Raw genomic sequence first — 57,671 nt, forward strand, 5'->3', positions numbered from 1 at the left:
TGGACGCTGGCCAACTACAAGAAGATCTTTGCCGACAGCTATTATCCGGGCATTTTCTTTACAACGTTCAAGCTCTCGCTGATTGCCACGGTGGTTTCGTTTCTGATCGGATATCCGATCGCCTATTACATCGTGAACATGGTGAAAAGCCGCGGCATACGCAGGCTGTGCTACGTGCTCGTGATCATGCCGCTCTTCACCAGCAACATCGTTCGCTCCTTCGGCTGGCTGATTCTGCTCGGCCGGCAGGGGCTCGTCAACCAAACGCTTGTGGCGCTCGGTATCATCGACCGGCCGATGCCCATTCTCTTCACTGAAACGGCAATCGTCATCGGCCTTGCCTATATTCTGGTGCCCTTCATGGTGCTGACGATTTCGAGCGTCCTGCAGACGATCGACCGCTCGCTTGTCGAGGCTTCGCTCGATCTGGGCAGCCCGCGGCTGTCCACCTTCTTCCACATCACGCTGCCGCTCAGTCTGCCGGGCGTGATTGCGGGTTCGTTGATTGTCTTCACCCTTGCCGTCAGCGCCTATGTCGTTCCGGCCATCATGAGTGGCGGGCGGGTGGTCGTCATGGCAATGCCGATCTTCGACAATTACACGGCTCTGTTCGACTTTAACTTCGGCGCCGCGCTCGCGGTGGGGCTGTTGGTCATCACGCTGATCCTGATCGCACTTTATCTCCTCTTCATCGAACGCGGCGGTGCACGCCGGATTGCGAGGCAATCATGAACATTGTCGATCGATTGGCGCGGTTTATGGTCGTGCTGCTGGCATGGGCGGGCCTGGTGTTTCTCACGCTGCCATTGGTGATCATCGTGGCGACGTCGTTTACGGAAACCGAGTTCCTCAAATTTCCGCCGGTCGGCTTTACCTTGCGCTGGTACCAGCAGTTTCTTGCCGACCCGTCCTATCTGAGTTCGATCTGGACCAGTGTTTCGATTGCGGGCATTGCCACGTTCTTCGCCGTGGTGATCGGTGTCCTCGTTGCCCTTGTGATCTCGCGTAGCGAGCTTAGGGGCCGGCGCGCTCTGAACACGATCTTCATTGCGCCCCTGATCTTGCCGACGATCGTGATCGGTGCGGCCCTGTTGCAGTTTGCCAGTGCCTATGGCTTCGCGCGGAGTTTCTTCGCGCTGGTTGTCGGCCACACAGTGATCGTTGGTCCTTATGTGTTGCGCACGGTGCTGGCGTCGCTCGAACGGTTCGACCAATCGCTCGAGGAAGCAAGCTACGATCTCGGCGGCAATGCGGTGTCGACGTTCTTTCTCGTCACTCTTCCCATCATCAAGCCGGGCCTGGTGGCAGGCGCGCTGTTCGCCTTCATCATCTCCTGGATCAATGTGGAACTGTCGATCTTCAATGCCACCGCGGCCTTGATGCCCATTCCGGTGAAGCTCTTCAACTACGTTCAATACGCGGTCGATCCGATGCTGGCCGCCGTCTCCGCCGCCACGATCTATGTCGCGGTGATCGCGGTGATCGTTCTTGACCTGCTTGTCGGTATCGACCGCGTGGCCGTCTCCCAGAAGTAATGCAAACAAAGGTTCTCACCATGCAGAGTAAGATTGAAGCCGCCGATGCGCAATCCGCGCTGGGCGATATCAAGGTGCTGGAGCTTGGCTCGATGCTCGCTGGCCCGTTCGTCGGGTCGATGCTCGGCGATTTCGGCGCGCGCGTCATCAAGGTCGAAAAGCCGGGCAAGCCGGATGCGCTGCGGGAATGGCCGCCGCACAAGAACGACGTGGCCTTGTGGTGGAAGACCATGGCGCGAAACAAGCATGCGGTCACGCTGGACATATCGCGGCGCGAAGCGCGCGAGATTGCGCTGCGGCTGATCGGCGAAAGCGACATCGTCATCGAGAACTTCCGTCCCGGAACTCTCGAGCGCTGGGGTCTGTCGCCCACGGAGTTGCGCGAGATGTTTCCGCGCGTCATCTGGGTGCGCGTAAGCGGCTGGGGACAGGATGGACCCAAGAGCCAGGAAGGCGGCTATGCAACGATCGCGGAAGCCTTTTCAGGCCTATCCTCCTTCACCGGCCATCCGGATAAGGGACCCACCGTTTCGGCGTTTCCGCTCGGGGATTACCTTGCTGGCGTGTTCGGCGCGTTCGGCGCGCTTGCCGCACTGCATCAGCGCGAAAAGACCGGCAACGGCCAGGTTATCGACGTCGCGCTGTACGAGCCGCTCCTCCGCATCATTGAATCCGTCGTCGTCCGCTATGACCAGACCGGCCGCTCCAAGCCGCTTTTGGGCAACCAGATGGAGGAAGATGTTCCGCGCAATATCTATGCCACCGCCGATGGTGGGTCGATTGCCATAAGTTGTGGGTCGCAGAGCATCTATGAAGGCTTGGTCACGGCCATGAAGCGGCCCGAGCTGATCACGGATCCGCGGTTTGGCACAATGGCGCTGCGCGTCGAAAACCGGGAAGCGATTGATGCCGAGGTGGCCGCGTGGATGCTGACCCAGCCGACCGACGAAGTGCTTGAGACGCTACGCGTCCACCGCGTGGTGGCCGGCAAGGTCAACAGCATCGCAGACGTTTTTGCCGACCCGCATGTTGCCGCACGCAACGCGATCGCAACAATCGTCGACCAGCAACTCGGCCCGATCAGAATGCCGGCGCCGTCTCCGAAGCTCTCCGACACTCCGGGCCGCATCCGCTGGTCCGGTCAGGAGCAGGGCGCCGCCAATGACGAGGTCTTCGGCGGATGGCTCGGCATGACCAGCTCCCAGCTCGATATCTTGCGCGATTTGAAAGTCATTTGAGGATACCATGAACAAAGATAGCCAGATCGGCATCATCGGCTACGGTGCCACCGCCTACGAAAAGAAGACAGACCGGACCTTGTTCTCGTTTCTGACCGAAGCCGGCCGGGCGGCGCTGGATTCAGCAGGCCTGTCGTTCTCCGATGTCGACGGGCTTGCGATCTGCTCGTTCGAACTGCCGCCGGACAACACCGTGACGGCCGCCGAGCAGTTCGGCATGTCGCTGTCCTGGGCGTATCTGGGAACCGCCGGCAGCGCCGGTCCGGTTGCCAGCATTATCAATGCGGTCCACGCCATTGAAAGCGGACAAGCCACCACGGTGCTCTGCATCGCGGGCGACAATTATGATGTCGGCGGGCACTATAAACTGATGGACAATTTTAGCCGCGGCTTGCGCAACTACGGCACGCCCCAGGGATTTGGCGGGGCCAACGGCCTGTTTGCCATCATCCAGCGCAAGCACATGGAGACGTACGGAACGAGGATCGAAGATCTTGGACGCATCTCGGTGGGCCAGCGCAACAGCGCCCGGCAGAATGACCGGGCATTGCTGCGCGGCCCCATGAGCATCGACGACTATGTCAACTCCCGCATGATCGCGGATCCGATCCGGCTCTATGACTGCGTGCTACCCTGCGCCGGAGCTGAGGCGGTGGTGGTCACGAGTCTCGACCGGGCCGAGCCCGGGAAAGGCGTGCGGGTTGTCACCGGATACGAACGCCACAACCATCCGACGATGGAGATCGCGCCGCTGAGAGGCGGTTGGGAGACCTTCGCCGATCGTCTCTACGACGATGCCGGCTATGGCCCCAGCGATATGGATTTCGTCCAGCTCTATGACGATTACCCGATCATGGCGGCGATCCAGTTCGAAGATCTCGGGTTCTGCCGCAAGGGCGAAGTCAGCCAATACCTTGCCGACAATACATTCGACTGGGCTGGTTCAGTGCCGCTCAATACCGGCGGCGGACAATTGTCGTGTGGCCAGGCCGGAATCGCCGGGGGCATGCTCAGCGTCACCGAGGCCGTGCGCCAGTTGCGCGGCGAGGGCGGCGGCCGGCAAGTGGCCAATGCGAAACGCGGCTTGGTCGCGGGCTACGGCATGGTTGGATATGGCCACGGCCTTTCCGCCAGCACCATCATACTGGAGACAACCCGATGACCCAGGCGCTCAATTACCCAATGCCCTCCGAGGACGCAGACAACCGCGCCTTTCTCACGGCATGGCGGGAGGAAGGAAAACTCCTTCTGCAGAAGGCTGCCCCGGACGGCCGGCCATTTTTCTATCCTCGGCCGATATGCCCTTATACCGGCTCCGCCGACCTGGTCTCGGTGCCCGCTAGCGGCAAGGGCAGGATCGTCTCCTATGCGCTGGTGCTGCGACCCAACCACCCAGCTTTCAACGATGATGTGCCGATCATCCTGGCCGAGATCGAGCTTGAGGAAGGCGCTTCGCTGCTGGGCCGCATCATTTGCGAGGAAGCGAGCAGCGTGGCCAGCGGTCTCGATGTCGAGTTGCTGCCGCCTGCGGACGCAAAGCGATATCCTCTGCCCACGTTCAGGCTGCAGACTTCCGGAGATGAGTAACGGTGTTCCCGGTTTCGCCGGTGAAAGGGTGGCGGACAAGCGCGGCGCCGAAAGTCCGCCGCAGCCACCTTTCACCATCAAGGCACCGGGAGAGCCGGACGATACTCCATCGTTGATGCGGGCCTGGACATAACCGCGCGCACGGCGGGCGCTCAGGGAGCGGAGGCGAGAGCGGCTGACAACATTCAAGCGCGACACTCGCACGCGAGCCGGTGATCACGGGCGATTGGCTGAAGTCCGGCACGCCTGCCGGGCTGAACCGGCCCCGTCAGCAGAAATTCAGCCGCTATAGACCTCGTGGATCGACTTTCCGCTGCGGATCTTCTCGATCCACCGGTGTTCCTTGATCATATGCGCCTGAGCACGCGCGAGCACGTCTTTTGCACGTTCCAGAGGCACCACGGTGACACCGTCCTCATCACCGAGGATAATGTCCCCCGACCGTACGGTGACGCCAGCCGCCGAAATCGCGCCATCGACAACACCACCGAAACCCTGGTGCGGGCCGCGCGGCACGACGGCGTTGCAGAACATGTTGAAGCCTAGCGCGCGAATGTCCTGAACGTCTCGCACAGCACCCCACACCAATGCACCGTCGAGTTTTCGATAATGCGCCTCTTCGGTCATCATCCCGCCCCAGACGGCAACATCCTCATACCCACCCGCGTCGACGACCAGCACCTCGCCCGGACGGGCGATCGAGATCAGGTCGACGATGCTGGCGCAATCGCCGACCATTGTCGTGACGGTCCGTGCCTGACCGGCCAGTGTCATGCCAGGTGAAATCGGTTTGATCGACGCGTGCATGACCTGGGTACGGTTCATGCAGTCCGATGCCACCGCCGTGGGTATGCTGCGCCAGGCGGCAAGCTCGCTCTCCGCCAGTTGACGAAAGTCCACGTCAAATTTCTCAAAAGCCATTGCTGCGGTCCTGAATGATTGTGTCGGCGGGTTTCATTGGGTGACGTCGTTTCTGATCTTGCCATGCACAAGATGGTCGATGAGAATCTGAGCGGAGAATGTGCGCATGTCGACATAGCCGGCCTCGGAATAGAACGCGGCATGCGGTGTCAGGATGAAACGGCCGGCGATCCATGGTTCGTTGCCACGCCATGCCGCGATCAGGGCAGGCTCCGGAACCGGCGGCTCCTTGGGCAGAACATCGAGCCCGGCAGCCTCAAGCCGACCGCTGCGCAAGGCGCGCTCCACCGCGTCGATATCGACCAGCCCGCCCCGGGCAATGTTGATCAGGATGGCGCCGGGCTTCATCGCGGCAAGGAAGCCGTCGTCGACCATCCGCCGCGTCATGTCGTTGAGCGGGGTGTGCAGGCTGACCACATCCGAGCGTGCAAGCAGGTCCTCGAGCGAGCCCACCCGCTCGACGCCAACGCCCAGGTCATGGCCTTCCGGCAGAAACGGATCATAGTAGATCGCGGTCATGTCATGCGCCATTGCACGGCGCACCACCGCGGTGCCGATCCTGCCCATGCCGACCGCGCCGAAGGTGGAGCCGCGTATCCGCCGCACTACGGGGACGTCTTCGGCGAGGAAGCCTGTCGCCGGATCGGCCCTCAACCGCCGCTCATAGCTGCCGAGCCCGCGCACCAGATAGAGCATCAGTGCGATGGCATGATCGGCGACTTCGGTTGTCCCGTAATTGGGAACGTTTGAGACCGTGATTCCGCGTGCCTTGCAGGCGGTGACATCGACATTGTCGAAACCCACGCCGACCCGCACCACCAGCTTGCAATTGTCGAGTTTGGCGACCACGGCGGCGTCAATGCGCATCCGGTGCCAGACCAGCACCGCGTCGCAGGATTGCCACTGCGCGTCCGCTATCGCCGCCGCATCGGTCTCGTCATGGACACTGTATTCGACGAGGCTCCCCGTCACCGCCCTTTCGATGTCGAGATCGCGCCGGTGGGCGTCAGGAACCAAAACCTTGTACGTCATCTACGGCTTCCTTTTCTTACAACACTTTGTCGAGAAACGCGCGCAAGCGTGGATCCTCGGGATTATGGAACAGCTGTTTGGGCGGCGCATGTTCGACGATGATACCGCCGTCGGTGAAATAGACCCGGTCGGCAATCTCCTCGGCGAAGCGCATCTCGTGGGTGACGAGGATGCAGGTCATGCCCTCATTGGCGAGATCCCTGATGACGCCGAGAACCTCCTTGACCATTTCCGGGTCGAGCGCGGCGGTGACTTCGTCGAACAGCATCACCTTGGGTTCCATCGCCAGGGCCCGCACGATCGCCACGCGCTGTTGCTGGCCACCGGAAAGCTGGCCGGGGTAGGCATCGCCCCGGTCCGCAAGCTGGACCTTGGCCAGCAGGCTTTCCGCCAGGCTTCGAACCTCGTCCGGATTCCTCTTCAGCACCTGGATCGGCGCCATCAAGACGTTCTCAAGCACGGTCTTGTGGGGAAACAGATTGTACTGCTGAAAGACCATCGACACGTCATGGCGCAATGGCACCAGCATCTTTTCCGTGCGCAGCGTTTCGACCTGATGGGTGTCCACCCGTATGGAACCGCTGTTGATCGAAACCAGTCCATTGATGCAGCGCAGGACCGTCGACTTGCCCGAGCCCGAAGGTCCGATGATGCAGACGACATTGCCTGCATCGACTTCCATCGAAATGCCCTTGAGCACCTCGACTGAGCCAAAGGCCTTGCGGACGTCCGTGAGCTGGACAATGGGAGGGATTGGCTCAGCCATGTAATCCTGCCTTTCGGATCTTCTGTTCGATCGCCCGGCTGGCCGTGGCAATCGGGTAGCAGTAAATGAAGAACAACAGCAGCACGAAGAGATAGACTGCCGTGGCGTAATCGTCGCCGTCGCTGGCGATCACGGTCTTGGCGACCGAGAGGACATCCTTGGTCCCCGTCACCACGACAAGGCTCGTGCCGATGAAGAGCATCGCATAGGTCGTCATGATGTTCGGGATCATCTGCGGCAGTGCCTGCGGCAGGATGATCCGGCGCAGGATCGCGCCGCGCCGGTAGCCGAGAGCGCGGGCTGACTCCCACTGGCCGTCCGGGACCGACTGGATGCCGGCGCGGAACACCTCGGACATGTAGGCCGTCACCGGAACCGAAAGGCCGACCACCGCCTTGGCCGCCGGAGAGACCCAGTATTCGGTGCCGAAGATGCTCAGCCGGAAGGGGATCAGATAGAGCATGGCGTAGAGCACCACCAGCCAGGGCGAATTGCGCATCAGGTTGACGACAAGGATCGCCGTATTGCGGACCATGGGATTGGGCGCGGTGGTGGCCCCGCCGAGAGAGACGCCAAGCACCGTGGCGACGACCATCGACGCGAGACTGATGCCGATATTGGCCAGGAACCCGCCGCCAACGCTGTCAAATGAATTGCTTCCGATCAGCAACAGCGACGCCCGGTTTGTCAGCACGATCACCGCGTCCAGGCTGTCGCCGCCGTAGGCCGCCAGAAACACGCCGCCCAGCACCGCGATCACGCCGAAAAATCCGATCAGTGCGTGGGTGAGTTCGCGGCTCATGAGACAAGCCCGTAGCCGGGGATTCGAACCGCCCGGGAAATGGCCCGCGCCCCCAGCGACACGATGGTGGCGATGGCGACATAGATGAGCCAGAGCACCATCATCACCTCGATGTTCAGGAATGTTTCGAGCATCGCTTGCGTTGCGTAATAGGTGATGTCGGTCACCGCCACGAGCGACGCCTGCGCCGAGGTCTTGATGATCGACACGATGTTGTTGGTCATCAGCGGCACGGTCATGCGCAACGCCAGCGGCAGTTCCATGGTCAGGAAGACCTGGCGACGGGTATAGCCCAGACTTCTGGCGCCCTCGACCGTCTGTGACGGCACCGACGATATGCCCGAACGTATGATCTCGATCGCGATGGCCCCGTTGAAGGTGCACAGCGACAGCACCACGCAGGTGAAGCCGCTAAACACGGGCATCGACGCGCCGGTCAGGGGGTCGGTGAAGGAAAACCCCACATCCGACAGCATGAAGTAGAAGAAGAACAGCTGCACCAGCGGCGGCGTGTTGCGGAACAGGTCAATGAGAATCACGGTAAAGGGCGCAAGAAACGGTGTCCTGAAATGCAGGATCGCCGCGCCGACGATGCCGATCAGGATCGAAAGGATGCCGGCGACGACGCTGAGCAGCAAGGTGGTCGCCAGGCCCTTCATGAACCAGCTCTGGTAGAGCGGATCCCCAAGCCAGCTGAAGTCAAATCCGAACATGACACCGCCTGGAGTTTCTCGGAAAGGGGAATAGGCGCCCGCGCCGGGATCGGGCGCGGGCCAACCGTATCAATGGCAATCAGTAACCGGCCTTGCGGGCTGCTTCGGCGCGGTCATTGACATAGGCGCTGGAACCCATCGAATATTTCGCCTCCGCTTCGACGAGCAGGTTGGCTGCCTCGGCCGACTGAATCGCTTCATTCACCGCTTGCAGGAACCGCTCTTCGCCCTTGCGCGCGCCGCCGGCAATCGGGATGTAATCGAAGGTTTCGACGGCGATCTTGTTCTTCTCGCCCCATCCTTGTTCCGCCAGCTTGAGATTGAGCATCGGGCCGTCATAGGCCACGGCGACACAGCGGCCGTCCTCATAGGCGCTGAACATCTCGGCGGTGCCGGTGAAAAGCATCAGCTCGGCGCCATAGGTTTCCTGCAGCGCCCGATTGTAAAGGTTGCCCTGAATGCCGCACAGCTTCTTGCCCGCCACCTGGTCCCAGCTGGCGAGGTCGGTGTCGTTCGGCGCCATCAGCACGATGCCGGCCATATTGTAGAATTCTTCGGTGAAGTCGATGACTTTGGCGCGGTCCTCGTTGACACCCAGCGTGGCAAGGATCAGGTCGATCCGGCCCGCCTTGAGCAGTTCGATGCGGTTTGACGCGACCACCGGAACCAGCTCGACCTCGCCTTCGGGGCCAACGATCTTTTCACCGATATAGGTCGCCAGGTCGATTTCGAAGCCGGTTACTTCGCCGTTCTCGTCGAGATACCCGAACGGGCGATAATCGTTCTTGATGCCGATTGACAGCACGCCGCGCTCCTTGACGGAGTCGAGCTGGTCGGCTGAAGCGACACCCGCCAATCCGACAGCTGTGGCCAGTATCAGCGGCATTTTCCAGAATGTCTTGTGCATGTCGAATACTCCCAGTCGAGGTGTGAAGCCGGATTTGGCCAGGGCTTTAGCGTGTTCTTATGCTTCATTTCTACAGATCGACAGACTTAAAATATATTGATAAATAGTAATCCAGCCATTAGCTGAGGTTAAGATGAACATTCGCCAGCTCGCAGCGTTTCAGGCAGTCATGACCGCTGGCGGCATCACGCGGGCGGCCGAGGTTCTGCATGTTACCCAATCGGCCGTCAGCCAGCAGATCACCATGCTGGAGCAGAATTGCGGTTTCACGTTGTTCGACCGCCGGTCAAACCGGCTGAGGCCAACCAAGGAGGCCGAGGCCTTGCTTGTTGAGGTCGAGGCGATGTTTCGCGGTGTCCGCAAGGTCGACCGGGTCATCGCCGCTATCCGCGAACTGAGCCTGGGCGCAATCAGCATCGCGTCGTTTCCCGCGATTGCTCGAAGTTTCCTTCCACGCACCGTCGCGCGCTACAGCAAGGTGCACAAGGACGTGCAGTTTCATCTGCAAAGCATGAGATCCCGGAGCCTGATTGATGCGGTGGCCACACAGCAGGCGGATGTGGCGCTCAGTTTCATGCCGTCGGACCGTGAAGAGACGGTCAGCCTGCATGTCCAGACCCTGAAAGCGGTCTGCATCCTTCCAGCGGGCCACCGGCTTGCCGGCAAGACCCAGATCACGCCGCAGGATCTCGAGGACGAACCCTTCATCTCGCTTGGGCCGCAGGACCAGTCACGGGTGTTGATAGATACGCTGTTTGATGATCACGGCGTTGCGCGGCGCATCAGCATCGAGACGGGACAGTCGGATGCCGCCTGCACGTTCGTTGCCGAGGGGGTCGGGTGTTCAATTGTTGATCCGATCAGCGCCTGGACAAATGCCGGACCTGACATTCTCGTCCGGCCAATTCAGCCGACAGTCGAATTCAAGATCTGGCTTATCCGTTCAAGAACAGCTCCGTCCTTCAAGCTGCTGGACAGCTTTATAGAGTTTCTGACCGAGGAAATGAACCATGCCGAGTATCAGGCGCTGTGAGCTTTCCAGCGCCAGTCAGCGGCGCATCCGAATGTCATTGCGATGTTTCCTGATCGGGCCGGCTTGCTGCTTTGCACGCTGAACGACACCACCGAGGGTAAGGGCCGGAAGTGAAATGGAGCCGGCGGTATCTTGCAACCGCAGGCCCCGGTACGGCAGTCAACCCCGCGATGGCAATCGGGCAGGGTTGACGTGGCGATAAACGATCAGCCGAATTGCCTCATCATCCAGTTTGCATGCTGCGCCAGTTCAAAATCGCGCCCCCTGAAGCCTGCTAGTTGCAAACCGAAGGGCATGCCGTCGACTTCCATGAGCGGCAGACCGAAAACCGGGAAGCCGAGAAACGACCAATACAGCAGTAAAGTCCGTGCGCCGGTGAACTCGAAGCCTTCGGGCGCTGGGCCAGAGGAGGAGGGCAACACGACGGCGTCATATGACCGGGACAGTTCCTGGACACGTTGGCGCAAATCGTCACGTTCACTGCGCATGAGCCGGTATTCGTCCAAGGTGACCTCATGTCCGAGCTTCACCAGATCATGCAAACGCGGTCCCATCTCGTCGGGATAACGCTCCACATAGGTCCGATAGGGCCAGCGCATATCGAACGCAACCATACGCAAGGAAATGTCGACGATATGATCGAGTCGTCTTGCCAGATCGGCAAGATAAGGGTCGTCAAATGAGTCCACCACGGTAATGCCCGCGGCCCGAAACTGATCAAGCTGTGCCTCGAAGGCTGCGCGGCTGTTGTCGTCAAGTTCATCCAGACCTGCGGTGCGCGGGACTGCCACCCGCTTGACCGGCACATGATCCAACTCGCTGGCCAATGGCCCGCCAAGTCCGTTCGTATCCTGCCCCGGGGCAATCTCCCCCACCCAGCGCGCAAACGCCCAGGCTGTGCCGACGCTCTGACCAAGAACACCGAGGTGGTCATGGGTTCTAGACAAGGGGTGCACGCCATCGGTGGAGAGTGCGTTCAGTGTTGGCTTGAACCCCACCACGCCGTTGAACGAAGCGGGACGGATAATGGAGCCCTGCGTCTGGGTGCCAAAACTGGCGGCGAACATGCCGCTTGCCGTGCCTGCCGCCGCCCCCGATGAAGATCCGCCCGGTGTGTGCAGCGGATTGTGTGGATTCACAGTTGGCCCAGACCGCCCGATGGCAAATTCAGTGGTGACAGTTTTGCCTACAATCACCGCTCCACCCTCGCGGACCGCTCTGACGCAGGCTGCATCCGCCCGCGCCATGTACCCATCGTACATGCGATTGTTCATCTGCGTGGGCATGTCAAATGTGTCGATAATATCTTTGATGCCAACCGGCATCCCGTCAATGGGTGACTGAGGGCAGCCGTCCCTATAGCGTAGCGTGGATGCGTCTGCTGCGGTGCGGGCCTTCGCAAGGTCATAATGCGAGAAGGCCCGCACTGTCTCTTCCGACGAACTGATGTTGGAAATGCATGTCTCCAGGTAGTCTCTCGGAGTGCTTCCACCTGATAAAAATAGTGAGCGAGCATCCAAAAACTCGGGGATCTCAGATGTGAAATTGTCAACTATTTTTGTTTTTCTAACCATTTTTTGAGGGTATCCTTGCGGTAGGCGGCATTTCCTGCACTTGAAAATAGCTTTTGGGGAAAAATTGTCAACACTTTGCTTGACACTCGGAGGCAATTCACTCACGTTTCGCTCACCGCTTGGAGCCTGCTTTGAACTGCTCGCCCAATGCAGAGATGCAAGTCGTGGGTTGCGAACCTCCTTAGGCGGTGAAGCCATCACGAAATGAATAGGAGTTTGGGATGACCAATTATGAATTGACGCGCCGGCGTTTCCTTCGCACTTCTCTGGCGGCCGGAACCGCAGCACTTCCGCTTGCCGGGCTCGCCAGTCAGGCTCATGCTCAGGATTATCCGTCACGAAAGCTGACTGCATATATTCCCTTTGCCCCCGGTGGCGGCACCGATCGCTCGGTTCGGCTCGTGACGCCGGTTTGGGGGCAGCTGCTGGGCGGGGATTTCGTGCTCGATCACAAGCCTGGTGCCGGCTCTCTGATTGCTCAAGACCTGATGGCAAATGCGCCGCACGACGCTCATGCAGTCGTCTTTACTCCTGCGCCACATACGGCTTGGCTCGCTCAACTCGAAGCAGAGCGATTCAGCACCGACCAGGTGGCTTGGGTTGGCTCATATTTTCAGGATCCCAACGTCCTTCTGGTTTCCAAGGATTCGCCCTACAATACCTTGGAAGAGTTTCTCGATGCGGCTGCCAGTGCCGACAAGCCGTTTACGGCTTCGGTCTCCAGTGCGCTGTCAGCGGCACACGCCGCGACTGTGGTGTTGCGGGAGAAAGCCGGCATCCCCCTGCAGGTTGTGCCCTTCGGCGGTGGTGGTCCGGCCCGGAATGCGGTTGCGGGCGGTCACGTGGATTGCTGCATGGCACCCTACTGGTCAGCCACAAACGTACTGGAATTGACCAAGGCGCTGGCAATTTTCTGGCCCGAAGACCCGACCGAGGGCCTCTGGAACGCGCCTCCGGCTAACGAAATCCTGCCTTTCGAGATGCCATACCTGTCTGAGCCCTATGGGGCGCAAATTTCCCGAAAGAGCGCCGAGAACCATCCGGATCGATATCAGCGCCTGACCGAGACGTTCGAGCAGACGCTTCAGCACCCGGAATTCCTCAAGGGGGCTGATGCGCAATCACTAACGCCATTTATCCGGCACATGGATGCTGCCGAATGTGAAGCATGGTCCACTGATTACCTTGGCCTTCTGGCTGAATACCGGAGCAGCATGGAACGAGATCTCGAAGATATGTAATCTTGGTTGGGCCTGCCGGCCAGCCGGCAGGCCCGATTCATAATACACGGAGGCACTTCGTTGTTTTTACGCTCCAAATGGGGAGAACTGATCGTCCCCGCGATCGTGCTCCTGGGTTGTCTGCTGTTTTGGTTTCATATCCAGGAGGCACGTTCAGTTACCCGGCGCATCCCAGAGCCCGTTATCGTGCTTACGGTGTTGACAACTCTCATCATACTGATGCGCACCGTGTTCCAGAAATCAGCCGGCAAAGATGAAGCTGACGCGGCTCTTCCCGATCAGGAAGCAGCGCCCACGACGAAAAGGGAGATCCTGATCCGCGTAGCCTTTCTCATCCTCTGTGTGGGGTATTATTTCAGCTTCGGGAGTTTAGGCTTCAGCCTGACAAATCTGCTGTTTCTGTTGCTAGCCTACCCACTTGTCGGTTTGGGGCCGATAGGCACGGCAGTAGGTGCAGTTGTATCGAGTTTGACCTTTCATTTCCTTGCTTGGGTGATGAACTTCAACGTGCCCGTTGGACCACTGGGTTTCTGATTGGAACCCTACCAGGTATAATCCGGAGTTATATTTCGATGTACGACACCGAGGCAATGTTCGCTGGCATCACAGCGTTGTTTCAGTTCCAAACGCTGCTGTTCCTGGTTTTGGGTTTCCTGATCGGATTTATTGTCGGTGCCATTCCGGGCTTTAATGACGCCAACGTCATGGCGATCCTGTTGCCATTTACTCTTGTGCTGGACCCAACCGTCGCCGTGATCATGATGGCGACAATTTACACAGGTGCACAGGCGGCAGGCTCCATACCGGCAATCCTGATGAACATTCCGGGCACGCCAGGCAACGCTGCATCAACGCTTGAGGGGTACCCGATGGCGAGAGCCGGCAAGGCTGGATATGCTTTGGGGCTCTCCTTCGGAGCCTCTACGTTCGGTGCATTGATCGGCGCATTCCTGGCCCTCGTTTTGGCGCCGGTGCTTGGCATGTTTGCGCTCAAGTTCGGTCCATCAGAGATGTTCATGGTCGCAGTGCTGGGACTGACGGTGGTCAGTACGTTGGCTTCGGAAAGCTACGAAAAGGGCATGATGATCGCATTATTCGGTATCCTGGTCTCGCTCATTGGTGCCGATTCGATGTCCGGCTTCCCTCGGGCGACTTACGGAATACCAGAACTATATGATGGTTTGCCAATGATTCCGGTCTTGCTTGGGCTGTTCGGTCTTTCTGAATTGCTCTTTTTGTTGGGCCGCGCCACGATTGCCGACCAAGGCAGGCGGTCATCAGACGGTTGGTCGGAGATTTTCCGTGGCCTCAAGAACTCGGCTGGTCACCAGATTAACCTGTGGCGCTCCAGTATACTTGGATTTTTCGTCGGCGTTGTGCCCGGTGCAGGCGCCACGATTGGGTCGTTTCTAGCCTATGGGCAGGCGCGTCAATGGTCCAAAGACCGGGAGTCCTTCGGCAAGGGTAATCCCGAGGGCCTTGTTGCGACTGACTCCGCCAACAACGCCACAGCCAACGGAGCCCTGGTTCCGATGCTGACTTTAGGTCTGCCCGGCAGTGCGTCGACCCTGGTGATGCTGGCTGCCTTGGTGCTGCACGGATTGCGTCCCGGACCTGAGTTCTTCACAACTTTCATCGTCGACGCCTACAGCATTCTGTTCTCGACTTTTTTGGCGGCCGGACTAATCGCCACGCTCGGTGTTTTGCTGGCACGACCGGCACAGCACATAGTTTTCGTTCCCAATGCATTCCTCGTCCCCACCGTGACCGTCTTGGTGTTCATAGGGGCTTATGCTTGGCGCTTCATGGCATTCGACATCATGCTGATGATCGTTTTTGGACTATTTGGCGCGATACTTAAAGTATACCGGTACCCGGTTCCTGCATTCATGCTGGCCATTATTCTCGGCCCGCTTCTTGAAAGCAACTTTCTACGTGCGACCCGCATAGGGGGAGCCAACAACCTGTTCGATGGTCCGATCAATAAGGTTCTTGTTGCCATGATCGTACTCTCACTCGTGGCCCCCTTGGCGACTGCCTTGTTTCGGCGGTGCAAAAAGTAATCTTTTGCCCAGCGCAGACTGGCAAGCATCGTGCGGAATTCGGAGAAATTGCAGGACGTTCCATGCCGCCACATAGACAAGCTGCCATGATGCAGCCGGAGGCCGGGTTGCCTTGCCCGCATGCGGGGTTACACATGGCTACGGGCGCCCGGCACGGCGCCGCCAGACGCTCCCTTTCTCGCTGCTAAACCCATTCCGGAGATATGATGGGGCCTTGTCAATGCAGCTTGGTATGGCAGCCTGTTGCCGTCCAATTGTCGGAAACGAGAGCCGCCGCGTCGTTCTCACTTCTTGAGCCTTTACACTGCGGTCTGTGCTGGTCGGTGATCGACCCTTGCTGAGAAACGACGCTCTATAAGGATATTGAAGGGGAGGGAGGCCCGATTGCGACGGACGGAGATTTGCCTGCCGCAGGCCCGGAATCGGGAGGACGACCACAGATGAACCCGATCAAGTGGCCGGCATTCCCCGCAGCATATGAACGGGTGTGACCTGACCAAGTGAAGACTGCGCTTGCCAGCCGCTATTTTTCAAGCGTTGTCGTGAACCGTTGTTTGGACCGTTCGACATGGCGAAAGAAGGCCTCCTGGGCCCGCTCGCGGTTGCCGGAAGCCAGTGCGTCAACCATCTCCCTGTGTTCGTGGTTGGAGACAGCGAGGCCTCCGGCCTGAACCAGGCCACGAGCGCGACACAGATGCAATCTGTTGACCAGGCTCTTGTACTCTTGGGCGAGCATGCTGCTGTTCGTTGATCTGATCAGAAAATCGTGAAACTGAAGATTGACAGGATAGTAGCGGTCAAAATCGCGCTGTTGCGCAATTTCATCCATCTCATCAAGGAACTCGTTCAGGCGTGCCAGCATGGCGTCTGTCACCATATCGGTCAGCAGGCGGCCCGCTAAGCCGAACAGCGCTGCCCGAATATCATAAATTTCGAGTGCTTCCTTGGGAGATATTGAACGAACGAACACACCACGGTTGCGGATTGCGTCAACCAAGCCCTTTGCTTGCAAGCTGCGCGTGGCTTCCCGCAGCGGCCCGCGGCTGGTACCAAACCGCGACGACAGCTGAATCTCGTTGAGACGCTCGCCAGGTTTGAGTTCCCCTGTTAGGATCAGGTGCTCCAGCTCCCGCTCAAGTGCACCGGTCAAGGATGACGTGCGCAAAACCTGCAGATCATTTTGCGCTGTTTGATTTGATGTAGTGTTTTCCATCGAACTCTCCATGGCCGTATGTAGACAATTTACATCATTCGATAAAGCCTTATATCCGCGCTACCCCGGTTTCCGTTATTGCCTCGATTGCCACCTGGGTGGCTGCGGCTGTGTTGGTCTGCCAACCCACGCCCCGCGTGTATGCTCCGGCCCGGCACACCAAGCCGGTTGCCTTAATCAGCGTTGCCGCCGCACGCGGCTCCCCAGCAAGATCCAGCCTCATGGAGGCAGTCCAGACACCAGCTATCGGACTGGTGCAGCGATCTGTCCTTAGGCATTGGCAATACCCATGCCTGCGATTATTCCGTCAACCATCTGTGACTGGTTCGCTGTTCCGCGGATATCCGGAGTACGGGTGGCAGGATTTGAAAGCGCAGTATCGATTCCCTTCTTCATTAGTTCCGATACTTCGACGGCCGCATCAAGTCCATGACGGCGCCCGAGCCAGTCAAACAGCATTCGGGTGGATTCGACCATGGCAAAGGGGTTGGCGATATCCTTGCCGGCGATGTCCGGAGCGGAGCCATGCGTAGCCTGGGCCATGGCGATGGACCCGCGCCCAATGCAAAGCCCGGGAGCCATGCCCATGCCCCCAACCAGACCGGCCGCTTCGTCCGTCAGGATGTCGCCAAACATATTGGTGGTAACAATGGTGTCGAAGCTCTGTGGATCACGGACCAATCGCATTGCCATTGTGTCGACAATCACTTCGTCGACGGTGACGTCGGGAAAATCCTTCGCCACTTCATAGCAGCTGTCGACAAACATGCCGCAGCCCAGCTTGTAAACTGTGTTCTTGTGAACCAGGGTCAAGCGTTTTGTTCTTGAACGGGCAATTTCGAAGGCAGCACGCGCCACCTTCGAGGACCCTTCGACAGTGATCACGCGTACTGAAATCGTAACATCATTGGTAGGACGGAATTCACCGGATCCCATCACCACGTTCCTGTCTGGCTGGAAACCTTCATTGTTCTCCCGGACAATCACCAAATCGACGTCATCGTACAGACAACCGATACCGGGGAACGAGCGTGTCGGGCGAACATTGGCGAACAGATCAAACCGCTTGCGCAGGATCGGATGCGGATTGATTGCTTCTGGCACTTTCGGATAACCTTGGTGACCTATGGGGCCGAGAATCCATCCGTCGAGTCCGCCCAGTGTTTCCAAGGTCCCCTCGGGCATCGTATGCCCGAGTTGAACAAGCGCACGGTGTCCGATGGGGACATCAACCCATTCGATCGCAAGCCCGGTTGCGGCGGCGGCGGCTTTGGCGATGCGGACTGACGCCGGGACCACTTCGTGGCCGATGTCATCGCCCTCAAGAATGCCGATCTTCAAAGTATCTTTGCTTGCGGGAGTGTTCATGATCCTGTCGCCTTTGCCTTGGTTTGGCTTTGCCCCACCGAAATGCCGGCGATGTCGGCGACACTGCTCAGCGCTTCGAGATTCCATGCCGCCGCCAGCAACTCGCGAGTGGCTTCTTCGCCAATCACCAGAGCTGACTGGGTGATGAACTTCGCATCAATCTGTTCATTGGTCAGCGGTACGTCCTTCGAACCGATGGCTCTCTCGACGTGTTTACTCAGCCTGGACCCGTCCTCAAACGTCACATCAATGGTGACCGAAGCTTCGTGGCATTCAGGATCGGCAGTGGCCGTGATCCGGTCCCGCAGGCCCGTAATTTCAGGCAGGTTCACCATCTCGTCCGTGAACGCGGTTGGGGCGCCGTCGCCTTTCAACAGAGCCGCAGCTGCCGAATGGTAGACGCTGAACTTGCCTTCGAGCCCGGTGCGTGGCGTTTTCTTGCCGGTGAGTTCCAGTACCAGCGGATGGGTCGTCAGATGGATCGACTTGATTGCGCTGACGCGGTCGCCGATTTCGGCGCGGATTTGCTGACATCCGTCGATGGTTGGGTGGATAACGATGCCGCAAGCAAACGGCTTGTAGCTGTTAAGCGCGGATTCCCAACGAGTGCCAAGATCGTCGAGAATCTCGGAGTAGTCCTGTTTTGTCGAAGTCACATTGGCAAATCCGCGCGGAGCTTCGATGCCGCGTTCCGAGCTGTCAAAATTGGCTTCGGCCAACAGCGCCGACATCAGACCATTCTGGGCTGCTCGACCCGGGTGAAAACTCTTGGTCATTGTGCCAAACATTTCGCGCAGTCCCGAGGCTTGCGTCGCAGCAAGACCAAAGGCCCAACGCATCTGCTGTTTGGAAAGTCCGATTGCCTTGCCGGTGGCGGCGGCTGCTCCGAAAACTCCGGCCGTTCCTGTGATATGCCAGCCGCGGTCGTAGTGGTTGGGATAGACCGAATTGCCGATCCGGCATTCAACTTCAATACCGACGATCAGTGCCGTCAGGAAATCCTTGCCCGACATGGGGCGCAACTCGGCCAGGGCGAGAAGGGCGGATGCTACCGGTCCTGCAGGGTGGATGATGGTCTTCAGGTGAGTGTCGTCATAATCGAGCACATGCGAGGTGATGCCGTTCAACAGCGCGGCATGAAGTGCATCGAGCCGCTCTGGCCGGCCCAAAACCGTGGATGTGGCCGTGCCGGAAAATGGCATGACGGCTGCAAGTGCACGGTCAACCGTTTCATGATGCGCACCACCCACGGCACATCCGATCCAGTTGACGAATGTGCGCAAGCCTTCCTTTCGCACTTCCGTTGGTATGTCGCTTCCCTTGATGTCAACAATCCAGTCAACCAGCTGGCTGGTGACGTTCGGGACTTCGGCATTGGTTGCTATTTCTACATTGCTTGACATGTATTTCACTTTCTTAAAGCAGGCCGCGGGCAATGCCGCCATCAACATTGACCGCCTGTCCGGTCACGTAGCTTGCAAGCGGACATGCAAGCCAAACGACCATGGCAGCCACCTCTTCGGGAGTCCCGAAGCGACCGAGCGGGATATCCTTGGAGAAATCCTCAAGGATTTCTGCCCGGGTCCTGCCCTGCTCTGCGGCCATTTTGTCGGCCCGATTGGTCCACAAGGGGGTCAAAGTTCTGCCTGGCGCGACACAGTTGATCCGAATGTTCCGGTCCGCCAACTCGGCAGCCAGTGTCTTGGTCAAACCGAGAATGCCTGCCTTATGTACATTGGATACGATCTGGTGCTGATAAGGCATCTTCGATGCAGCGGCACCAAGCGTGACGATTGACGGATTGTTGCCCTTCTCGAGTGCGGGAAGCAGCGCACGGATCGCACGCACGGTCGACAGGATGTTGAAAGAATAATTTCCCATCCAGTCCGCGTCGGTCAGGTCGGTGAAGGCGGAGCGAATGCTGCCGCCGACGGCAGTGATCAGGACGTCCAGTGTCCCATTCCACTGCTGGTCTACGGCGTCCGCAAGACATTTGCCCGAGCCTTCCTGGGTCACATCACAGGCCACGCTCGAGGGCTTTTCGCCGGAATAGTCGGGGATATCCTTGATGGCGGCTAGGAGGTTTTCCTCGCTCCGTGAGGCAAGCATGACATGCGCGCCTTCCTTGGCCATCAATTTTGCTGAGGCTTTGCCGATTCCGTAACTGCCTCCAACCACAAGAACACGGCGTTCATTGTATCCGAGATCCAATTTGAGATCCTTTCATGCGCATGTAGAGTTTGAAAACCAGAAGAACTGTCGATGAAACCACTGCAATTCGCATTACGTGGAATGCAGTCACAATCTCGGCGTCAAGGTTCATGACCTTGGCCGTCAGAACCATCTCGGTTACAGCAGCCGGTGCGAGAGCGAGAAAACTTGTGGTAAAGGGAAGATCGCCGAAATAGGAGAGGGCGACTGCACCCAGCGCAGCAAAACAGATCATAAGGCCTGCTGTCGCTACGGCGGAGAAAGTCACGCGTGGCAGGCGGACCAGCAGATCGCGCTTGAACTGGCAGCCGAGCCATGTCCCGAGCATGATCTGTGCAACGATGATCAGCAGTTTGGGCACGTCAACGACGAGAACTTCGCTGACGCCCAGCGCCATGCCAGCCAGGATAGGCCCCACCAGCCAAGGGTTGGGAAGCGGCGTCCGCTTCAGCGCAATCGCAACCAGATAGGCAACAACCAGCGCGGCAGCGAGCGACACGTAGTTTACCGGACCGGTAGCGGCCATAACTGGCGGTGTGCCTTGTTCGCCGAGAAAAAAGACCAGAAATGGAACAACTGCCACGACCAGTGCAACCCGCATGGCATGGACGATCGCAACTGATCCCGGGTCACCGCCATATTCGCGGGATACCGAGGCCATGTCGGCAACGCCACCCGCAGCGGTTGCGAAGAAAGCGGATACATTGTTGACCTGAGCAAGCGGTTTCAGCAAAAAGGCAGCAAGAAATGTGTACCCGATGACGTAAAGGGTAGAGAACATCATGTGCGGAATGAGAGCTGTGGTTGCCAAGAGAACTGCAGGGGTAAACCGCATGCCGACGGCAAGGCCGATGGCAACCTGACCAAGCTCCCGTCCCATCGGGATGATCGGCATTGCAAATCCGAAAACCGATGCCGCGGCCAAAAGGAAAAATGGCCCCAGCATCCAAGGTAAAGGCATGCCGATCCAGGTGCCGAGGTAACCGGCGCCGGTTGCGCAAACATAGGTTAGGCAAAGGTGCGCAAGACCGCGCGGCCGGAAGCGTGATGCTCCCAACCCCTTCGCGGTCTTGCCTCCATCTGGTCTTGCCATGTTCGCTGAATCCTCGGCCTTAGTCGGCCTTGAGAAGAGACATCAGTGTGTCGATGGATTTCAGGTTCTCGAACTCGGCAACCATATCGACAACGGTCTTCGCCTTACCCATGTCCCAGCGTGCAAATTCGGCATTCTCGAGAAACTTGCCAGCCACTTCCTGATAGGACATCGGGTTGGCCGGGCTGCCCTTGCCAAAATCAGCCATACCGCTGATTGTGGTGCCGTCCTTGAGCTTGATGTCCAGATAGGTGGTCATAAGGTGATAGCCTGCAGCTTCGGCCCGCTCATCAACGCAAAAATCCACCTTCTCGATCATCGCTTTCACGTCGGGTCTCATCACGGTTTCGTCGAGAAACTCCGGCAGACCGGCTCGGCCTTCGAGCAGCAGGATGGCCATGCAGAACTCCATCGAGAATTTGGCTTGCAGTTCATTGGTCGGATGGCGATGGATCAAGGCGTTGGGCATGTTCGAATTGGTGCCGACCCGGACTGACACCACATCTTCGGCCTTGATGTCATGCGCCTTGATCAGTCGAAGCATCTCGGTCATGCCGGGATGGGTCAGAGAGCCCGAGGGGTGCGGCTTGATCGATACCCCCGGATTGTCAAACGTCCATGGCGCACCAAGTTTACCGTCAATGGCGTTGGCATCGTAACCGCCACCTGCCGCTGCGAAGAATCCGCGTGGAGCTTCGAGAATCTTGTCAGTTGCGGTCCAGCCATACGACGCAAACTGCGCGGCGACGACGCCACTCTCCGACGAGCGTCCGGCATGGAACGGCTTGGTCATTGTACCGAAGTTCTCGCGCAAGCCTGCCGACTGGCTCCCCGCCATGGACAGGGCACGCACCATCTGCTCCGAGTTCAGACCCATCAGACGTCCCGCGGCGGATGCTGCAGCAAACGTCCCGCAGGTTGCGGTCGCATGGAAACCGGTCTGGTAGTGACGCGGATCGATCGCCTCGGCGATCTTGCACTCCACTTCGACACCGAGATGATAGGCCAGCATCACATCTGCGCCGGTGCTGTTGCGCGCCTCCCCAAGGGCAAGTGCAGCGGGCAATGCCGGTGCGGTGGGATGGGTAAGAAGTCCATATACGCGATCGCGCGCTACGGCGAGCTGGGTATCGTCGTAATCGTCAGCATGAATTCCAACGCCATTGGCAAATGCCGCGAAACGGGGCGACACCCGGTGTGACGAGCCGATAACGGTCGCGGCTCCCTGAGGATTTCCAATATCTTCAAGGTGGGTCCGGACATACTCGCCTGACTTCGCAACAGAACCCGAAAGCGCGAGGCCAAGGCCATCGAGAATCGATTTCTTGCCATTTTCGACGACAACCGGGGGCAGGTCGCTGATGCTTGTGTTGACTACGAAGTTGGCAACTTCCTGGCTTAAACCAGGGCTTTGGGATCCAGCTGAATCAAATCCCTTGTTGGTCGCTGACGTGTTCATCGTGTGACTCTCCCTTGATCTCGTTTTGGTGGAGATAGTGTGCATATGCCAGGCGCCGCAGGGCGCGTCAGACGCCTATCACCACAGCTCGCCTCTTGAACGATCTTATCTGACAATTGTCAACAACTTTTAGGATGAGGGCGCTTTCCGGGCGGCTTGAGGGTTTGCGATAAATCTTCTAACACATTGAATATTATAAATTAAAAAGAAATTATGGAGAAGCCTTAGCCTCAATCGCCGTGGTTCACTTCGTCTCATTCGATGTGAAAATGGGCTGTCACTCGCATTATTGTTGACAATATGCTTGCGCAAACATATTTTGCCGAGAGTCGGGGAGGCAGCAGCGCTTAGCGCCGCAGGGGAGTTACGCATTATGCCCCGCAATGGAGGATTATATGAGCAAGACACTTACACGCCGCACGATGCTCAAGGTTGCGTCTGGTGGAATCGCCGCATCGTTTGCTGCGCCAGCCATTCTGCGTGCCCAGAGTACCTATCCGGATCGTCCGATTTCTGTTGTCGTCCCATTCGATACAGGTGGTTACAATGACCGTTTGGCCCGCGCATTTGCACCATTCCTGCAGGAGGCGATCGGTCAACCACTGACGATTATCAATCGGGGTGGGGGTGGTGCGCTGCTTGGGCACAGCTACTTCATGCAGCAGCCTGATGACGGGTACTCCATTCTTTGCACGTCAGCAGCTCCCTATATGCCGTTGAACATCCTGACCCAGGATGCGCCTTTCAAGCTCGAAGACTTCCATATGATCAACCTGCCGTCGCGTGACTACACGCTGATGGCGACCAGCTCCGAATCCGACATCAAGGATATCGAGGATGTGATCACGCGTCTCAAGGCTGATGCCGGCGCACTCTCGATCGGTATCCAGCCCGCTTCCGCCGATCTGGTCAACGTGATGCTGTTTGCCGACGCCAATGGCATCGATCGTGATGGGCTGCGTCTGGTGACCTATGATGGTGGTGGGCCCGCTCGCAATGCCACGGCCGGTGCCGTGGTCGATATCGGACTGGTCGGCGGCCAGGGGTTCATCCCGCTTGCCGAAAAGGTCCGCCCGCTGCTGGTGTTCGATGATTCCGCTCGTGATGGCTGGACATCGCCAACGGTGACTGAACTGAACGGTGCGGACGCGGAGTTTGTTGCCGGATCTCAGCGTGGCTGGGGTGTGCATGCGTCTTTCGTTGAAAAGCACCCCGACCGCTACCAGACCCTTCTGTCCGCCATCGAAAGCGCAAGCAAGGATGAGGCAACAATCACCAGTTTGAAGGCCCAGGATCTTGCCACGGACTGGATCGGTCCGGAGGCCAGCAACAAGGCACTCGCCGCCACCGCCAGGGTGATGACGCAGCACATCGATCTGCTTAAGGGCACCTGATTGCGCTAAAATCGCCATCAATGCCGGACCTTCTTGAGAAGGTCCGGCATTTTTCCAGCCCTTGCAGGAGTGTCGAATGGGTGAGCCAAGCCAACGTCGCGTTGTCATTTGGGGGCATTTGCTGCTTCTGTGTGTGGTTGCGGTTGTGATCCTCGCCTATTGGCTGGATGCGCGCGGAACTTCGTTGAAGATCAACAACCTCCTGCTTGTCCAGCCGGCTGCGATTTTCGGGCTCATCCTTGTGGCCCTTGTGCTGCCGCAGGTTTTTCCGAAAGTCCCGCGCGAAGATGTGCCTGATGCGGCTCAACGCCGAAAGGAGCTTCTTGAGGTTGGTCGGGTTGCTTTGCTCGCGGGTGCATTTGGTATTTTTGTGTTCTCGCTCGAAACCATCGGATTCGACATCGCGACCTTCGTGTTCGTTGCCGTCGGATTGTATCTTTGTGGTGAGAAGAAACTTTGGGTGGTCGGCACCTATTCCGCCGTTTTTTCCGTGTTGGTGGTTTACGGATATCAGGCGCTTGTGCCCTATCCTTTCCCCCTTACAATTCTCTGAGGAAGCCGGATGCTTGATTTTTCAGCCCTTGATGGTGCGTACAGCATTCTCACGTCTTCCTGGAGCGCTTGGCTTTGGCTGATACCCGGGCTCGTGATCGGGCTTGTTTTCGGGGCGATGCCCGGAATATCCATCACCATGGCGATGGCAATCTTTTTGCCCATCACGCTCTATATGGACTTCCTGCCGGCTATCGTGTTTTTGACGTCCATTTATACGGGTGCGGGCTTTGGCGGGTCAGTTCCGGCGGTGCTCATGAACATTCCCGGCACATCCTCTGCAGTCGCCACGACTTTTGACGGCTATCCCATGGCGAGGTCCGGCCGTCACAACCAGGCGCTGGGGGTGGCGTTGGCATCCTCCGTCATGGGCACATTGTCGTCCTACGTGCTCCTGTTGTTTCTGATTGTGCCGGTTTCCATCATCGTGCTCAAGCTCGGTCCGCTGGAGATGTTCGTCATCGCGGTCTGGGGGCTCTTGCTGCTCGGATCATTGGCTGGATCTTCCGTCTGGCGCGGGTTGTTGGCGGGGATATTCGGTGTCTTGCTCGGGACAATCGGAATGAATACCGCCGGGTTCATTCGCGGAACCATGGGCGTTCCCTGGCTGCTTGACGGGATTCCAGCCATCCCTGCAATGATGGGGCTGCTGGCGGCAAGCCAACTCCTCAACCTCATCAACACGACCTATCTGATCGAGAACGAAGACGACCGCAAGATCAGCTTTGCCAAGATCATCGACGGGGTGAAGTTGACCTTCAAAAGCCCGATAATCATCTTCAGAGGCGCCACCATAGGGGTCGTGATCGGGGCAATACCCGGTGTTGGCTCCTCCATTTCGAACCTGATTTCATACTCTGAAACAAAACGGAATGCGCCAGATGGCGATAGTTTTGGAACGGGCAATCCCAAGGGTGTCATCGCCGCCGAATCGGCCAACTCCTCCTCCGAGGGGGGCGCCATGGCGACCATGTTGGCGCTTGGCATTCCCGGCGGTGGCGCAACCGCCATTCTGCTGGCGGCGTTTGCCATGCACAACATCATCGGGGGACCACAGTTCATCGCGCAGAACCGGGATATTGTCTATGCAATCATCTTTTCCAATTTTGCTCAGGCCATTCTGCTGCTGATTGTCGGAATGGGATTTGTCTATCTGGCTGCGTCCATTGTCCGGGTTCCACTGCGCTTTTTGATACCCAGCGTGCTGGTGGTATCGACATTCGGCTCTTATGCGATTTTGGGTTCGCTGGCGGGTCCGATCACGCTTTTCGTTTTTGCAATCCTTGGCTGGGCTATGGTGCGTTACGATTACCCGGTTGCAGCCACCGTGGTTGGCCTGCTGCTTGGCAGCCTTCTGGAACAGAACATCATCCGGACCTGGCAGATCAGCCGCGGGGATCTCGGCTATCTGCTTGAACGCCCCGGCGCCATTCTGATCCTCGTGGTCATGATAGCCTCGATCGCTTTCACCGCGCTATCGAAACGTCGTCGCAAGATTACAAGCAGCGTCACGGATCCGGCTGAATCATAGGCAGCCCTTTCAGATCAGCCTTGTGCCAAACCGTATAGGCAACGCTGGATTGATGGCACCGGAGGCCGGGTTTCCTTTCCCGCCTGCAGCGTTGCAGCGGGAATGAAGAGGCCGTCACTCCCGTGCCAGGCGCGTGTAGGCTGCGGGCAAGACAGTTCGGAGAGATAGGGTCTTGATGCATGTCGCGTTCAAACGCTCTCGTTTGACTGAACACCTACATGCATTGCTTCAAAGAGAGACGGCGGCCTTTGCGCATCCACCGGGATGCGCGGCGCTCGTCTTATGACGTATTCATGCTTCTTGTGAAAAAAAGCGCTGGAGAGGCTCATCACACTCTCCAGCGGTGGGGGATGCATCAGACGAGGCCTTCAGGCATTCTTAAAAAGTCTGAAGGCTGATTTTTCGATCTCGTCGAGCTGTCCGATCAATCCGGTTTCCCAGGCAAGGTAGCGCCGAGATGAATCCAGGTTGCCATCATGCCGGTCATGGACAAACCAGGCGAAATCGATGGCCTCCGCCGGTTCCGGGTGGAGGGAATTTACGCTTACCTCGGCACCGGCCTTAACCAGCGCCTCGTAGCCACCGCCTACAGTCAGGATATTGGCATGGCCAAGCTCGGCGGCGTCCTGCGCATAAATCTCCGCCGTGGCTTCAGTGTCCGCAAGGATCGCAATCATTTCCGCCTCGGTGCGCGCCAGCGTCGCTAATAGTCCGGGCCTTGTTGCCCAGATAGCTCCCTTGACGTGAGACGCGCGATAATCGGTCGAAGGCCGCATGTCGATAATCTGGACATTGGCCATTCCGAGAATATCGGAAGCGTTCACGGACCTGGTACCGCAGATCGCTGGCGGACTGACGCGGTAAGGGGCCGGCAGCGTTCGCAGCTTGTCATCGATGCGGACTATGTGCACCTCGTATGCCAACTGTCTGAGCCAAAACGCTGCAAGTGCCGAGCGAAGTCCCGTGTCGCAACACAGGATGATCCTTGAGTTTCGCACCCCAACCCACTGATCTGTCGCCTGGGCCAATTGACCCGAAGCCGCATGGGACGCGACGGCAAGGGGATCCTTCCTTGCCTCGTCCGGGGATCGGACATCGAAAACATAAGTGGTTCGTTCGGACTCGGAAATCATCCGGCTGACATCGTCAAACGTCGCCACCGGTAGCGAGAACCTTTCGATTAGTGTGTCTGCCCGCTGCCGGGATGCGGCAAGTCCGGCGGTGTCGAGATCGGGGAGGGCACCTGGCGTATTGTTCCGTTCAAGATCGCGCCCGGACAAGGCCCACCCCTGGGTTCCATTTTCCAAGGCAGCAACGCTGCCATCAAGACCAGTCAGCATCAGCCCAATCACGCCTGTGATGCCTCGTGTGCGGCCTGCGCAGGTAACCACGATTGGAGGCTTGTCACCAATCCTGGACATGCGATGGGCCAATTCACCATTGGGAATGCAGACGGCGCCCGGCACCCGCATCTTGCCATACTCGGAAGCGGGACGTGCATCGAATAGCGCCGGCGCCCGGCTTTCCTCTGCTGCTTGCGCGAGTTCATCCGCTGTCATCATTGTTGGCTGCCAGATGTGCTCGGCCAGTTCGCCCAGGGTTTTCGAAGGAACATTGACGCCCTGGTAGACAGGATAACCCGTCTTCTCCCATGCCGGCATGCCTCCATTGATAAAGACGACGTCGGTATATCCCATTTGCGAAAGTCGACGACAGGCCCGTTGCGCGACGCCGTCGCCATTGTCGATCAGCAATACCGGGCAGGTCAGCCGAGGCACCAGTGAGCCAATGTGGTGCTCGAGGATGCTGTAAGGCAGGGGAATGGCAAAGAGCGGGTGCCCCTCGACAAACTGCCCAGCCTCCCGAATATCCAGAAATGCAATTTCATTTGCACCGTGAACCAGCGCGCGTGCGGCTTGAACGGAAATCGATTTCATGTTTCGTCTCCTGATCTTGGCAGAAGAACAGGCGTGTCGTGAAAGAACGACCAGAACGCCGCATACACCAAGTCCGGTCTCTGTTCGGCGGGATAGTGACCTGTCGGGATGGCTGAGCCCTGCAGGTTATCGGCCCATTCGCCCCAGGCATCCATTGGCTTGAAGTGGCGTCCGCAATGGCTGTTAGACCCCCAAAGCACAAGCACCGGGCAGGTGATCCGACGATTGCCGAAATCCGCCTTGTCCATGGCGAGGTCTAGGGTGACAGTCGCCCGGTAGTCCTCGCACACGGCGTGGATCTGGTCGTGGGTGGTGCACCGAACGTATTCAGCCATGGCTTCCGGCGTGAAGATATCCAGCCCGACCCCCTTCTTGTCGAGTTTGTAATGGATATAATAGTCCAGATCAGCACCGATCAGCCGCTCGGGGAATGGCGCCTTCTGCGCCATGAAGAACCAGTGATAGGCTTCAAGTCCCCAACCCAATGTCACATTTGTGAGTACGGTGTGGGTGGGGACAATATCAAGCGCCGCTAGGTGCGTGACACGCTCAGGCTGATCAAGCGCCATCCGAAATCCGACCCGGGCGCCGCGGTCATGGCCTGCGACCGCGAATTTCTCAAAGCCGAAATGATCCATCACGTCGAACGCGTCCTCTCCCATGGATCGGAAGCTGTAGGCCGAATGGTCCTCCCGCCCATCCGGTTTGGAGCTGTCGCCATATCCCCGCAGATCCATCGCGATGACAGTGAAGCCTTGCGCCAGCGAAGGCGCTATTTTGTGCCAGCTTACAAGAGTAAGCGGATTGCCGTGGATGAGAAGAAGTGGTGGGCCTTCGCCGGCTATGGCGACCCTGATTTCCGCGCCCCTTGTGTTCACCGTTTCCAGTCGGAACCCGTCCATAAGGGTGGAAGACGTCTTGAGAGGGGGCATTGCAACTGATGACATATCGATTCCTCCATTTTGTAAATTGTCTACAATACAAACTCATGATATACAATTCGGGAGCGGAAGATCTGCCCAGTTTGAGAGATGTTATGAGGAGTACGGCCATGATAATCAAAGATATTCGAGCCAGCTTGCACGGATTTTCGATAACCATTCCTTTGCTGGACGGCCGTGTCGAAGGCTATGGCAGAGCTGAGCAGACGCATTTTGTTTTCTGCCAGGTGGAGACCGATGACGGCACAATCGGCTTCGGTCTGACGGGTCACTTTCTGGCAAGATCGGTCATCACGGCACTGCACGAGCATATTCTTCCCGTGGTCAAGGGGATGGACGTGCGTGACGTGGAAAAAATCCATCAGCGCATATGGCAAAAGCTCAATCCACGAGCCATGTCAGGCGTGATATCCATGGCGTTGTCGTGCCTGGATATCGCGCTTTGGGATATTGCAGGCAAGCAGTCAGGCCGCAGTATAGCGGCCCTGTTGGGCAATGCACGCGACAGAATTCCGGCCTATGTAACCTTCGGATTCCCTCAATACGACATTGATCAGCTGGCTGAGGCGGCTCGTCTACATGTCGCCAATGGCTTTACGGCATTGAAGTCGGTCGTCGCGGTGGACAACGGTGGATGGCGCGAAGATGCCAGGCGAATCAAGGCTATTCGCGATGCTGTCGGCCCGGACATCGACATCATGATTGACGCCAACTATCTCTTCAATCCGGTGGAAGCGGCCTGTCTGTGCCGTGAAATCGAGGAATGCCGCATCACCTGGTTCGAGGAACCGGTCACGCAAAACGATGCCCGCGCCCTTGGCGATCTGCGCCGGTCGACCCGGATTCCCATTGCTGCCGGGCAGATGGAAGGTCATCGCTGGCGCCACCGAGAGTTCATCGAGCATCAATCTGTTGATATTCTGCAGCCGAATGTGACCTATTGCGGTGGCTTCACCGAAGCCCGAAAAATCGCCCACATGGCTCAAATCTACAATATGCCCATTGCTAACGGCGGCGGTTGGCCGCTGTTCAACATGCACCTGCTGGCAGGCATGATGAACGGCTGGATTGCCGAGTGGCATCTCGGCATGGTTGCCGTTGGAGAGACGCTGTTTACCGATGCTCCCAAGCCCGTCAATGGCTGGCTCGATATCCCCGATCGCCCCGGGCTGGGCCTGACGCTGAACGAAGACGCCTTCAGGGAGACATTGGTCAAGTAAAGCGGTGATTCCGTCCAAATTGTTGACAATCTTCAAAATGCGCTTCAAGATCGATCGGGTAATCGAACTTGGCTCAATCAGTCTTAAATTCTCGGGAGGAAACACTTGATGCTGTTCAGGCAAATTTTTACCGCCGCATTGGCCTCGGCTGCGATGTCGGTATTTCCAGCAATTGCAGCAGATTATCCGGTTGATACAGTCACGCTTGTCACCCACTCGAGCCCCGGTGGGGGAAGCGATGTGTTCTTGCGTGAAATGTCAAAATATCTCGCGCCCGAGCTGGGTGTGAACGTGGTTGTCGAGAATGTTCGTGGCGGCTCCGGTGCCAAGGCGATGGCGGATCTCGCCCAGGCGCCTGCTGATGGGGCGCGGTTTTATGCGACCACGCCAACTTTCATCTACACGTCACTGCTATCCGAGCCGGAGTACAAGTACACCGATCTCGAGCCACTGGTGAACTTCTTCATTGACCCTGAGGTGATCTACACAGCTGCAGGCAGTAAGTTTCAGACCCTCGAAGATGTCATCAAGGCCTCCGCCGAGAGCCGTGGTCGTTGGGGGGCGGCAAACCCGGCTTCTCTTGAGCGTCAGGCGCTAGAGCAGCTCAAGGCATCAACCGGAGTGCAGGCTGGTATCGTCACCCACGAAGGTGGCGGCGATCTGATGATCAATGTGCTCAACGGCACGCTGCAGATTGGCGTCGGCGAGGTTCAGGAAATCCAGTCACAACTCGAGGCGGGCGAAATCCGGCTCCTGGCGACGTTCTCCGACGCGCGTCTCGACAACTTTCCTGATCTTCCGACTGTCGAAGAACTCGGATATGGCGTGGTCGTTCGGAAATTCCGCGGAATTGCCGGTCCCAAGGGGCTGCCGGCTGACGTCATTGCTGCATGGGAGAATGCGGCTCAAGCTGTTCTGGCGTCTCCGGAATACAAGAAGACTTATGAGGCTAACAATCTCCGGGCAAACTTTATGCCGCATGCGGAATACGGGCAGTTTATCGAGACATTTGCCAATGACACCGAATCCTTCCTGCGCGAATCCGGTGTGATCAAGTAGACACGCCAGCTTCATCGAGCCAGGGGTCGCGTTCAGCGCACGCGACCCGGTATTCCCGCCGTCCAGTGTCGGCATCTTTGATCCACGCTTCGCCTCCAATTTCATTGCGGTTTCCTGAAGTGCGGCAATCAAGCGCGGTGCCAGTCAGTTACGAAGGAACTCCTATGCTCAGTCGCGATTTTGTTAGCGGATTGGCGGCCATTTCGATTGGTGCGATCTATCTGGTCTTCGCCTATGGGTTACGCACAAGCGCGCTTGACGACTCCGTTGGACCGGGCGGAATGCCCAGGGCCTATGGCTGGATGATGCTGATTCTTGGCCTGATGATAGCTGCGGGTTCGATCATCAAGCATATCAGATCAGGGGCGGCTCCGGACCTCGGGATTGAATGGAAGGGGCAGGGGCGCCGCGTCGTCTGGGCCGCCGGCTTGTTGGCAATCGGCGCCTTATACATTTTCGGTATCAGCACTCTTGGCTATCCCGTGGCAATCGCTTTGCTTCTGGCCGCGGTCTCGCTCTACCAAGGTGCCCGGCCTGGCGTTCAAATCATTGCCATAGGGATAGGCGGCGCTGCCTTCCTGTGGGCCGTATTCGTTCTTGTTCTCGGCGTATCCATGCCCAAGGGCTTGTTCATCCTCCTGTAAAATCCGGCAGGCCGGAATGCCTGATTGAATGGATAAAAACAATGGAAACCCTATATCTCGTCGCCGTGCATCTTGGTAATCCCTATGTCTTTCTGGCCGCCGCAGCAGGGGTGACTTGGGGAATACTCGGTGGTGCGATGCCGGGAATATCACCGTCCATTACAATGGCGCTGCTTCTACCCTTCACCTACACCATGGACCCGACTGGCGCGATCGTTCTTCTTGCCTCTACCTATGTAGGCGCGGAATATGGCGGCTCGATTCCAGCCATTCTCATCCGTACGCCGGGCACCAACGCGGCGGCAGCCACTGTCATTGATGGGTATGAGATGAACAAGCAGGGCAGGGCGGGGCTGGCGCTGGGGATCTCGTTGTATTCAGGCGTTCTGGGAAGTCTCTTTGGCCTGACAATGCTGATTTTGCTGTCCAAACCTCTTGCTTCGGTGGCGCTCGCTTTTACACCGCCTGCCTACTTCGCGCTGGGCGTGCTCGGCTTGAGCGTGATTGCGACCTTATCCGGCGATTCACTGCTCAAGGGCTTTGTCGCAGCGCTTCTCGGATTGATGATCGCCACCATCGGCACCGATCCAGTCACCGGCGCGAACCGCTTCACGTTTGGCAGCTCGGACCTTCTCTCCGGCATCGCGCCGGTGCTGATCATGGTTGGCATGTTCGCCATGAGCGAACTTCTGGTTCAGGCGTCAGATCGCAGCGAAGGCACCAAGGTCTTGTCGCGTCCCCGAATCGAGTTTCCGGGCCTCAAGCTGGCAAGAAGGTTGATGTTTCCTCAGTCGATCGGGGCGACCATCGGCACATTTGAAGGGGTCATGCCCGGCGCAGGCGGCACGATTGCGTCCTTCATGTCCTACAATGAGGCGCGGCGCTGGTCGCGGCACAAGGAAGAATTCGGCAAAGGTTCACCGGAGGGTATCGCTGCTCCGGAAACCGCCAACAATGCTGTGGCGGAAACTGCGCTTGTTCCGCTTCTCTCTTTTGGTATCCCGGGCTCCAACTCAACGGCGATCCTGCTTGGTGGCTTTCTCATCCACGGGCTGGTGCCGGGTCCGATGCTGTTCACACGCTCAGCTGATGTGGTCCATGGCCTTTATGCAGGACTCTTTATCGCCGCCATTGGTCTGCTTGTGATTGGCATATTGATGCTGCCGATGTGCATCTGGCTGGTCAACCGACCGCGTCCATATCTCAGCGCCTTCATTTTTGCGCTTATCCTGTCGGGCATTTTCTCAATTCATGCATCGCTCTTTGATTTGGCCATCATGTTGGCCGCCGGAACGGTCGGTTTCTTCATGCGCATGCTGCGCATTCCGTTTCTGCCCGCCGTTCTCGGGCTGGTTCTGGGATATCTGGTCGAAAGCAGCTTTCGCCGTTCGCTGGTCCTGTCGGGCGATGATCTGTCGATCTTCTTCACCGACAAGGTGTCTTTGGCGCTGCTTGTTGTCGCTTTTCTGTTTGTTGCCGGATCGGTTGGCAAGCGGGCACTTGATTTTGTCCGCCACCGTCCGTCAGCACATTATTCGGAGGGTTCAGAATGACTACCAACCTCTCACTAAAGGCGGGCTCCGCAAGCGTGTCCGAACGGATTGCTGAGTGGATTGCGAAGATCACCGTCGATGACGTCCCCTCAGCAACAAACTCCAAAGCCCGAAATATACTCGTAGATATTGTCGGTCTGTCTGTTGCAGCGCGCGATACCGATTATGTGACAGCGGTCAAAGCGGCGTCCGAACCGGGCGATCACATCATTATCGGGCATAAAGAACGTGTTTCAGCATCAAGTGCCGCGCTCATCAACGGGACTGCAGCCCATGGCGAGGATTTTGACGACACGTTTGAAGGCGGACCGGTGCATTCCGGCGTTGTTGTGGTTCCCGCTCTCCTCGCCGCGGGACAAATGTATAACCTGAGCAATGCCCGCGTGATGATGGGAATTGCCGTCGGCACGGAAGTCTTGTGCCGCCTGGCGTTGACATTGCCAAAGGCTGTGCACAAGGCTGGTTTTCATCCGACGGCAGTGCTTGGAGCATTCGCAGCAACTGCCGGGATCTGTGCCGCATGCGAGGCCGACGAGAAGACGACAGCCAATGCGCTTGGGATTGTCGGTAGCATGGCGTCTGGCATCATCGAATACTTGGGTGATGGCAGCTGGACCAAGCGGATGCACCCGGGCTGGGCCGCACAGTCCGGTCTTCGAGCCTACGGCATGGCAAAGGCTGGATTTGCTGGTCCGCGTTTTGTTTTTGAAGGCACCCATGGCGCTTTCACCGCATTTGCCCATTCGATCACCCCCATGACCGAAAACCTTTTCTCCAAACTTGGTGAAGTCTGGGTGATGGATATGATCACGTTCAAACCCTATCCGTGCGGCACGATGGTCCAGCCTTACATTGACTGCGCCATCACACTGAAAGGGCGTTCGGTGCGAACTGATCACATCAAGCGTATCGTGTGTAAGTCGGCCGAAGGTATTGTCCACAGGCTGTGGGAGCCGCTCGATCTTAAGCAGAAGCCCCCCACGGCCTATGCAGCGAAGTTCTCCGTGCCCTACGGGGTCGCGCTCGGATTGATCCGCGGCCATGCCGCGCTGGCGGATTTCACCGATGAAGCCATCAAAGACCCGGATCTGTTGGCGATTGCCGGGAAGGTCGGCTTCGAAATCGACCCGGACAATCCCTATCCGGCCGCCTTTACTGGCCATGTTCGTATCGAATACGAAGATGGATCCATTGAGGAGGCGGAACGCGGCCACATGCGCGGCGGACCTACCGAGCCTCTCAGCCGACAAGATATCGACGACAAGTTTCGCGCCAATATGCGGTTCGGCGGGCATGCCGCTCCGGACACCGTGCTTGCTTTGTGCGACCGGATCGCTGCCGGTGAAGGCAATGACGCATTGATCAAGGAGTTGGGACGGACATGACATCGCAACCTAAACAGGACCTTGCAGGCCGTGTTGCCCTGGTCACCGGCGCCTCTCGCAACATCGGGCGCGCCATTTCTGTCGCGTTGGCCAGTCGCGGTGCACGCATTGCCGTCCATGTCGGACAGGACCGTGCCGCTGGCGAGGAGACGGCGGCGGCCGTCCGGAAAGCAGGCCGCGAGGCCACCGTGCTGAGCGGCGATCTGTCAAACCCCGATATTGCAAGGTCGGTGGTGGCCGATGCAGCCGCAGCGTTCGGCCGTTTGGACATAGTCATCAACAATGCCGCCGTCCGCCCCGAGGTTCCTTTCGAGGATCTCACCTACGAGAACTGGCGCAATGTCATGGGCATTGCGCTGGATGCGGTGTTTCTGGTGTCCCAGGCAGCGCTACCTCATCTCAAGGCCAGTGATATGGCGTCCGTCGTCAATATTGGCGGTTTGACCGGGCATACCGGGGCCACCGAGCGTGCACATGTGATTACCGCCAAGGCAGGTCTGGTCGGGCTCACCAAAGCCATGGCGCACGAGCTTTCGCCGCATGGAATCACCATCAACTGCGTGTCACCAGGACTCATCCAGACCGCCCGGCTTGGCGTCGCCGCCCATGCTCCCAAGCACCACGATACCCGCACCAATCTGGTTGGGCACCGCGGGTCTGCGGAAGATGTGGCGGAAGCCGTCGCTTTCCTGTGCAGCCCGGTGAGCCGGTATATCACCGGTGAGACCATGCATGTGAATGGTGGTGCGTACCTCGCATGATCAGGAATCCGACCTTGTCGATTGCGCTCGGAGTGATGGTTTCTGCGTTGGGAGGCGCGGTGTTCACATGGCTCGGTGTTCCGCTTGGCTGGATCCTGGGCGCAATGGCGGGTGCCGCGATATACGGCAACACGGTAGGCCTTTCAGGGAAGACGCGGCATTTGAGACGCGCCGGACAGTTGCTGGTCGGCACCGCCACTGCGGGTGTTCTGACACCCGCTCTGCTCGCGACCATGAGCGACCTGCTTCCGGCCATGATTGGCGCCGCGATCGCTGCCAACGCCTTCGGGCTTTTGCTAGCCTGGCCGCTGGCGCGGATCGCTGGAACCGACCGGACAACAGCGCTGCTATCCGCGCTTCCGGCAGGCATGGCGGAGATGGCTTCCCTTGCCAAACAGGTCAATGCGCGGACTGAAGTGGTCACCGTTGTACACACACTTCGCGTCATTCTGGTGGTTATTTGCGTGCCGATTTTTCTGGGCATTTCCGGGTCTGGAACACCCGCGGCTGTCGACAACGGCGGCAGCATGTCCGCACTTTTCGCCTGTCTGGGTGTCGGGTTGGTGTTGGCATTGTTGTCTGACCGGATCGGTTTGCTGAACCCGTATATCATCATGCCGATGCTGGTCGGTATCTTGTTTGTGCTCGGAGGGTTTCCGATTGCCCAGATGCCCGCACTTCTCCTGATTACAGCTCAGGTGTTGATCGGTTTTTCGCTCGGCGCACGCCTGGACAGGAAGGATTTGTCGCGCATGCCCCGCGCGGCCCTAGCCGGCGTTCTTTGCGGCCTTGCGCTGATTGCATTCATGGCATTGACAGTTGCGCCTGTTCTCACCGCCATCACCGGAACCGATATGGCCGTACTGGTGCTTGGAACAGCGCCGGGTGGTTTGGGCGAGATGATTGCGTCCGCCAAGGCGCTTGGCGTTGCTTCGGCGCTGGTTGCGGGCTTTCAATTTGTCCGCTCGTTCCTGACCAACATGATCGTCCCGCCATTGCTGCTCCGGTTTACCGGACGGCCACCCAAAAAGAGGAATTCCAATGAAAATCGTTGAAATCAGGGAGGCAGTAGCCTCGATCGCTTCGCCGATCCGCAACGCCTATATCGACTTTTCGAAGATGACAGTCAGTGTTGTGGCGGTGGTCACGGATGTCATCCGCGACGGCAAGCCTGTTATCGGCTATGGCTTCAATTCCAACGGTCGCTACGCCGCGAGCGGCCTGCTGAACGAACGATTTCTGCCACGTCTCCGCGAGGCCGGTGCCGACGCGCTGATCAATGATACCGGAACCAATCTGGATCCGCACAAGATCTGGTCGATCATGATGGCAAATGAAAAGCCTGGCGGTCATGGCGAGCGGTCGGTGGCCGTCGGGGTTGTCGACATGGCTGTCTGGGACGCTGTGGCAAAGATAGCCGGTGTTCCCCTCTATCAGCATCTCGCGAGCGTCCATGGCAATGGCAAGCCCGATGACAGCGTCTTCGTTTATGCCGCTGGCGGCTATTACTATCCCGGCAAGGACGACAGCCAGCTCAAGGCGGAAATGCGGCGTTATCTCGACATGGGCTATTCGGTCGTCAAGATGAAAATTGGCGGCGTCCCCCTTGAAGAGGACATGCGCCGGATCGAGTCCGTGCTGGAAGTGGTTGGCGGTGGCCAGCATCTGGCTGTCGATGCCAATGGCCGGTTCGATCTCGAGACCGCGATCGCCTATGCCGAGGCAATGAACAAGTATGACCTGTTCTGGTACGAGGAGGCGGGTGATCCGCTTGATTACCAGTTGCAGGCAGAGCTCGCGAAAGCTTACCCCGGCGCCATGGCAACCGGCGAGAATCTGTTTTCGCATCAGGATGCCCGAAATCTTGTCCGCCACGGAGGCCTGCGCCCCGACCGGGACTGGCTGCAGTTTGACTGTGCTCTCAGTTACGGCCTCGTCGAATATATGCGGACACTTGACGCGATCGGGACGGAAGGCTTTTCAAGCCGCAACTGCATTCCGCATGGCGGACATCAGCTGTCGCTCAATATCGCTGCAGGCCTTAAACTTGGTGGCAATGAATCCTACCCGGAAGTTTTCGCGCCCTTCGGCGGATTTGCCGACGGCATCAAGGTCGAGAACGGGCAGGTTGGCCTTCCCGATGCACCAGGCATAGGGTTTGAGCAGAAATCTGAGCTTATCAAAACCATGCGCTCGATTACTGAAACCTGAGATCAACCAACCAGATAGATCCAAAAGCGGTGAAGGCGTCGCTGAAAAGCGCTGTCTTGATACCACCCTATGAAAGCGTTTCAGCAAAGAAGATTGGCGCGAGATCGGGCGCAGCCAACATCAACAAAAGGTAGACTGACATGAACAATGAGACAACTGCATCTGCAATTGATCCCTGGGCTTCGCTTAGCGGGCTCACAGCCGCGGCGAGCCGCTTTGTCGCCAATCATCGCTATGAGGACTTGAACGCGGAAACGCTGCGTCTTGCCCGGCGTTGCGTACTCGATGGCCTGGCAGTGGCGCTTGCGGGCTCCGAGCAGACGGGGATGAAGCCGATAGGGGATTACATCACAAGCCTCGGCGGGGTCGCGCAAGCCCGCTTGATCGGCAAGTCATCGACACGGGTGCCTGCCCATTTGGCAGCTCTATGGGGTGGCACAGCAGGTCATGCCATGGACTGGGATGACACACAGCTCGCGGAAGGCCCCGGGCGACCTTATGGATTGTTGATGCATCCGACGATGCCGCCGCTGGTGGCAGCCCTGACCCTGTCGGATCTGATCGCACAAGAGCAGGGTTTTCCGGTTGACGGAAAGAAGCTGCTGGCCAGTTTCACCGCGGGATTTGAAGTCGGTTGCAAGATTGCGGAGGCAATAAATCCTGATCACTACATGCGGGGCTTCCACACCTCGGGCACGATCGGCACGTTTGCGGCTGCTGCGGCGGCGGCACATATGCTCGGTCTTGATGAAGAGGCAACGGCCCGCGCATTGGGACTGGCGGCATCCATGGCTTCCGGCATCCGTGCCGGATTTGGCACCATGACCAAGCCAATGCATGTGGGCCGTGCGGCCGAGAACGGAGTCACTGCAGCATTGCTGGCGCGGTTTGGCATGTCGGCAAATTCCGAAGCGCTCGATGGCCGCTGGGGCTATCTGGCGATTGCCGGTCCGGGCGGTGATCCTGCCTTGGTGCGCGACCGTTTCGGTGCGCCCCACACAATGGAAAGCCCTGGGGTCAGCATCAAGCCTTATCCGTCCGGGGTGCTGACGCATCCGAGTATGGACGCGATGCTGTTCCTGATGCGCGAAAATAACATTAAGGCTGCTGATATCAAGGCGGTGACGCTGAAAGCAGGCAGCAACGTATTGGGGCCGATTCGATTCCGCATCGCGCGCACCGAGCTTGAGGGTAAATTCTCATTCGGATTCCTGCTGTCGGCCATTATCCTTGAAGGGCGCGCGGGCAAGGCCGAGTTCTCGGATACATTCGTGTTGTCGGGAGCATGCCAGGATATGCAGAACCGGGTGACAACCGTTTTTGATCAATCAATCGAGGACATGGGATGGGACCGGATCCGCTCCAAGATCGAGGTTGTCACCCATGATGGCCGGTCATTCGAGCGCTGGGCCGACGAGGCGTATCGCGGCAGTCCGCATAACCCCTTGTCTGATGCCGAACTCGAGGCGAAGTTCATCGACTGTGCAGAAGGCTTGCTCTCGACAGACCGCTCTCGACAGGTCTTTGACATGATCTGGAGCCTTGAAGAGGCACCCGATGCCGGACACATTTTCGATCTTCTGGATTGGGGATAGGCTATAAGAATTGCCGGGCGAGAAGCGGTTGGGATCATGCAAGAACGCGCAGAGATTCACAAAGCGCGGATGCCGCAATCGATCCTGGTCGTGCCGGGTCGATTGGCGGCTTCCAAGCTTTCTTCGCTCCGCCACTGGCGTCATGTTCTTCCGGCTATCACCTTGGCGGATATCGGGTGTGACGGCCACTCCTAACGGGAGGCCTCATGCCCGATACTCGCCTCACGCGCCGGTTGGGGGGGCTGGAAGCCTCATTGTCGGTCTCCGCACACATGTGCCTGGGCTGACCACGGGTGCGATGGTTTGGTCACTCACTGCGCGCTTTGATGATCTGCCAGGCGAGGTGACGCTCTGCCGGGCAAATTGCGATCTTGATCGCGCTTGCGACCCGCGGGTCCGGATGTGCCGCCTTTTTGAGTGGTTACAGGCCATGTGGCGGCAGGCGCAAAAGTGCCCGTAGTCGGCTCAGAGACGTGTTTCCTACCATCTCACGCACGCTTTGAGACTGAGTGAACGGGTTCGGGCGGGTGCCGTAATGGTTTCAAGATCCAGTGTCTTGCAGCGCCTCCGCGCGCCGGGTTTCGTCCGTTGGTGCTCAGCGGTACCTCTGCACAGCAGTGATGATGCCGCATCTGTCGTGGCACGCGCAGATGCAGCGTGTTGAAACTGTTGACGTGGCAGCGAAAACCAAGATTTCGCAAGATTGCGTCAATTTTCGTTTCTTGCTCAATAAGGTTCGTTTAGTTTCGGTATTGACTTTCGCATGTAATCATATTTCCTTAACCCAGCGTCATATGTGCGCTTTTGTGGAGGAGACAAAGATATGAAAAAATTCTTACTGGCTTCGGCGGCTGCCGTGGCGCTGGTTGCGTTCCAGTCGCCGGCATCGGCGGACATGGCCGCGGCCGAGAAATGGATCAATGACGAGTTCCAGCCATCCGTGCTTTCTGCTGATGAGCAGAAGGCCGAGATGCAATGGTTCATCGACGCTGCCGAGCCCTTCGCGGGCATGGAAATCAATGTGTTGTCGGAAGGGATTCCGACCCACACCTACGAATCCACGGTGCTGACCAAGGCATTCGAGGAAATCACCGGCATCAAGGTCAATCACCAGATCCTGGGCGAAGGCGAAGTGGTCCAGGCGGTTCAGACCCAGATGCAGACCGGCCGCAACCTTTATGACGCCTATGTCAACGATTCCGATCTGATCGGCACGCACTCGCGCCTGCAGCTGGCGGTCAACCTGACCGACTGGATGGCCGGCAACGGCGCTGATGTCACATCGCCGACGCTTGATCTCGAAGATTTCATGGGCACGAGTTTCACCACCGGGCCGGACGGCAAGCTCTACCAGTTGCCTGATCAGCAGTTCGCCAACCTCTACTGGTTCCGCAAGGACTGGTTCGACGATCAGGCCAACAAGGATGCCTTCAAGGCCAAATACGGCTACGAGCTCGGCGTCCCGGTCAACTGGTCGGCCTATGAGGATATCGCCGAGTTCTTTTCCAACGATGTCAAGGAAATCGATGGCGTCCAGATCTACGGTCACATGGACTATGGCAAGCGCGCCCCCGATCTTGGCTGGCGCATGACCGATGCCTGGCTCTCCATGGCCGGCGCCGGAAGTCCGGGTGAACCCAACGGTGTCCCGATCGACGAGTGGGGCATCCGCATGGAGGAGGGCTCCTGCAACCCGGCGGGCGCCAGCGTGTCGCGCGGCGGTGAAGCCAATGGCCCGGCTTCGGTCTACGCCATCCGCAAATGGGACGAATGGCTGCGCAATTATGCGCCTCCCGGTGCGGCAGACTATGACTTCTATCAGTCGCTGCCGGCTCTCAGTCAGGGCAACGTCGCCCAGCAGATCTTCTGGTACACGGCGTTCCTGGCCGATATGGTCAAGCCGAAGTCGGAAGGCAACAACACTGTCGACGAGGACGGAAACCTGCTGTGGCGGATGGCGCCATCTCCGCATGGTCCCTACTGGAAAGAAGGCCAGAAGGTCGGCTATCAGGACGTGGGGTCATGGACGATCCTGAAATCCACGCCGGAAGACCGCGCCAAGGCGGCCTGGCTCTACGCCCAGTTCGTCACCTCCAAGACAGTCGATACGAAGAAGTCGCATGTCGGACTGACCTTTGCCCGCGATTCCACGGTGCGGCACGAAAGCTTCACCGAACGGGCGCCGAAACTCGGAGGTCTGGTCGAGTTCTACCGCTCGCCTGACCGCGTGCGCTGGTCGCCAACCGGCATCAACGTGCCTGACTATCCGAAGCTGGCCCAGATCTGGTGGCAGCAGATCGGTGACGTCAACTCCGGTGCATTCACCCCGCAGGAAGCCATGGACCGTCTCGCAGAAGAGATGGACATCACCATGGCCCGCATGCAGCGCGCCGATGAGGCCGGCAATGTCTATGGCGGCTGCGGGCCTCGCCTGAATGAGCCGAAGGATCCGAGCGAATGGCTCGGCAAGCCCGACGGCCCGAAGGCCAAGCTCGACAACGAGAAGCCGCAGGGCGAGACCGTCAACTATGACGATCTCGTGGCCCGCTGGAACCAGTAGAACCGGCTTTCAAGCCTGCACTCAAGCCCGGCGCCCTGCGCCGGGCCACTCGCAGCCTGACGCGGCCCACGTGACCCGCACAACCCGTTGTGGCAGACTAAATCCCTGCGCAGACAGTTGGCGACCGAAAGTAGTGAAATGCCTCAGGGGTCTGAACCCGGATCCGGGAACGAGGAACCAGGGGTTGTGTGCAACAATGTATTTGCCTGCCGGCCATGACCGGCTGCTTGAGGATTGAGCTTCCGTGCTGGAACTTAGAAACATCACGATGCGGGTCGGAACAGAGACGCATATTCACCCCACCAGCCTCGTCTTCAAGCCGGGCAGTTTCAACATCCTGCTTGGAACCACCCTGGCCGGGAAAACCACGCTGATGCAACTGATGGCGGGCCTGGAAAAACCCACTGCCGGTGAGGTCTGGTTCAACGGTGTCAATGTCACCGGTGTGCCGGTGCAGAAGCGCAACGTATCCATGGTCTATCAGCAATTCATCAACTACCCGAACATGAGCGTGTTCGACAACATCGCCTCGCCCTTGCGCGTCGGCGGTGTCGACCGGGCCGAGATCAAGCGCCGTGTCGGCGCGATGGCCGAACTGATGCGGATCTCGGCGATGCTCGACCGCCGCCCGGCGGAACTCTCCGGCGGCCAGCAGCAGCGCATCGCCATGGCCCGCGCGCTGGTCAAGGACTCCGATCTGATCCTGCTCGACGAACCGCTGGCCAATCTCGACTTCAAATTGCGCGAGGAAATGCGCGACGAATTGCCCAAACTGTTCGGCGAACGCCAATGCGTGGTGGTTTACGCCACCACCGAGCCGACCGAAGCCTTGTTGTTTGGCGGCCAGACGGCGGCGCTGCATCAGGGCCGTGTGGCCGACTTCGGTCCCACCGGCGAAATCTACCGCCGCCCCGCCAGCCTGACCGGCGCTCAGGTGTTCTCCGAGCCGCCGATCAACACCGTCAAGGCGGTCAAATCAGGCCATATGATCTCAGCCGGCAGCTCCCTGACCTGGGTAGCGCCCGAGGGCCTCGCCGATGGCGACTACACCATCGGTATTCGCGCCCATCACGTCACTCCGTTTGAGACCGCAGGCTCGGTGCCGGTCGACGGAACGATCAAGATCGCCGAGCTTTCGGGCTCGGAATCGATGATCCATTTCGATGCCATCGGTGGCGACTGGGTGTCGCTGTCCCACGGCGTGCACCCGTTTGTGGCTGGCGCCAGAGCGACGCTTTACGCCGACATGTCGGCCTGTTTCTATTTTGCGCCCGACGGCACTTTGGTGCGAAGCGGCGAAGCCGAAGGGAGACACTGAGATGGCCCGCATCACGCTTTCAGGTCTTCGCCACAGCTATATGCCCAACCCGGCAAAGGACGCGGATTGGGCGCTCAAGCAGTTGGATCTCGATTGGACTGACGGTGGCGCCTACGCGTTGCTCGGCCCCTCGGGCTGCGGCAAGACCACGTTGCTCAACATCATTTCCGGGCTGCTCGTTCCCTCGCACGGCCAGATCCTGTTTGACGGGCAGGACGTCACGCCCCTGCCTCCCGAACAACGCCACATCGCCCAGGTGTTCCAGTTCCCGGTGGTCTACGACACCATGACGGTCTACGACAATCTCGCCTTCCCGTTGCGCAATCGCGGCGTGCCGGAAAGCGAAGTCGACAGCCGTGTCACCGAAATTGCAGGGATGACCGATCTGACTGCCATGCTGCAAAAGCGCGCTGCAGGCTTGACCGCCGACGGCAAGCAGAAGATTTCGCTCGGTCGTGGCCTGGTCCGCACCGATGTCAACGCCATTCTGTTTGACGAACCACTGACGGTGATCGATCCGCATCTGAAGTTTCAACTGCGGTCCAAGCTCAAGGAGCTGCATCAGCGCGTCAAACGAACGATGATTTACGTGACCCACGACCAGACCGAGGCGCTGACCTTCGCTGACCGGGTGGTGGTGATGAATGTCGGCGAGGTGGTCCAGATCGGCACGCCCGAGGAACTGTTCGAGGAACCGCAGCACACGTTTGTCGGCCATTTCATCGGATCGCCCGGCATGAATGTCCTGCCGTGCCAGATCGAAGGCGGGCAAGCGGTTTTTGCCGGACAGAGGGTGCAGACCTCCAACAAGGCCGCCGCCGGGGCAGAGCTCAACCAGGTCGGTGTGCGGCCCGAACATGTGCGCTTTGCCACCAGCGGCCTGGATGCACGGGTGGTCAGGGTCAGCGATGCCGGGCGGTTCAACATTGTCGAGGCCGAGTGTGGTGGTCATTCGCTCAAGCTGCTGGTCAAGGAAGGAGAGAGCATTCCTTCCGAGACAACAAAGCTTGAATTCATCCCCGAGAAAACCCGCATCTATCAGGACGGCTGGCTGGCCGGCCGAAGGAGCGCAGCATGAACAAGACCGTCAATCAAAAGGCCTGGTTCCTGGTTCTGCCGGTTCTGGTTCTGGTGGCTTTCAACGCCATCGTGCCGCTGATCACCGTGGTCAATTATTCGGTGCAGGAAACCTTCGGCAACAATGTCTTCTTCTGGTCCGGTATCACCTGGTTCGAGGATGTGCTGCGCTCGCCGCGTTTTCACGCCTCCCTGGGCCGGCAACTGACCTTCACCTTCACCATTCTGGCCATCGAGGTGCCGCTCGGGGTTCTGATCGCGCTGGCGATGCCGCGCAAGGGCATCTGGGTGTCGGTCTGCCTGGTGCTGATGGCGATGCCGCTGCTGATCCCGTGGAACGTCGTTGGCGCCATGTGGAACATCTTCGCGCTGCCCGAAATCGGCCTGCTGGGCAAGACCCTCAACGCGATGGGCTTTGACTACAATTACACCCGCCAGCCGGGCGACGCCTGGTTCACCCTGATCCTGATGGATGTCTGGCACTGGACCTCGCTGGTGGTGCTGCTTGCCTATGCCGGGCTGGTGTCGATTCCCGACGCCTATTACCAGGCAGCCAAGATCGACGGCGCCTCGTCCTGGGCGATCTTCCGCTATATCCAGCTTCCGAAAATGAAGCGGGTGCTGACGATTGCCATCCTGCTGCGCTTCATGGATTCCTTCAACATCTACACCGAACCCTCGGTGCTGACCGGCGGCGGGCCGGGCAATTCGACCACGCTTTTATCGATCGATCTGGTCAAGATCGCGCTCGGTCAGTTCGACCTCGGCCCGGCGGCGGCGATGTCGCTGATCTACTTCCTGGTGATCCTGTTGCTGAGCTGGATTTTCTACACCGTCATGACCCGCGATGAGGCAAACCAATGAGACGCGTATCCTGGCTTGTGCCCACAGTCTACATCCTGTTTCTGATGCTGCCGATCTACTGGCTGGTGACAATGTCGTTCAAGACCACCAACGAGATTCTCGGTTCCTTCACGCTGTTCCCGCAGAGCTTCACACTGGAAAATTACCGGGTCATCTTCACCGATCCGACCTGGTATATGGGCTACGTCAATTCGCTGATCTACGTGACGATCAACACGGTGCTCTCGGTCTGCGTTGCGTTGCCGGCGGCCTATGCCTTCTCGCGCTACCGGTTTTTGGGCGACAAGCACCTGTTCTTCTGGCTCCTGACCAACCGCATGGCGCCCGCAGCCGTGTTCGCGCTGCCGTTCTTCCAGCTCTATTCGGCGGTCGGCATCTTCGACACCCATCTGGCGGTGGCGCTGGCGCACACGCTGTTCAACATTCCGCTGGCGGTGTGGATTCTCGAAGGCTTCATGTCCGGCGTGCCCAAGCAATTGGACGAAACCGCCTATATCGACGGGTACTCGTTCCCGTCGTTCTTCGTCAAGATCTTCATCCCCACCATTGCCGCGGGCATCGGGGTCGCTGCGTTCTTCTGCTTCATGTTCTCCTGGGTCGAGCTGTTGCTCGCCAAGACGCTCACAGCCGTTGCCGCCAAGCCAATTGCCGCGACCATGACCAAGACGGCGTCGTCCTCCGGTTATGAGCTGGGGCTGCTGGCCGCAGCCGGTACGCTGACCATCATTCCGGGCGCCATCGTCATCTATTTCGTCCGCAACTATATTGCCAAGGGCTTTGCCCTCGGGCGCGTCTGACCAGCAAGGATCGCCGCGATGCAAGATATCGTCCTGTTCTCTCAAGCGTGGTGGACCGAACCGCTCGGCACCTGGATGGCCTGGACCCGGGCCACCATCGCCTTTTTTCTGTTCATTGTCGCCGCCATCGGCTCGATGGGCGTCTGGGAGTATTACAGCCCCGGCGGTGCGCCGCGGCGCGGCGTCTTTGCCATCGACACCACCCGCGGCGACCGGCTGTTCCTGTCGCTTCTGGGCAGCGCCTTCATCTTCATGGCCTGGCTCTATGTCTTCGGCACGCCGCTGTGGTGGCCGCTTGGAATTTGCGGCCTGTGGACGATCTTCACCTTCCGCTACGTCTGACCATAGGACCGTCCAATACCGCAACTTTCGGGGGCGCCCCGGTGCGCGGACCGGTGAACGCGGCAAGAGGTGGCAGGGTGGCAGAGAATTTCCACAGCTGGCAGTGGACTATCCTTGGCGGCTGGCATATTAACATGTCAGATGAAGTCGTTTTCCGGCAGGACTGCGGCTCGCCTCGCCTCCCGCATATGGATAAATGCGTAAATATTGCTGCAACCCGTTGAAGTTATGTGGAAAAATCATCTGAATGACGCATTTGGATGGCGCAAGCTTGAGAGAGGGGCAGCAATTGCTCCGCCAAGTTGCAGACACCAACCGAGAAGCGTTGACACCCATGGCCATCGATCTTCCCCTGACAATTCGTCTCAACCCGGATGACAATGTGATCATTGCGCTTGCGGATCTGGCGCCTGGCGCCAGCGTTGCAGGCCTCGACGTGCCGCTTGGAGGCGCCGTCGCGCGCGGCCACAAGATCGCGACGCGCCTGATTGCCGAAGGCGAAAAGGTTATTCGCTATGGCCAGACCATTGGCGTGGCAAGCGTGGCAATCGCGCCCGGCGAGCATGTTCACGTCCACAATCTCGGCATGGGTGGCCACGCCGAGGCGCAGGAGTTTTCGACCGAGGTCCGGCCGCTTTCTTCGCCCTGCGAACAGCGGCATTTCCTGGGCTACCACCGCGCCGATGGAAGCGTCGGCACCCGCAACTATCTGGGCATTCTCACCTCGGTCAACTGCTCAGGCTCGGTGGCCCGCTTCATTGCCGAGGCGGCCGAGAAACAGGGCTGGCTCGACCAGTTCGAAAACATCGACGGCGTGGTGCCGATCGTCCATGGCGCCGGCTGCGGCATGTCGGGCAGCGACGAGGGCTACGACACGCTGTTCCGCACCCTTCAAGGTTATGCCCGCAATCCCAATTTTGCCGGCATTTTGTTGCTCGGGCTCGGCTGCGAAGTCATGCAGGTGCCTGATCTTGTCGGCCGTGGCCGCATGCGCGCCGACGGCAATTTTCGCTATATGACGATCCAGCAGACCGGCGGCACCCGCAAGACCATTGAGCGGGGGCTGGAGGTGCTCAAGGAAATGGCCGTGGCGGCCAACATGATCACCCGTAGCCCGGCCGGCCTCGAACACCTGATGATCGGCTTGCAATGTGGTGGTTCGGACGGCTATTCCGGCATCACCGCCAACCCGGCGCTGGGCGCGGCGTCGGATCTGCTGGTCGCCCATGGCGGCACCACCATCCTGTCGGAAACCTCTGAAATCTATGGTGCCGAGCACCTGCTGACCCGCCGCGCGGTAACGCCGGAAGTCGGCGCCAGGATCGTCGAGCGGATCCATTGGTGGGAAGAGTACGCTGCGCGCAACGGCGGCGAGATGGACAACAACCCCTCGCCCGGCAACAAGAAGGGCGGCCTGACCACCATCCTCGAGAAATCGCTCGGTGCGGTGGCCAAGGGCGGCACCGCGCCGCTGACCCAGGTTTACAAATACGCCGAACCCATTACCGAGCGCGGCTTCGTGTTCATGGACAGCCCTGGTTATGATCCCTGTTCGGTGACAGGGCAGATCGCCTCGGGCGCCAATCTGGTGGCGTTCACCACCGGGCGTGGTTCGGTCTCGGGCTACAAGCCGACACCGTGTATCAAGCTCGCCACCAATTCGGAAATGTATGGCCGCATGGCGGACGATATGGACATCAACTGCGGCGACATCATTTCTGATGGAGTGAGCCTCGAGGCCAAGGGCCGCGAGATTTTCGAGCTGTTCCTGCGCGTCGCCTCCGGCGAGGAAACCAAGAGCGAGCAACTGGGCTTCGGCGGCGCCGAATTCGTGCCCTGGCAGATGGGCGCGGTGATGTGATCATTGCCGGTCCATCGCAATCCTGATCTAGGGCGTTTTATCTGTCCTTGAAACGCTCCAGCAGGGCGGGTGGATTTTTTGCCGTCCGTGCAGAGCCTCTGCGTTCATCCTGAAATCCGCTGATTGACTCCCGGACCGAGTCTGGTGTTTACTGGAACATAACAGGAACATTGTGGATCGAACATGAGTCTCTCGAGGTTGCAAACCGCGACGGATATTCTCAGAACGCATACCCGTATGCAGGAGGCCCAGGCCCATCAGTCCCGTCCTGCGGCGCTGGTGGGCGCTGACCAGGTGTCTGCGCCCTTGGCCTTGGGCGCCAGTGCCGTTGACCGCCATCTCGAGGGCGGGTTGGCCTGCGGCGGCTTGCACGAGGTGCGCAGCCCGCTGGCGCGGGACATCGGCGCGGCAACAGGTTTTGCGCTGGGGCTGGCGGCCCGCGCCATGCAAGCTGATCGTGGCGGACGCCGGAGCATCGTCTGGGTCAGCGATCCGGCCACGCGCGGCGATGGCGGCGGGCTTTTCCCCGCCGGCCTTGCCCAGTACGGGCTTGATCCGTCAGGCCTGACATTTGTCGAGCCGTGCGATCTGCAGGGCGCCATGTGGGCGGCTGACGAGGCGGCGGGCTGCGCCGGACTGGCGGCGCTGATCTTTCAGATCAAGGGCAATCCGGCGCGCTTTGACATCACCGCCACACGGCGGCTGATGCTGCGCGCGCGTCAGAGCGGTGTGCTGGCGCTGATCCTGCGCCAGAGCGGCGAGGAGGAGGCCAGCGCTGCAGCAACGCGCTGGCGGGTAAACACTCACATGTCCGGAGCAGACGAGACCTATCAACGTGGCGTGGGGGCACTGCGGCTGTCGCTCACGCTGGAACGCAACCGCGCCGGACGCACCGGCCAATGGCTTTTAGCCTGGAACCCGAAAGTCAGAAGTTTCAACCATGCCGCTCCAGACCCGTTATCCCGCACAAGCCCGCCAGCGCATTCTCTCGATCGCCTTTCCGCGGCTGCCGACCGACGTGATCCATCGGAAAAGATGGGGCAAGTCCTGGATCACAGACAGGATTTTGGACGCGCATCCTGAGGCGCCCCCTGTCGTTGTCACCGACACGGTCAAGAACGCCATCCGCATCGTCGCTCTGGATGAGGCTGCCCGCGCCCGCGGCGTGCGGGCAAATCAGACCCTCAGCGATGCGCGTGCGCTGGTGCCCGATCTCGAGTGCCACCAGACCGATGACGCACGAAACCGGGCGTTGTTGTTGGGCATCGCCGGCTGGTGCGAGCGCTATACGCCGCTGGTCGCACTGGGCTCGGCCGCGCCCGGCGATCATGGCCTGTTCATGGATATCACCGGCTGCGCCCATCTGCTTGGCGGCGAGGCGGCACTGGTCGCCGATCTGGAGGCCCGGCTCCGGGCGCAGGGGTTTCACGTCCGGCTCTGTCTGGCCGATACGCCGGGCGCCGCCTGGGCGATGGCGCGCTACGGCCAGACGCGGATCATTGCCGAGGGGGGGCATGGCGAGGCGCTGCTGCCGTTGAGCGTGAGCGGGCTGCGCTTGTCACCCGCCCTGGTGGCCTCGCTCGGCCGTGTTGGTCTCAAGACCATCGGCTGCATTGCCAGCCTGCCGCGCGCGCCGCTGGCCGCCCGTTTCGGTGCGGAAGTGATGCAGCGGCTTGATCAGGCGCTCGGCCGCGAGACCGAGGCGATTTCGCCGATCATGCCGGTGGCGGAGCTGTCCAGCGAACGCCGCTTTGCCGAACCGTTGACCCACCAGGACGAGATCAGCCATGTCATTGCGACACTGGCTTCCAGCATCATCAAGCCGCTGGAACGGCGCGGCCTTGGTCTGCGGCACGGCCGGCTCAAACTGTTCCGGGTTGATGGCCATGTCAGTGAGCTCAGCCTGCAGACGGCCCGGCCGTTGCGCGATCCGCAGAGAATTCTCCGGCTGTTCGAGGAGCGCATTGCCGGTCTGCACGATGATCTTGATGCCGGCTTCGGCTTTGATCTGATGCGGCTTGAGGTGGTCCGTGCCGATCCGTTCGAGGGGGTGCAGGCCGAAATGATGACGGGCCATGCCACTGACGCAGGCCACGATGCGTTGATCGACCGGCTCGGCGCTAGGCTCGGCCTGGATCGCGTCCAGCGCTTTGTGCTCGCCGACACGCACATTCCCGAGCGCAGTTTCGGCCGTCAGCCGGTCGCCCATCTTGGTGCACCCGGTCCTGGGGCGCGAAGATCAGCTGCGGGCAATGCGGCGCTGGCCGAGCCAGCGGATCTGGCCGCCGCCCGTGAGATCATCACCCGCCCGCTGATCCTGTTCGACCGGCCCGAATTGATGCAGACCATTGCCGAGGTGCCCGACGGGCCGCCCTTGCAGTTTCGCTGGCGCGGTGTGACCTACGAGGTCGCCGGTTCGGAAGGGCCCGAGCGCATTGCCTGCGAATGGTGGCGTGATGGCCGCGGCGCCCGCAGCCGGGATTATTTTCGCGTCGAGGATCGCCAGGGCTATCGTTTCTGGTTGTTCCGCCACGGCCTGTATGGACGCGAAACCAGTGATCCTTGCTGGTACATGCACGGGCTCTTTGCATGACCCGGCTTGCATCCGGCCCAGCCTATGTCGAACTGGCCGCCGCCAGCAACTTTTCCTTCCTGCGCGGCGCGTCGCATGCCGAGGAGTTGGTGGTGCAGGCTGCACGGCTCGGCCTTGGCGGCATTGCCATCACTGACCGCAATTCGCTGGCCGGTGTCGTCCGGGGCCATATGGCGGCCAAGGAAGCCGGACTGGCCTTCGCGCCGGGCTGCCGGCTGGTGTTCATGGATGGCACCCCCGAGATTCTGGTCTGGCCCGAGAATCGGGCCGCCTACGCCCATTTGTGCGAACTGCTGACCACCGGCAAACGTCGCGCGCCGAAAGGCGAATGCCATTTGACGCTTGAGGATCTGCTCACCCACGGCGAAGGCCTGCTGATGGCGGTGATCACGCCTGCGGGCGTGCTCCGGGCAGGGCATGATCGCGTGCTGGAGCAGTTGCGTGGCCGCTTCCCGGATCATCTCCACCTTGCCCTGTCGCGGACCTATGGCTGCGCCGACCAGCGTCACATGGCGAAGATCGCGCGGCTGGCGCGCGCGCATGAGCTGCCACTGGTGGCGATCGGCGATGTGCTCTACCACGTGCCCGAGCGCCGTCCGCTGCAGGATGTCATGACCTGCATCCGCGAGGGCAAGACTCTGGCCACGGCTGGCACAAGGTTGCAGGCCAATGCCGAACGCCATCTGCGCCCGCATGTCGAGATGTTGCGTCTGTTTTCGGGCCATGAGGCGGCGGTGGCGCAAGCGGCGAGGCTGTTTAAGCGCATCCGGTTTTCGCTCGATGAACTGCGCTATCAATATCCCGATGCGCCGATGTTCGAGGAACTCGGTCCCGAACCGCTGCCGGCGCAGGAGGCGCTCGAAAAGCTCACCGCCCTCGGGCTGAAAAAACGCTATCCCGCCGGCGCGCCGGAAAAGGTTCTCAAGGCCATCGCCCACGAGACCCGGCTGATCAGGAAACTCGACTACGCGCCCTATTTTCTCACCGTCTATGACATTGTCCGCTTTGCCCGCTCGCAAGACATCCTGTGCCAGGGGCGCGGCTCGGCGGCCAATTCCGCCGTCTGCTATTGCCTCGAGATCACCGAGGTCGACCCCGGCAAGGTCGACCTCCTGTTCGAGCGTTTCATCTCCGAGGAACGCAACGAACCGCCCGACATCGATGTCGATTTCGAGCACGAGCGGCGCGAGCAGGTGATCCAGTACATATACGCGAAATATGGGCGCGAACGGGCAGGGCTGGCGGCGACCGTCATCACCTATCGCGCCCGCTCGGCGATCCGCGAGGTCGGCAAGGTGTTCGGCCTGTCCGATGACGCGATTTCCGCCATTTCCGGCACCAAATGGGGCGGCTGGTCGCGCGAGGTCGATGCCGAGGATGCCCGCCGCGCCGGGCTTGATCCGGCCGACAAGCACCTGGCGCAGATGCTGGATCTTGCCTCCCAGATCGTCGGCTTTCCGCGTCATCTCTCCCAGCATGTCGGTGGCTTCGTCATCACCCGCGACAAGCTGTCTTCGCTGATCCCGATCGAGAACGCGGCGATGGAGGACCGCACCATTGTCGAATGGGACAAGGATGATCTGGAAAGCCTCGGCATGCTCAAGATCGATGTGCTGGCACTGGGCATGCTGACCTGCATCCGCAAGGCTTTTGGCTTGCTGGAGAGCCATTACGATCGCCGCGAAACCCTGGCCTCGCTGCCTGACAATGATACATCGACCTATGACATGATCTGCCGTGCCGACACCATCGGCGTGTTCCAGATCGAAAGCCGGGCGCAGATGTCGATGCTGCCGCGTCTCAAGCCGCGGTGCTATTACGATCTGGTGATCGAGGTGGCGATTGTCCGCCCCGGCCCGATTCAGGGCGACATGGTCCATCCTTATCTGCGCCGCCGGCAGGGCAAGGAGAAGGTTTCTTTTCCCAAGGAGGAACTGCGCGCCGTGCTCGGCAAGACCCTTGGCGTGCCGCTGTTTCAGGAGCAGGCGATGAACATCGCCATCGTCGCCGGTGGCTTCTCGCCGGGCGAAGCCGACAGGCTGCGCCGCGCCATGGCCACCTTCCGCCGTGTCGGCACCATTGGCTCGTTTCAGACCAAGATGGTCGAGGGCATGGTCGCAAACGGCTATGAGCGCGATTTTGCCGAGCATTGTTTCCGCCAGATCGAGGGCTTTGGCGAATATGGTTTTCCCGAAAGTCACGCGGCCAGTTTTGCGCTCCTGGTCTATGTTTCCTGCTGGCTCAAATGCCATTACCCGGATGTTTTCTGCGCCGCCATTCTCAACTCCCAGCCGATGGGGTTTTACGCGCCGGCGCAGCTTATCCGTGACGCCCGTGAACATGGCGTCGAGGTCCGCCCTGTCGACATCAATTGCTCGGACTGGGATTCCACATTGGAGCCGGATGCTGCCCCGCAGCCGCTGTCAGGCCGGCATCGCGACATGAAAGAGGTCATGAAGCACAGCCACGCGGTGCGGCTGGGTCTGCGCCACGTCAAGGGGTTTGGCCAAACCGAAGCCGGGCAATTGATGGCCAGGCGCGGCCGAGGTTATGACAGCGTCCGCGATCTGTGGACGCGCTCGGGTCTGCCGCGCCGCTCGATCGAGCAACTGGCCGAGGCCGATGGCTTCCGTTCCATCGGGCTAAACCGGCGTGACGCGCTGTGGGCGGTCAAGGCGCTCGATCCGCTTTCCAGTGCCGAACGATTGCCGCTGTTTGCCGTCGCCGACAACCACGATCTGCAGAAAGAGCCCGATGTCGATCTGCCGCCAATGCCGCTGGGCGAGCAAGTGATCAATGATTACCAGTCGCTGTCATTTTCCCTCAAGGCCCATCCGATGTCGTTCCTGCGCGAGCGGCTTGCGGGCAAGGGGTGCTGCCTCAACGCGGACCTGCAGAACATTCGCACGGGCAGGATGGTCAAGGTGGCCGGCCTTGTGCTGGTCCGGCAGCGGCCGGGCTCGGCCAAGGGGGTGGTGTTCGAGACCATCGAGGATGAAACCGGTGTCGCCAACATCATCGTCTGGCCCAAGGTGTTCGAAAGGTTTCGCGCCATTGTGCTCGGCAGCCGCTGCGTCGGCGTGCGTGGCAAATTGCAGAACGAGGAGGGCGTCATCCATGTGGTGGCCGAGTATCTCGAGGATCTCACCCCGATGATGGCGCAGATCTCGGACACGGCGGCAGAGATGGGTGGGCTTGCCAATGCCGACGAGGTGCGCCGCCCGATTGATGACATGCGCGGACGTGATCGCAAGCCCGCCGCCCGCATCATCAAGCTGATCCGCGACGCACCCGAACTGCGCCGGGATTATGAGGAGCTGGCGGCCGCCAGAGCGGCGCGCCGCGCCTTGCCGAAAGGCCGCAACTTTCACTGACACTGAAAGCTGTGGCAGATCAGCCCAACCCGTGCACTGCTTTCGATCAGTCTGGCTGGGCATGAGGCTTTGCGAGCCCGGTTATCGACGCGAAATAGAATAAAAATATCGATGACTTGATCAGACCTGCGTGTTCAGACGGATCCAAAATCCGGCATTTTTCGGCTGGTCCCTGCAAGGCGCAATCATAGGCTGCAGAACGGCTCTTCTGCCGTGCTTGACAGTGCAATGGGGCTGTGGCCAGATTGCTGAACCTTCAGGGTGACATGGAAAAATCCGGTGCCCGGACACATGCAATCGGGAACAATCAACAGGGAGTTTATCGTGAAACACGTTCAGAAACTTGTGGCTGCGGCATTGATGTGCACAGCCGCGGCCTTTGCGCCGGTGAAGGCCGTGGCGGAAACGCCTGCCGACACGCTCATCCAGGCTTGGGCTATCGACGATATCATCACCCTGGATCCGGCCGAAGTGTTCGAATTCAGCGCCTCCGAGATCCTCGGCAACTCCTACCAGGGCCTCGTCGGCTACAACGTCAAGGACGTATCCGAGATCTTTGGCGTCATCGCCGAGAAATGGGAGATCTCCGAGGACGGCAAGACCTTCTCCTTCACCATCCGTCCGGACATGAAATTTGCCTCCGGAAACCCGATCACCGCCGAGGACGCGGTGTATACGCTGCAAAGGGTGATCAAGCTCGATAAATCCCCCGCCTTCATTCTCAGTCAGTTCGGTTTCACGCCTGACAATGTCGATGCAATGATCCGCAAGACCGGCGATATGAGCTTCGAATTTGAGATGGACAAGCCCTACGCGCCCACTTTGGTGCTTTATTGTCTGACGGCGACCGTGGGGTTTGTTGTTGACAGCGAACTGGTCAAGAGCCACGAGGCCGATGGTGATTTCGGCTACAACTGGCTCAAGACGAATTATGCTGGTTCGGGCGCCTTCAGCATCCGTGACTGGCGCGCCAACGAAGCCGTCGTGCTGGAGCGCAACGACAATTATTCGGGAGAAGCCCCGCCGATGGCGCGGTCGATCTACCGCCACATTCCCGAAACCGCGACCCAGCGTCTGTTGCTTGAAAAGGGCGACATCGACATTGCCCGCAATGTCAGCGCCGAGGAGATTGCGGCGCTTTCGACCAATGCCGACATCGTTATCGAAGACGGCGTCAAGGGATCAATCTACTATCTCGGCCTCAATCAGAAGAACGAGACACTGGCCAAGCCCGAGGTTCGCCAGGCGATGAAATACCTGGTCGATTATGCCACCATCGCCGACACGATCATGAAGGGCAAGGTGATCCCGCATCAGGCCTTCCTGCCGCGCGGCTTCCTCGGCGCCCTCGAGGACACCCCGTTCTCGCTCAATGTCGACAAGGCCAAGGAACTGCTGGCCGAAGCCGGACTGGCGGATGGCTTCACCGTCACCATGGACACCCGCAACACCAACGAAATCACTGCCATGGGCCAGGCCATCCAGCAGACCATGGCCATGGCCGGCATCACGATGGAACTGATTCCGGGCGATGGGCAGCAGACGCTTACCAAATACCGGGCCCGCAACCACGACATCTATATCGGTCGATGGGGCCCGGACTATCAGGATCCGCATACCAACGCGGATACGTTCGCCCGTAACCCCGACAACTCCGATGACGCGGCCTCCAAGCCGCTTGCCTGGCGCAATGCCTGGGATATCCCGGAGATGACTGCCAAGGCTGATGCCGCCGTGCTTGAAGCCGATGCGAGCGCACGCGCGCAGATGTATGTCGACCTCCAGACGGAGCATCAGCAGACATCACCGTTTGTCATCATGTTCCAGGAAATCGAGGTTCTCGCCCGTCGCAAGAACGTCGAAGGTTTCATCGTTGGCCCGTCGTTCAACGACAACTCCTTCAAGGCGGTGACCAAGTAGTTGACCGCTTCGATGAAAACATCGGAAGGGCACCACCGCGCCCTTCCGACCGTACTTGGCAAGGCCATGCGGCTGGCAGCGACCGTGGTTTTCACGATCTTTGGCTTGCTGGTGGTAACCTTCCTGATCGGCCGGGTGGTCCCGGTTGATCCGGTGCTTGCCGTGGTCGGCGACCGCGCCTCACAATCGACCTATGACAAGGTCTTTGTTGAGCTGGGGCTGGACAAGCCGCTCTACGTGCAGTTCAGCCTCTATGTCGAAAAAGCCGTAACCGGTGATTTCGGTGAGAGCTTTTTGACCAAGAAGCCGATCATCGATGATATTGCCCGGGCGTTCCCCGCGACCCTTGAACTGGCCACCGTCGGCATCATCATCGGCACCCTGTTCGGGGTTCCGGTCGGGGTCTGGGCTGCGGTCCGGCAAGGCAAGCTTGTTGACCAGGTGGTGCGGATTCTCGGGCTCGTCGGCTATTCTGCGCCGATATTCTGGCTTGGCTTGCTCGGACTTTTGGTTTTTTACGCCAAATGGGGACTGGTGGCAGGTCCGGGGCGGATCGATATTTCCTACGAGTATGCCTTCACGCCGAAAACCGGACTGTTTCTGCTCGATACCGCGATGCAGGGTCAATGGGGCGCGTTTCGCAATGTGGTGTCCCATATAGCCTTGCCCGCGGCGCTCCTGGGCTATTATTCGATGGCTTACATCGCGCGCATGACACGCAGTTTTATGCTCAATGAACTGGCGCAGGAATATGTGGTCACCGCGCGGGTCAAGGGCGTGGCCGAATGGCGCATCATCTGGGTGCATGCGCTCAGGAATGCAGCCGTGCCGCTGGTGACGGTGATCGCGCTGTCCTATGCGGGCCTGCTCGAAGGATCGGTGCTGACCGAAACCGTATTTGCCTGGCCCGGCCTTGGACAATACCTGACCAATTCGTTGCAGAATGCCGACATGAACGCCGTCCTTGGTGGAACCTTGCTGATTGGCATCATCTTTGTGGGACTGAACCTGCTGTCTGATTTTCTCTACACCTTGCTCGATCCTCGGGTCAGGAGGCGCACATGACAGCCGACGCGCCCCGTCAGGGACTGAGCGAATGGCTTCAGAGCGAGCAACCAGCCTCCCGCCGACAGGCGCGTCTGGGGCAGGCATGGCGAACCTGGCTTGCTTTCACCAAGAACCGGCTCGGCATGGTCGGCCTCGGCATCGTCCTGCTTCTGGTGTTTGTCGCAATTTTTGCCGATGTCATTGCACCCTATGATCCGGTAATCGGCGGCGATTTGCGGACCCTGCGGCTGCTGCCGCCGTCAATGGACCATTTGATGGGTACAGACGACCTCGCCCGCGATATTTTCAGCCGGGTGATCCATGGCGCCCGTCTGACGCTGATGGTTGTGGCGCTGGTCGCAGTCATTGCCACGCCCAT

General features: G+C 59.3%; 49 protein-coding genes (2 of these 49 only partly in view). 34 read left to right on the forward strand and 15 right to left on the reverse strand.

Annotated elements, in window-relative coordinates:
* The 5 genes in view from PZ897_RS10840 to PZ897_RS10860 are tightly spaced (at most 20 nt apart) and all read left to right on the forward strand, a layout consistent with a single transcriptional unit that may run on beyond the window.
* Positions 1-732, forward strand: the 3' portion of a protein-coding gene (locus PZ897_RS10840; protein ID WP_275752301.1) for an ABC transporter permease. The gene continues 123 nt to the left of window position 1, outside the view; only the last 732 of its 855 coding nucleotides appear in the window; the start codon falls outside the window, past its left edge; the stop codon is at positions 730-732.
* Positions 729-1,535 (forward strand): ABC transporter permease, encoded by an 807-nt coding sequence (locus tag PZ897_RS10845; RefSeq protein ID WP_275752302.1) that lies wholly within the window; start codon positions 729-731, stop codon positions 1,533-1,535. Before PZ897_RS10840 ends, PZ897_RS10845 begins: the two co-directional genes overlap by 4 nt.
* Positions 1,536-1,555: 20 nt before the next feature.
* Entirely contained in the window at positions 1,556-2,773 is a 1,218-nt protein-coding gene (locus PZ897_RS10850) for a CoA transferase (protein WP_275752303.1), read from the forward strand.
* 7 nt (positions 2,774-2,780) lie between these two features.
* Complete coding sequence (locus PZ897_RS10855) at positions 2,781-3,935, forward strand: thiolase family protein (RefSeq protein WP_275752304.1); 1,155 nt, start codon at positions 2,781-2,783, stop codon at positions 3,933-3,935.
* The gene (locus PZ897_RS10860; RefSeq protein WP_275752305.1) at positions 3,932-4,360 is read left to right on the forward strand and encodes an OB-fold domain-containing protein; all 429 of its coding nucleotides are present in this window, start codon (positions 3,932-3,934) and stop codon (positions 4,358-4,360) included. The genes PZ897_RS10855 and PZ897_RS10860 overlap by 4 nt, the downstream gene beginning before the upstream one ends.
* 279 nt (positions 4,361-4,639) lie before the next feature.
* Here the strand turns inward: PZ897_RS10860 and PZ897_RS10865 are convergent, their stop codons facing one another.
* From PZ897_RS10865 to PZ897_RS10890, 6 genes are all read right to left on the reverse strand, one after another.
* Complete coding sequence (locus PZ897_RS10865) at positions 4,640-5,281, reverse strand: RraA family protein (RefSeq protein ID WP_275752306.1); 642 nt, start codon at positions 5,279-5,281, stop codon at positions 4,640-4,642.
* A gap of 33 nt (positions 5,282-5,314) precedes the next feature.
* The gene (locus PZ897_RS10870; protein ID WP_275752307.1) at positions 5,315-6,313 is read right to left on the reverse strand and encodes a C-terminal binding protein; all 999 of its coding nucleotides are present in this window, start codon (positions 6,311-6,313) and stop codon (positions 5,315-5,317) included.
* Positions 6,314-6,329: 16 nt separating this feature from the next.
* Complete coding sequence (locus PZ897_RS10875; protein ID WP_275752308.1) at positions 6,330-7,079, reverse strand: amino acid ABC transporter ATP-binding protein; 750 nt, start codon at positions 7,077-7,079, stop codon at positions 6,330-6,332.
* A complete protein-coding gene (locus tag PZ897_RS10880) occupies positions 7,072-7,881 on the reverse strand; it encodes an amino acid ABC transporter permease (RefSeq protein WP_275752309.1) in 810 nt (269 codons plus the stop codon). The genes PZ897_RS10875 and PZ897_RS10880 overlap by 8 nt, the downstream gene beginning before the upstream one ends.
* Positions 7,878-8,594, reverse strand: a complete 717-nt coding sequence (locus PZ897_RS10885; RefSeq protein ID WP_275752310.1) for an amino acid ABC transporter permease — start codon at positions 8,592-8,594, stop codon at positions 7,878-7,880. The genes PZ897_RS10880 and PZ897_RS10885 overlap by 4 nt, the downstream gene beginning before the upstream one ends.
* A 79-nt stretch (positions 8,595-8,673) precedes the next feature.
* Entirely contained in the window at positions 8,674-9,501 is an 828-nt protein-coding gene (locus PZ897_RS10890; RefSeq protein ID WP_275752311.1) for a transporter substrate-binding domain-containing protein, read from the reverse strand.
* 133 nt (positions 9,502-9,634) lie between these two features.
* On the opposite strand from PZ897_RS10890, the gene PZ897_RS10895 reads away from it, so the two are divergent.
* Entirely contained in the window at positions 9,635-10,534 is a 900-nt protein-coding gene (locus PZ897_RS10895) for a LysR substrate-binding domain-containing protein (protein ID WP_275752312.1), read from the forward strand.
* A gap of 206 nt (positions 10,535-10,740) precedes the next feature.
* Here PZ897_RS10895 and PZ897_RS10900 read toward each other — a convergent pair whose 3' ends face one another.
* Positions 10,741-12,108: an amidase gene (locus PZ897_RS10900; protein ID WP_275752313.1), complete on the reverse strand. Its 1,368-nt coding sequence runs from the start codon at positions 12,106-12,108 to the stop codon at positions 10,741-10,743.
* 221 nt (positions 12,109-12,329) lie between these two features.
* Between PZ897_RS10900 and PZ897_RS10905 the strand changes: the two genes are divergently transcribed.
* From PZ897_RS10905 to PZ897_RS10915, 3 genes are read left to right on the forward strand one after another with little or no spacing between them, the layout of a single operon-like run.
* Positions 12,330-13,349 (forward strand): tripartite tricarboxylate transporter substrate-binding protein, encoded by a 1,020-nt coding sequence (locus tag PZ897_RS10905; RefSeq protein WP_275752314.1) that lies wholly within the window; start codon positions 12,330-12,332, stop codon positions 13,347-13,349.
* Between the two features lie 60 nt (positions 13,350-13,409).
* Complete coding sequence (locus PZ897_RS10910) at positions 13,410-13,883, forward strand: hypothetical protein (RefSeq protein WP_275752315.1); 474 nt, start codon at positions 13,410-13,412, stop codon at positions 13,881-13,883.
* 38 nt (positions 13,884-13,921) lie between these two features.
* Positions 13,922-15,412, forward strand: a complete 1,491-nt coding sequence (locus PZ897_RS10915) for a tripartite tricarboxylate transporter permease (protein WP_275752316.1) — start codon at positions 13,922-13,924, stop codon at positions 15,410-15,412.
* A gap of 523 nt (positions 15,413-15,935) precedes the next feature.
* Here the strand turns inward: PZ897_RS10915 and PZ897_RS10920 are convergent.
* From PZ897_RS10920 to PZ897_RS10945, 6 genes are all read right to left on the reverse strand, one after another.
* Positions 15,936-16,625, reverse strand: coding sequence for an FCD domain-containing protein (locus PZ897_RS10920; protein ID WP_275752317.1), 690 nt, complete (start codon positions 16,623-16,625; stop codon positions 15,936-15,938).
* A gap of 270 nt (positions 16,626-16,895) precedes the next feature.
* A complete protein-coding gene (locus tag PZ897_RS10925; RefSeq protein ID WP_275752318.1) occupies positions 16,896-18,080 on the reverse strand; it encodes an isocitrate/isopropylmalate family dehydrogenase in 1,185 nt (394 codons plus the stop codon).
* Positions 17,990-19,396: an MmgE/PrpD family protein gene (locus tag PZ897_RS10930; RefSeq protein ID WP_275752319.1), complete on the reverse strand. Its 1,407-nt coding sequence runs from the start codon at positions 19,394-19,396 to the stop codon at positions 17,990-17,992. The genes PZ897_RS10925 and PZ897_RS10930 overlap by 91 nt, the downstream gene beginning before the upstream one ends.
* 13 nt (positions 19,397-19,409) lie before the next feature.
* A complete protein-coding gene (locus PZ897_RS10935) occupies positions 19,410-20,204 on the reverse strand; it encodes an SDR family oxidoreductase (RefSeq protein WP_275752320.1) in 795 nt (264 codons plus the stop codon).
* Positions 20,185-21,261: an AbrB family transcriptional regulator gene (locus PZ897_RS10940; RefSeq protein WP_343217458.1), complete on the reverse strand. Its 1,077-nt coding sequence runs from the start codon at positions 21,259-21,261 to the stop codon at positions 20,185-20,187. The genes PZ897_RS10935 and PZ897_RS10940 overlap by 20 nt, the downstream gene beginning before the upstream one ends.
* Before the next feature lie 55 nt (positions 21,262-21,316).
* A complete protein-coding gene (locus PZ897_RS10945; RefSeq protein WP_275752322.1) occupies positions 21,317-22,756 on the reverse strand; it encodes an MmgE/PrpD family protein in 1,440 nt (479 codons plus the stop codon).
* 395 nt (positions 22,757-23,151) lie between these two features.
* Between PZ897_RS10945 and PZ897_RS10950 the strand changes: the two genes are divergently transcribed.
* The 3 genes from PZ897_RS10950 (at position 23,152) to PZ897_RS10960 (ending at position 26,233) form a co-directional block, all read left to right on the forward strand.
* Positions 23,152-24,150 carry a tripartite tricarboxylate transporter substrate-binding protein gene (locus PZ897_RS10950; protein ID WP_275752323.1) on the forward strand — a complete coding sequence of 333 codons (999 nt, stop codon included), beginning with the start codon at positions 23,152-23,154 and terminating at the stop codon, positions 24,148-24,150.
* Positions 24,151-24,226: 76 nt separating this feature from the next.
* Complete coding sequence (locus PZ897_RS10955; RefSeq protein WP_275752324.1) at positions 24,227-24,703, forward strand: tripartite tricarboxylate transporter TctB family protein; 477 nt, start codon at positions 24,227-24,229, stop codon at positions 24,701-24,703.
* Positions 24,704-24,712: 9 nt separating this feature from the next.
* Positions 24,713-26,233: a tripartite tricarboxylate transporter permease gene (locus tag PZ897_RS10960; RefSeq protein WP_275752325.1), complete on the forward strand. Its 1,521-nt coding sequence runs from the start codon at positions 24,713-24,715 to the stop codon at positions 26,231-26,233.
* A 368-nt stretch (positions 26,234-26,601) separates the two neighbouring features.
* Here the strand turns inward: PZ897_RS10960 and PZ897_RS10965 are convergent, their stop codons facing one another.
* Together PZ897_RS10965 and PZ897_RS10970 are read right to left on the reverse strand one after the other, a co-directional pair.
* Positions 26,602-28,170 carry a rhodanese-like domain-containing protein gene (locus PZ897_RS10965; protein WP_275752326.1) on the reverse strand — a complete coding sequence of 523 codons (1,569 nt, stop codon included), beginning with the start codon at positions 28,168-28,170 and terminating at the stop codon, positions 26,602-26,604.
* On the reverse strand, positions 28,167-29,117 hold the full coding sequence (locus PZ897_RS10970) for an alpha/beta hydrolase (RefSeq protein ID WP_275752327.1): 951 nt from the start codon (positions 29,115-29,117) through the stop codon (positions 28,167-28,169). Before PZ897_RS10970 ends, PZ897_RS10965 begins: the two co-directional genes overlap by 4 nt.
* Between PZ897_RS10970 and PZ897_RS10975 the strand changes: the two genes are divergently transcribed.
* From PZ897_RS10975 to PZ897_RS11080, 22 genes are all read left to right on the forward strand, one after another.
* A complete protein-coding gene (locus PZ897_RS10975) occupies positions 29,111-30,331 on the forward strand; it encodes a mandelate racemase/muconate lactonizing enzyme family protein (RefSeq protein ID WP_275752328.1) in 1,221 nt (406 codons plus the stop codon). The two genes, PZ897_RS10970 and PZ897_RS10975, sit on opposite strands and share 7 nt — an antisense overlap.
* A gap of 108 nt (positions 30,332-30,439) precedes the next feature.
* Positions 30,440-31,390, forward strand: coding sequence for a tripartite tricarboxylate transporter substrate binding protein (locus PZ897_RS10980; RefSeq protein ID WP_275752329.1), 951 nt, complete (start codon positions 30,440-30,442; stop codon positions 31,388-31,390).
* A gap of 77 nt (positions 31,391-31,467) precedes the next feature.
* Complete coding sequence (locus PZ897_RS10985; protein ID WP_275752330.1) at positions 31,468-32,034, forward strand: tripartite tricarboxylate transporter TctB family protein; 567 nt, start codon at positions 31,468-31,470, stop codon at positions 32,032-32,034.
* A gap of 41 nt (positions 32,035-32,075) precedes the next feature.
* A complete protein-coding gene (locus tag PZ897_RS10990; protein ID WP_275752331.1) occupies positions 32,076-33,587 on the forward strand; it encodes a tripartite tricarboxylate transporter permease in 1,512 nt (503 codons plus the stop codon).
* Entirely contained in the window at positions 33,584-34,972 is a 1,389-nt protein-coding gene (locus PZ897_RS10995) for an MmgE/PrpD family protein (RefSeq protein ID WP_275752332.1), read from the forward strand. The genes PZ897_RS10990 and PZ897_RS10995 overlap by 4 nt, the downstream gene beginning before the upstream one ends.
* Complete coding sequence (locus PZ897_RS11000; RefSeq protein ID WP_275752333.1) at positions 34,969-35,733, forward strand: SDR family NAD(P)-dependent oxidoreductase; 765 nt, start codon at positions 34,969-34,971, stop codon at positions 35,731-35,733. The genes PZ897_RS10995 and PZ897_RS11000 overlap by 4 nt, the downstream gene beginning before the upstream one ends.
* A gap of 14 nt (positions 35,734-35,747) precedes the next feature.
* Positions 35,748-36,788 carry an AbrB family transcriptional regulator gene (locus tag PZ897_RS11005; RefSeq protein ID WP_275752334.1) on the forward strand — a complete coding sequence of 347 codons (1,041 nt, stop codon included), beginning with the start codon at positions 35,748-35,750 and terminating at the stop codon, positions 36,786-36,788.
* Positions 36,775-37,944: a mandelate racemase/muconate lactonizing enzyme family protein gene (locus PZ897_RS11010; protein WP_275752335.1), complete on the forward strand. Its 1,170-nt coding sequence runs from the start codon at positions 36,775-36,777 to the stop codon at positions 37,942-37,944. Before PZ897_RS11005 ends, PZ897_RS11010 begins: the two co-directional genes overlap by 14 nt.
* 140 nt (positions 37,945-38,084) lie before the next feature.
* On the forward strand, positions 38,085-39,539 hold the full coding sequence (locus tag PZ897_RS11015; protein WP_275752336.1) for an MmgE/PrpD family protein: 1,455 nt from the start codon (positions 38,085-38,087) through the stop codon (positions 39,537-39,539).
* A gap of 823 nt (positions 39,540-40,362) precedes the next feature.
* A complete protein-coding gene (locus PZ897_RS11020) occupies positions 40,363-42,099 on the forward strand; it encodes an ABC transporter substrate-binding protein (RefSeq protein ID WP_275752337.1) in 1,737 nt (578 codons plus the stop codon).
* 268 nt (positions 42,100-42,367) lie between these two features.
* Entirely contained in the window at positions 42,368-43,417 is a 1,050-nt protein-coding gene (locus PZ897_RS11025; RefSeq protein ID WP_275752338.1) for an ABC transporter ATP-binding protein, read from the forward strand.
* Position 43,418: 1 nt separating this feature from the next.
* Positions 43,419-44,495 carry an ABC transporter ATP-binding protein gene (locus PZ897_RS11030; protein WP_275752339.1) on the forward strand — a complete coding sequence of 359 codons (1,077 nt, stop codon included), beginning with the start codon at positions 43,419-43,421 and terminating at the stop codon, positions 44,493-44,495.
* Entirely contained in the window at positions 44,492-45,358 is an 867-nt protein-coding gene (locus PZ897_RS11035) for a sugar ABC transporter permease (RefSeq protein ID WP_275752340.1), read from the forward strand. Before PZ897_RS11030 ends, PZ897_RS11035 begins: the two co-directional genes overlap by 4 nt.
* Entirely contained in the window at positions 45,355-46,155 is an 801-nt protein-coding gene (locus PZ897_RS11040; RefSeq protein ID WP_275752341.1) for a carbohydrate ABC transporter permease, read from the forward strand. Before PZ897_RS11035 ends, PZ897_RS11040 begins: the two co-directional genes overlap by 4 nt.
* A gap of 18 nt (positions 46,156-46,173) precedes the next feature.
* Positions 46,174-46,497 (forward strand): DUF2160 domain-containing protein, encoded by a 324-nt coding sequence (locus PZ897_RS11045; protein ID WP_275752342.1) that lies wholly within the window; start codon positions 46,174-46,176, stop codon positions 46,495-46,497.
* Positions 46,498-46,831: 334 nt separating this feature from the next.
* Positions 46,832-48,358 carry an altronate dehydratase family protein gene (locus PZ897_RS11050; protein WP_275752343.1) on the forward strand — a complete coding sequence of 509 codons (1,527 nt, stop codon included), beginning with the start codon at positions 46,832-46,834 and terminating at the stop codon, positions 48,356-48,358.
* A gap of 183 nt (positions 48,359-48,541) precedes the next feature.
* Entirely contained in the window at positions 48,542-49,441 is a 900-nt protein-coding gene (locus PZ897_RS11055) for a hypothetical protein (RefSeq protein WP_275752344.1), read from the forward strand.
* The gene (locus tag PZ897_RS11060; RefSeq protein WP_275752345.1) at positions 49,425-50,951 is read left to right on the forward strand and encodes a DNA polymerase Y family protein; all 1,527 of its coding nucleotides are present in this window, start codon (positions 49,425-49,427) and stop codon (positions 50,949-50,951) included. The genes PZ897_RS11055 and PZ897_RS11060 overlap by 17 nt, the downstream gene beginning before the upstream one ends.
* Positions 50,948-54,325, forward strand: a complete 3,378-nt coding sequence (locus tag PZ897_RS11065) for an error-prone DNA polymerase (RefSeq protein WP_275752346.1) — start codon at positions 50,948-50,950, stop codon at positions 54,323-54,325. Before PZ897_RS11060 ends, PZ897_RS11065 begins: the two co-directional genes overlap by 4 nt.
* A gap of 324 nt (positions 54,326-54,649) precedes the next feature.
* Positions 54,650-56,245 (forward strand): ABC transporter substrate-binding protein, encoded by a 1,596-nt coding sequence (locus PZ897_RS11070; RefSeq protein ID WP_275752347.1) that lies wholly within the window; start codon positions 54,650-54,652, stop codon positions 56,243-56,245.
* 66 nt (positions 56,246-56,311) lie between these two features.
* The gene (locus tag PZ897_RS11075; RefSeq protein ID WP_275752487.1) at positions 56,312-57,310 is read left to right on the forward strand and encodes an ABC transporter permease; all 999 of its coding nucleotides are present in this window, start codon (positions 56,312-56,314) and stop codon (positions 57,308-57,310) included.
* Positions 57,307-57,671, forward strand: partial view of an ABC transporter permease gene (locus tag PZ897_RS11080; protein ID WP_275752348.1) — the beginning only. Its footprint extends 559 nt past the window's final position; 365 of the gene's 924 nt are visible here — the first part of the coding sequence; the start codon lies at positions 57,307-57,309; its stop codon lies beyond the right edge, outside the window. The genes PZ897_RS11075 and PZ897_RS11080 overlap by 4 nt, the downstream gene beginning before the upstream one ends.

This window comes from Hoeflea sp. YIM 152468, assembly GCF_029210485.1.
In the GTDB taxonomy this organism is placed as follows: domain Bacteria; phylum Pseudomonadota; class Alphaproteobacteria; order Rhizobiales; family Rhizobiaceae; genus Hoeflea.

Coding starts and splice junctions, on each gene's coding strand:
- PZ897_RS10845 (WP_275752302.1), top strand. CDS start 729: ATGAACATTGTCGATCGATTGGCGCGGTTTATGGTCGTGCTGCTGGCA.
- PZ897_RS10850 (WP_275752303.1), top strand. CDS start 1,556: ATGCAGAGTAAGATTGAAGCCGCCGATGCGCAATCCGCGCTGGGCGAT.
- PZ897_RS10855 (WP_275752304.1), top strand. CDS start 2,781: ATGAACAAAGATAGCCAGATCGGCATCATCGGCTACGGTGCCACCGCC.
- PZ897_RS10860 (WP_275752305.1), top strand. CDS start 3,932: ATGACCCAGGCGCTCAATTACCCAATGCCCTCCGAGGACGCAGACAAC.
- PZ897_RS10865 (WP_275752306.1), bottom strand. CDS start 5,281: ATGGCTTTTGAGAAATTTGACGTGGACTTTCGTCAACTGGCGGAGAGC.
- PZ897_RS10870 (WP_275752307.1), bottom strand. CDS start 6,313: ATGACGTACAAGGTTTTGGTTCCTGACGCCCACCGGCGCGATCTCGAC.
- PZ897_RS10875 (WP_275752308.1), bottom strand. CDS start 7,079: ATGGCTGAGCCAATCCCTCCCATTGTCCAGCTCACGGACGTCCGCAAG.
- PZ897_RS10880 (WP_275752309.1), bottom strand. CDS start 7,881: ATGAGCCGCGAACTCACCCACGCACTGATCGGATTTTTCGGCGTGATC.
- PZ897_RS10885 (WP_275752310.1), bottom strand. CDS start 8,594: ATGTTCGGATTTGACTTCAGCTGGCTTGGGGATCCGCTCTACCAGAGC.
- PZ897_RS10890 (WP_275752311.1), bottom strand. CDS start 9,501: ATGCACAAGACATTCTGGAAAATGCCGCTGATACTGGCCACAGCTGTC.
- PZ897_RS10895 (WP_275752312.1), top strand. CDS start 9,635: ATGAACATTCGCCAGCTCGCAGCGTTTCAGGCAGTCATGACCGCTGGC.
- PZ897_RS10900 (WP_275752313.1), bottom strand. CDS start 12,108: ATGGTTAGAAAAACAAAAATAGTTGACAATTTCACATCTGAGATCCCC.
- PZ897_RS10905 (WP_275752314.1), top strand. CDS start 12,330: ATGACCAATTATGAATTGACGCGCCGGCGTTTCCTTCGCACTTCTCTG.
- PZ897_RS10915 (WP_275752316.1), top strand. CDS start 13,922: ATGTACGACACCGAGGCAATGTTCGCTGGCATCACAGCGTTGTTTCAG.
- PZ897_RS10920 (WP_275752317.1), bottom strand. CDS start 16,625: ATGGAAAACACTACATCAAATCAAACAGCGCAAAATGATCTGCAGGTT.
- PZ897_RS10925 (WP_275752318.1), bottom strand. CDS start 18,080: ATGGAATCTCGAAGCGCTGAGCAGTGTCGCCGACATCGCCGGCATTTC.
- PZ897_RS10930 (WP_275752319.1), bottom strand. CDS start 19,396: ATGTCAAGCAATGTAGAAATAGCAACCAATGCCGAAGTCCCGAACGTC.
- PZ897_RS10945 (WP_275752322.1), bottom strand. CDS start 22,756: ATGAACACGTCAGCGACCAACAAGGGATTTGATTCAGCTGGATCCCAA.
- PZ897_RS10950 (WP_275752323.1), top strand. CDS start 23,152: ATGAGCAAGACACTTACACGCCGCACGATGCTCAAGGTTGCGTCTGGT.
- PZ897_RS10955 (WP_275752324.1), top strand. CDS start 24,227: ATGGGTGAGCCAAGCCAACGTCGCGTTGTCATTTGGGGGCATTTGCTG.
- PZ897_RS10960 (WP_275752325.1), top strand. CDS start 24,713: ATGCTTGATTTTTCAGCCCTTGATGGTGCGTACAGCATTCTCACGTCT.
- PZ897_RS10965 (WP_275752326.1), bottom strand. CDS start 28,170: ATGAAATCGATTTCCGTTCAAGCCGCACGCGCGCTGGTTCACGGTGCA.
- PZ897_RS10975 (WP_275752328.1), top strand. CDS start 29,111: ATGACATATCGATTCCTCCATTTTGTAAATTGTCTACAATACAAACTC.
- PZ897_RS10970 (WP_275752327.1), bottom strand. CDS start 29,117: ATGTCATCAGTTGCAATGCCCCCTCTCAAGACGTCTTCCACCCTTATG.
- PZ897_RS10980 (WP_275752329.1), top strand. CDS start 30,440: ATGCTGTTCAGGCAAATTTTTACCGCCGCATTGGCCTCGGCTGCGATG.
- PZ897_RS10990 (WP_275752331.1), top strand. CDS start 32,076: ATGGAAACCCTATATCTCGTCGCCGTGCATCTTGGTAATCCCTATGTC.
- PZ897_RS10995 (WP_275752332.1), top strand. CDS start 33,584: ATGACTACCAACCTCTCACTAAAGGCGGGCTCCGCAAGCGTGTCCGAA.
- PZ897_RS11000 (WP_275752333.1), top strand. CDS start 34,969: ATGACATCGCAACCTAAACAGGACCTTGCAGGCCGTGTTGCCCTGGTC.
- PZ897_RS11010 (WP_275752335.1), top strand. CDS start 36,775: ATGAAAATCGTTGAAATCAGGGAGGCAGTAGCCTCGATCGCTTCGCCG.
- PZ897_RS11015 (WP_275752336.1), top strand. CDS start 38,085: ATGAACAATGAGACAACTGCATCTGCAATTGATCCCTGGGCTTCGCTT.
- PZ897_RS11020 (WP_275752337.1), top strand. CDS start 40,363: ATGAAAAAATTCTTACTGGCTTCGGCGGCTGCCGTGGCGCTGGTTGCG.
- PZ897_RS11025 (WP_275752338.1), top strand. CDS start 42,368: ATGCGGGTCGGAACAGAGACGCATATTCACCCCACCAGCCTCGTCTTC.
- PZ897_RS11030 (WP_275752339.1), top strand. CDS start 43,419: ATGGCCCGCATCACGCTTTCAGGTCTTCGCCACAGCTATATGCCCAAC.
- PZ897_RS11035 (WP_275752340.1), top strand. CDS start 44,492: ATGAACAAGACCGTCAATCAAAAGGCCTGGTTCCTGGTTCTGCCGGTT.
- PZ897_RS11040 (WP_275752341.1), top strand. CDS start 45,355: ATGAGACGCGTATCCTGGCTTGTGCCCACAGTCTACATCCTGTTTCTG.
- PZ897_RS11045 (WP_275752342.1), top strand. CDS start 46,174: ATGCAAGATATCGTCCTGTTCTCTCAAGCGTGGTGGACCGAACCGCTC.
- PZ897_RS11050 (WP_275752343.1), top strand. CDS start 46,832: ATGGCCATCGATCTTCCCCTGACAATTCGTCTCAACCCGGATGACAAT.
- PZ897_RS11055 (WP_275752344.1), top strand. CDS start 48,542: ATGAGTCTCTCGAGGTTGCAAACCGCGACGGATATTCTCAGAACGCAT.
- PZ897_RS11065 (WP_275752346.1), top strand. CDS start 50,948: ATGACCCGGCTTGCATCCGGCCCAGCCTATGTCGAACTGGCCGCCGCC.
- PZ897_RS11075 (WP_275752487.1), top strand. CDS start 56,312: ATGCGGCTGGCAGCGACCGTGGTTTTCACGATCTTTGGCTTGCTGGTG.